This window comes from Mesorhizobium salmacidum (SeqCode), assembly GCF_037179605.1.
Lineage (GTDB): Bacteria > Pseudomonadota > Alphaproteobacteria > Rhizobiales > Rhizobiaceae > Mesorhizobium > Mesorhizobium salmacidum.
In genome coordinates this window covers 1-56225 of record NZ_JAPYKS010000020.1, presented here as the reverse complement: position 1 = coordinate 56225, position 56225 = coordinate 1, and the positions used below count along the sequence as shown (strand labels likewise).

At 59.7% G+C, this 56225-nt stretch carries 59 protein-coding genes and 1 pseudogene (1 of these 60 running past the window's edge); 30 read left to right on the top strand and 30 right to left on the bottom strand.

The genetic code is table 11. The features are described from left to right. Positions 1–270 carry the start of a putative bifunctional diguanylate cyclase/phosphodiesterase gene (locus O7A60_RS24265; RefSeq protein ID WP_415926852.1) on the bottom strand. 1995 nt of this gene lie to the left of the window's left edge, so the window shows 270 of its 2265 coding nt (coding positions 1–270); its start codon is at positions 268–270; its stop codon lies off the left edge, out of view. Positions 271–710: 440 nt separating this feature from the next. Between O7A60_RS24265 and O7A60_RS24260 the strand changes: the two genes are divergently transcribed. Then, a complete protein-coding gene (locus tag O7A60_RS24260) occupies positions 711–1181 on the top strand; it encodes a hypothetical protein (protein WP_337108327.1) in 471 nt (156 codons plus the stop codon). A 581-nt stretch (positions 1182–1762) separates the two neighbouring features. Here the strand turns inward: O7A60_RS24260 and O7A60_RS24255 are convergent. Then, complete coding sequence (locus O7A60_RS24255) at positions 1763–2080, bottom strand: YMGG-like glycine zipper-containing protein (protein WP_337108326.1); 318 nt, start codon at positions 2078–2080, stop codon at positions 1763–1765. Positions 2081–2582: 502 nt separating this feature from the next. On the opposite strand from O7A60_RS24255, the gene O7A60_RS24250 reads away from it, so the two are divergent. Then, entirely contained in the window at positions 2583–2984 is a 402-nt protein-coding gene (locus O7A60_RS24250; RefSeq protein WP_337108325.1) for a hypothetical protein, read from the top strand. A gap of 223 nt (positions 2985–3207) precedes the next feature. Here the strand turns inward: O7A60_RS24250 and O7A60_RS24245 are convergent, their stop codons facing one another. Further along, positions 3208–3549: a hypothetical protein gene (locus O7A60_RS24245; RefSeq protein WP_337108324.1), complete on the bottom strand. Its 342-nt coding sequence runs from the start codon at positions 3547–3549 to the stop codon at positions 3208–3210. A 13-nt stretch (positions 3550–3562) separates the two neighbouring features. Beyond that, on the bottom strand, positions 3563–4024 hold the full coding sequence (locus tag O7A60_RS24240) for a hypothetical protein (protein ID WP_337108323.1): 462 nt from the start codon (positions 4022–4024) through the stop codon (positions 3563–3565). A gap of 327 nt (positions 4025–4351) precedes the next feature. Here O7A60_RS24240 and O7A60_RS24235 point away from each other — a divergent pair, with 327 nt between their 5' ends. Continuing rightward, positions 4352–4651 (top strand): hypothetical protein, encoded by a 300-nt coding sequence (locus tag O7A60_RS24235; RefSeq protein WP_337108322.1) that lies wholly within the window; start codon positions 4352–4354, stop codon positions 4649–4651. Next, on the top strand, positions 4651–4914 hold the full coding sequence (locus tag O7A60_RS24230; RefSeq protein WP_337108321.1) for a hypothetical protein: 264 nt from the start codon (positions 4651–4653) through the stop codon (positions 4912–4914). The genes O7A60_RS24235 and O7A60_RS24230 overlap by 1 nt, the downstream gene beginning before the upstream one ends. Before the next feature lie 11 nt (positions 4915–4925). Here O7A60_RS24230 and O7A60_RS24225 read toward each other — a convergent pair whose 3' ends face one another. Together O7A60_RS24225 and ku are read right to left on the bottom strand one after the other, a co-directional pair. After that, entirely contained in the window at positions 4926–5519 is a 594-nt protein-coding gene (locus O7A60_RS24225; RefSeq protein ID WP_337108320.1) for an SOS response-associated peptidase, read from the bottom strand. Positions 5520–5585: 66 nt separating this feature from the next. Further along, a complete protein-coding gene (gene ku / locus O7A60_RS24220) occupies positions 5586–6407 on the bottom strand; it encodes a non-homologous end joining protein Ku (protein WP_337108319.1) in 822 nt (273 codons plus the stop codon). 299 nt (positions 6408–6706) lie between these two features. On the opposite strand from ku, the gene O7A60_RS24215 reads away from it, so the two are divergent. Further along, positions 6707–7009, top strand: coding sequence for a hypothetical protein (locus O7A60_RS24215; protein ID WP_027146111.1), 303 nt, complete (start codon positions 6707–6709; stop codon positions 7007–7009). Positions 7010–7497: 488 nt separating this feature from the next. Here the strand turns inward: O7A60_RS24215 and O7A60_RS32005 are convergent, their stop codons facing one another. Continuing rightward, complete coding sequence (locus O7A60_RS32005) at positions 7498–7884, bottom strand: LysR substrate-binding domain-containing protein (protein WP_415926851.1); 387 nt, start codon at positions 7882–7884, stop codon at positions 7498–7500. Positions 7885–8231: 347 nt separating this feature from the next. Next, positions 8232–8324: pseudogene (locus tag O7A60_RS32000) on the bottom strand (LysR family transcriptional regulator); the annotation flags it as partial. A 96-nt stretch (positions 8325–8420) separates the two neighbouring features. Between O7A60_RS32000 and O7A60_RS24205 the strand changes: the two are divergent. The 4 genes from O7A60_RS24205 (at position 8421) to O7A60_RS24190 (ending at position 11317) form a co-directional block, all read left to right on the top strand. Continuing rightward, positions 8421–9047, top strand: a complete 627-nt coding sequence (locus O7A60_RS24205; RefSeq protein ID WP_337108318.1) for an alpha/beta fold hydrolase — start codon at positions 8421–8423, stop codon at positions 9045–9047. Further along, positions 9026–9334: a hypothetical protein gene (locus O7A60_RS24200; RefSeq protein WP_337108317.1), complete on the top strand. Its 309-nt coding sequence runs from the start codon at positions 9026–9028 to the stop codon at positions 9332–9334. Before O7A60_RS24205 ends, O7A60_RS24200 begins: the two co-directional genes overlap by 22 nt. A gap of 511 nt (positions 9335–9845) precedes the next feature. Beyond that, the gene (locus O7A60_RS24195) at positions 9846–10226 is read left to right on the top strand and encodes a hypothetical protein (protein WP_415926853.1); all 381 of its coding nucleotides are present in this window, start codon (positions 9846–9848) and stop codon (positions 10224–10226) included. Between the two features lie 905 nt (positions 10227–11131). After that, complete coding sequence (locus O7A60_RS24190) at positions 11132–11317, top strand: hypothetical protein (protein WP_337108315.1); 186 nt, start codon at positions 11132–11134, stop codon at positions 11315–11317. A gap of 46 nt (positions 11318–11363) precedes the next feature. Here O7A60_RS24190 and O7A60_RS24185 read toward each other — a convergent pair whose 3' ends face one another. From O7A60_RS24185 to iolE, 7 genes are all read right to left on the bottom strand, one after another. Continuing rightward, the gene (locus O7A60_RS24185) at positions 11364–12302 is read right to left on the bottom strand and encodes a sugar phosphate isomerase/epimerase family protein (protein ID WP_337108314.1); all 939 of its coding nucleotides are present in this window, start codon (positions 12300–12302) and stop codon (positions 11364–11366) included. A 24-nt stretch (positions 12303–12326) separates the two neighbouring features. Continuing rightward, the gene (gene iolG / locus O7A60_RS24180; protein WP_337108313.1) at positions 12327–13319 is read right to left on the bottom strand and encodes an inositol 2-dehydrogenase; all 993 of its coding nucleotides are present in this window, start codon (positions 13317–13319) and stop codon (positions 12327–12329) included. 97 nt (positions 13320–13416) lie between these two features. Next, positions 13417–14235: a carbohydrate ABC transporter permease gene (locus O7A60_RS24175; protein ID WP_337108312.1), complete on the bottom strand. Its 819-nt coding sequence runs from the start codon at positions 14233–14235 to the stop codon at positions 13417–13419. Beyond that, positions 14232–15140 (bottom strand): carbohydrate ABC transporter permease, encoded by a 909-nt coding sequence (locus O7A60_RS24170; protein WP_337108311.1) that lies wholly within the window; start codon positions 15138–15140, stop codon positions 14232–14234. Before O7A60_RS24170 ends, O7A60_RS24175 begins: the two co-directional genes overlap by 4 nt. Continuing rightward, entirely contained in the window at positions 15140–16453 is a 1314-nt protein-coding gene (locus tag O7A60_RS24165) for an extracellular solute-binding protein (RefSeq protein WP_337108310.1), read from the bottom strand. Before O7A60_RS24165 ends, O7A60_RS24170 begins: the two co-directional genes overlap by 1 nt. Position 16454: 1 nt before the next feature. Continuing rightward, entirely contained in the window at positions 16455–17546 is a 1092-nt protein-coding gene (locus tag O7A60_RS24160) for an ABC transporter ATP-binding protein (RefSeq protein ID WP_337108309.1), read from the bottom strand. A 26-nt stretch (positions 17547–17572) separates the two neighbouring features. Further along, on the bottom strand, positions 17573–18481 hold the full coding sequence (gene iolE / locus O7A60_RS24155) for a myo-inosose-2 dehydratase (protein ID WP_337108308.1): 909 nt from the start codon (positions 18479–18481) through the stop codon (positions 17573–17575). Positions 18482–18754: 273 nt separating this feature from the next. On the opposite strand from iolE, the gene mocR reads away from it, so the two are divergent. Further along, a complete protein-coding gene (gene mocR, locus O7A60_RS24150; protein ID WP_337108307.1) occupies positions 18755–20197 on the top strand; it encodes a rhizopine catabolism transcriptional regulator MocR in 1443 nt (480 codons plus the stop codon). A 404-nt stretch (positions 20198–20601) separates the two neighbouring features. Here mocR and O7A60_RS24145 read toward each other — a convergent pair whose 3' ends face one another. Genes O7A60_RS24145 through O7A60_RS24135 form a run of 3 tightly spaced genes read right to left on the bottom strand, consistent with a single transcriptional unit; the run spans position 20602 to position 22450 of the window. Next, positions 20602–21444 (bottom strand): hypothetical protein, encoded by an 843-nt coding sequence (locus tag O7A60_RS24145; protein WP_337108306.1) that lies wholly within the window; start codon positions 21442–21444, stop codon positions 20602–20604. Beyond that, a complete protein-coding gene (locus O7A60_RS24140; protein WP_027144716.1) occupies positions 21441–21833 on the bottom strand; it encodes a phage holin family protein in 393 nt (130 codons plus the stop codon). Before O7A60_RS24140 ends, O7A60_RS24145 begins: the two co-directional genes overlap by 4 nt. Continuing rightward, the gene (locus O7A60_RS24135) at positions 21830–22450 is read right to left on the bottom strand and encodes a hypothetical protein (protein WP_337108305.1); all 621 of its coding nucleotides are present in this window, start codon (positions 22448–22450) and stop codon (positions 21830–21832) included. Before O7A60_RS24135 ends, O7A60_RS24140 begins: the two co-directional genes overlap by 4 nt. Positions 22451–22754: 304 nt before the next feature. Between O7A60_RS24135 and O7A60_RS24130 the strand changes: the two genes are divergently transcribed. After that, positions 22755–24395, top strand: a complete 1641-nt coding sequence (locus O7A60_RS24130) for a M20/M25/M40 family metallo-hydrolase (protein WP_337108304.1) — start codon at positions 22755–22757, stop codon at positions 24393–24395. A 1089-nt stretch (positions 24396–25484) separates the two neighbouring features. Here O7A60_RS24130 and O7A60_RS24125 read toward each other — a convergent pair. Beyond that, on the bottom strand, positions 25485–25787 hold the full coding sequence (locus tag O7A60_RS24125; RefSeq protein WP_337108303.1) for a hypothetical protein: 303 nt from the start codon (positions 25785–25787) through the stop codon (positions 25485–25487). A gap of 229 nt (positions 25788–26016) precedes the next feature. On the opposite strand from O7A60_RS24125, the gene O7A60_RS24120 reads away from it, so the two are divergent. The 9 genes from O7A60_RS24120 to O7A60_RS24080 all read left to right on the top strand — a co-directional run bounded on the left by O7A60_RS24120 (position 26017) and on the right by O7A60_RS24080 (position 37133). Next, a complete protein-coding gene (locus O7A60_RS24120) occupies positions 26017–27159 on the top strand; it encodes a helix-turn-helix domain-containing protein (RefSeq protein ID WP_337108302.1) in 1143 nt (380 codons plus the stop codon). 287 nt (positions 27160–27446) lie between these two features. Beyond that, the gene (locus O7A60_RS24115; RefSeq protein ID WP_415926850.1) at positions 27447–29189 is read left to right on the top strand and encodes a putative bifunctional diguanylate cyclase/phosphodiesterase; all 1743 of its coding nucleotides are present in this window, start codon (positions 27447–27449) and stop codon (positions 29187–29189) included. A gap of 153 nt (positions 29190–29342) precedes the next feature. Then, positions 29343–29885 carry a ubiquinone biosynthesis methyltransferase UbiE gene (locus O7A60_RS24110; RefSeq protein ID WP_084636760.1) on the top strand — a complete coding sequence of 181 codons (543 nt, stop codon included), beginning with the start codon at positions 29343–29345 and terminating at the stop codon, positions 29883–29885. Beyond that, a complete protein-coding gene (locus O7A60_RS24105) occupies positions 29882–31060 on the top strand; it encodes a class I SAM-dependent methyltransferase (protein WP_027144709.1) in 1179 nt (392 codons plus the stop codon). The genes O7A60_RS24110 and O7A60_RS24105 overlap by 4 nt, the downstream gene beginning before the upstream one ends. Beyond that, a complete protein-coding gene (locus O7A60_RS24100) occupies positions 31057–33423 on the top strand; it encodes a SpoIIE family protein phosphatase (protein WP_337108301.1) in 2367 nt (788 codons plus the stop codon). Before O7A60_RS24105 ends, O7A60_RS24100 begins: the two co-directional genes overlap by 4 nt. A 2-nt stretch (positions 33424–33425) precedes the next feature. Next, entirely contained in the window at positions 33426–33986 is a 561-nt protein-coding gene (locus O7A60_RS24095; protein WP_337108300.1) for a slr1658 superfamily regulator, read from the top strand. 18 nt (positions 33987–34004) lie between these two features. Then, a complete protein-coding gene (locus O7A60_RS24090; protein WP_027144707.1) occupies positions 34005–34343 on the top strand; it encodes a slr1659 superfamily regulator in 339 nt (112 codons plus the stop codon). Between the two features lie 362 nt (positions 34344–34705). Further along, entirely contained in the window at positions 34706–35374 is a 669-nt protein-coding gene (locus tag O7A60_RS24085; protein WP_337108299.1) for an ATP-dependent DNA ligase, read from the top strand. A gap of 1075 nt (positions 35375–36449) precedes the next feature. After that, positions 36450–37133, top strand: coding sequence for a DUF6101 family protein (locus O7A60_RS24080; protein WP_415926849.1), 684 nt, complete (start codon positions 36450–36452; stop codon positions 37131–37133). A gap of 217 nt (positions 37134–37350) precedes the next feature. On the opposite strand, the gene O7A60_RS24075 is transcribed toward O7A60_RS24080, so the two are convergent. Both O7A60_RS24075 and O7A60_RS24070 read right to left on the bottom strand, forming a co-directional pair. Next, positions 37351–37569: a hypothetical protein gene (locus O7A60_RS24075; RefSeq protein ID WP_337108298.1), complete on the bottom strand. Its 219-nt coding sequence runs from the start codon at positions 37567–37569 to the stop codon at positions 37351–37353. 767 nt (positions 37570–38336) lie between these two features. Beyond that, positions 38337–41678, bottom strand: a complete 3342-nt coding sequence (locus O7A60_RS24070; protein ID WP_337108297.1) for a DEAD/DEAH box helicase — start codon at positions 41676–41678, stop codon at positions 38337–38339. Positions 41679–42007: 329 nt separating this feature from the next. On the opposite strand from O7A60_RS24070, the gene O7A60_RS24065 reads away from it, so the two are divergent. From O7A60_RS24065 to O7A60_RS24050, 4 genes are all read left to right on the top strand, one after another. Next, positions 42008–42742, top strand: coding sequence for a Crp/Fnr family transcriptional regulator (locus O7A60_RS24065; protein WP_337108296.1), 735 nt, complete (start codon positions 42008–42010; stop codon positions 42740–42742). Between the two features lie 711 nt (positions 42743–43453). Beyond that, positions 43454–44041: an RNA polymerase sigma factor gene (locus tag O7A60_RS24060; RefSeq protein ID WP_337108295.1), complete on the top strand. Its 588-nt coding sequence runs from the start codon at positions 43454–43456 to the stop codon at positions 44039–44041. A 160-nt stretch (positions 44042–44201) separates the two neighbouring features. Next, a complete protein-coding gene (locus O7A60_RS24055; RefSeq protein ID WP_156938220.1) occupies positions 44202–44378 on the top strand; it encodes a hypothetical protein in 177 nt (58 codons plus the stop codon). Positions 44379–44502: 124 nt separating this feature from the next. Then, positions 44503–44679 (top strand): hypothetical protein, encoded by a 177-nt coding sequence (locus O7A60_RS24050; RefSeq protein ID WP_084636757.1) that lies wholly within the window; start codon positions 44503–44505, stop codon positions 44677–44679. A gap of 3 nt (positions 44680–44682) precedes the next feature. Here O7A60_RS24050 and O7A60_RS24045 read toward each other — a convergent pair whose 3' ends face one another. The 7 genes from O7A60_RS24045 to O7A60_RS24015 all read right to left on the bottom strand — a co-directional run bounded on the left by O7A60_RS24045 (position 44683) and on the right by O7A60_RS24015 (position 49141). Further along, positions 44683–44871, bottom strand: a complete 189-nt coding sequence (locus O7A60_RS24045) for a hypothetical protein (RefSeq protein WP_337108294.1) — start codon at positions 44869–44871, stop codon at positions 44683–44685. A gap of 772 nt (positions 44872–45643) precedes the next feature. After that, positions 45644–46174 carry a DUF1003 domain-containing protein gene (locus tag O7A60_RS24040; RefSeq protein ID WP_337108293.1) on the bottom strand — a complete coding sequence of 177 codons (531 nt, stop codon included), beginning with the start codon at positions 46172–46174 and terminating at the stop codon, positions 45644–45646. Beyond that, on the bottom strand, positions 46171–47208 hold the full coding sequence (locus tag O7A60_RS24035; RefSeq protein ID WP_337108292.1) for an alpha/beta fold hydrolase: 1038 nt from the start codon (positions 47206–47208) through the stop codon (positions 46171–46173). Before O7A60_RS24035 ends, O7A60_RS24040 begins: the two co-directional genes overlap by 4 nt. Before the next feature lie 146 nt (positions 47209–47354). Further along, on the bottom strand, positions 47355–47837 hold the full coding sequence (locus O7A60_RS24030; RefSeq protein ID WP_337108291.1) for an NAD(P)/FAD-dependent oxidoreductase: 483 nt from the start codon (positions 47835–47837) through the stop codon (positions 47355–47357). Next, on the bottom strand, positions 47735–48280 hold the full coding sequence (locus O7A60_RS24025; protein WP_337108290.1) for an NAD(P)/FAD-dependent oxidoreductase: 546 nt from the start codon (positions 48278–48280) through the stop codon (positions 47735–47737). The genes O7A60_RS24030 and O7A60_RS24025 overlap by 103 nt, the downstream gene beginning before the upstream one ends. Before the next feature lie 147 nt (positions 48281–48427). Continuing rightward, positions 48428–48670, bottom strand: coding sequence for a hypothetical protein (locus tag O7A60_RS24020; RefSeq protein WP_337108289.1), 243 nt, complete (start codon positions 48668–48670; stop codon positions 48428–48430). A 336-nt stretch (positions 48671–49006) separates the two neighbouring features. Further along, positions 49007–49141, bottom strand: a complete 135-nt coding sequence (locus tag O7A60_RS24015; RefSeq protein WP_337108288.1) for a hypothetical protein — start codon at positions 49139–49141, stop codon at positions 49007–49009. A gap of 158 nt (positions 49142–49299) precedes the next feature. On the opposite strand from O7A60_RS24015, the gene O7A60_RS24010 reads away from it, so the two are divergent. After that, on the top strand, positions 49300–49599 hold the full coding sequence (locus tag O7A60_RS24010) for a DUF1236 domain-containing protein (protein WP_027144700.1): 300 nt from the start codon (positions 49300–49302) through the stop codon (positions 49597–49599). Between the two features lie 299 nt (positions 49600–49898). On the opposite strand, the gene O7A60_RS24005 is transcribed toward O7A60_RS24010, so the two are convergent. Continuing rightward, positions 49899–50150 (bottom strand): hypothetical protein, encoded by a 252-nt coding sequence (locus O7A60_RS24005; RefSeq protein WP_337108287.1) that lies wholly within the window; start codon positions 50148–50150, stop codon positions 49899–49901. A gap of 333 nt (positions 50151–50483) precedes the next feature. Between O7A60_RS24005 and O7A60_RS24000 the strand changes: the two genes are divergently transcribed. Further along, a complete protein-coding gene (locus O7A60_RS24000; protein ID WP_027144699.1) occupies positions 50484–50699 on the top strand; it encodes a DUF3072 domain-containing protein in 216 nt (71 codons plus the stop codon). A 119-nt stretch (positions 50700–50818) separates the two neighbouring features. On the opposite strand, the gene O7A60_RS23995 is transcribed toward O7A60_RS24000, so the two are convergent. Further along, positions 50819–51199, bottom strand: coding sequence for a low affinity iron permease family protein (locus tag O7A60_RS23995; protein ID WP_337108286.1), 381 nt, complete (start codon positions 51197–51199; stop codon positions 50819–50821). Between the two features lie 707 nt (positions 51200–51906). Here O7A60_RS23995 and O7A60_RS23990 point away from each other — a divergent pair. The 4 genes from O7A60_RS23990 to O7A60_RS23975 all read left to right on the top strand — a co-directional run. Continuing rightward, the gene (locus tag O7A60_RS23990; protein WP_337108379.1) at positions 51907–52395 is read left to right on the top strand and encodes an SIS domain-containing protein; all 489 of its coding nucleotides are present in this window, start codon (positions 51907–51909) and stop codon (positions 52393–52395) included. Positions 52396–53399: 1004 nt separating this feature from the next. Continuing rightward, positions 53400–54890 (top strand): ATPase domain-containing protein, encoded by a 1491-nt coding sequence (locus tag O7A60_RS23985; RefSeq protein WP_337108285.1) that lies wholly within the window; start codon positions 53400–53402, stop codon positions 54888–54890. Beyond that, positions 54887–55930 carry a sensor histidine kinase gene (locus O7A60_RS23980; RefSeq protein WP_337108284.1) on the top strand — a complete coding sequence of 348 codons (1044 nt, stop codon included), beginning with the start codon at positions 54887–54889 and terminating at the stop codon, positions 55928–55930. The genes O7A60_RS23985 and O7A60_RS23980 overlap by 4 nt, the downstream gene beginning before the upstream one ends. Before the next feature lie 80 nt (positions 55931–56010). Further along, on the top strand, positions 56011–56225 hold a 215-nt coding region (locus O7A60_RS23975), incomplete at its 3' end, for a PAS domain-containing protein (RefSeq protein ID WP_337108283.1).

Genomic DNA, 56225 nt, shown 5'->3' with positions numbered 1-56225 from the left:
CTGGTCGTGCGCTACTGCGCTCTCCAGCTTGGATATGATCAGTCCAACCAGGCTTCTCTGCCGTGCAGCGGCAACGCGGTCAGTCTGGATCGTGGACCAAAGCAGTAACCCGGCGGTGATCATTGCGATGAGCAGTGTCAGCCCGATGACGGGCAGAGCCGTTCTCAGCAGGAAGAGACGACGGGTTGGTTCGGCAAAATGTCGACGCAGTTTCATGAGACCGCTATAGTCGACGAAGACTTCTGGACCGTTAAAAGGCCTGCGCTTCAAGCGCAGCTGCGCGAGGTTGCCAAGCGGCTTGGGGTTCGCGGGCGCTGCATTGCGGCACCCAGACCCACCGAAAAGCTGCGGGTCGAATCCGTGCGAGGATCAAGGAAGGGCGAGCTCAAGAGGGCCTAAGATCGTGCTGGACGACCTTCGACTGAGAAACCTGGCGCAGGCCCCTTCCGGACTGCCTTTATAGAAGGTTTCAGGGCGAAGCATGCAGATCCGCGCATGTCGAGCCGGATGGGGGGCATTGGGCTGTTGGTGTTCCCCGCGGCGTATCGAGCTGCCTACGGCGCCCTCCCCTTGAGGCTTAAGTCTTAGGCCTGCAAGCCTGTAGCCCGGTAATATCGCCGCAACGGTCCTACCCTCGCTTTTCGGGGCTCAAGCGGGAATATCTGCGCCTCCTGTGCGTTTCCTCGATGTACAAGAGGAGGCGATCTATCATGCAGAAATTGAGCTTCACCCGAGTCGCGCTGCTGGCTCTGCGGGCTTCAGCCGCATTGTTTGTGGTTATTGCGCCCTATCAGCTCAGCTTTGTCGGCTCGGGCAAACTCCAGCCGGCCGCCGCCTATGCCAAGAGCGAGGGCGGTGGTGGTGGTGACGGCCATGGCGGCGACTCCGGATCTGGCGGCGACGGAGACCACGACGGCAACTCAGGGTCCGGCGGCAGCTCAGGGCCCGGTGGCGGCGACGATGGCGCAGGCGGCGACGACAACGGTCATCATGGGCAGGAGCATGTGAATGCTGCAGGCGACAAGGTTGAAGTCTCGGATGACAAAACTGAAGTCACTCATCCCGATGGCACCAAGGAAGAGATCGAAAATGGCCGTCTCGAAGTGAAGGACGCGACAGGGCGGACGATCGTGGAGCGGGCTGCAACACCTCAGGATATCGCGCGGCTGCGATCGCTGTAAGGACACGAGCCGGCCTGCACCAACCGCACATCATGCCCCCTCGGCCGGACGGCGGAGGTGGCTTTCCTGCATCGCACTCGGCCTGAGTCCGTCACGCGCGCTTCACGCAATCGGGACTGCGCAAGTGGCAACCGTTCAAAAGGCTATTTGCGCAAATAGCTTTTGGCGCCGCTATCCGTCGTACAGAAGTGGCCGCCGCGCGGACCTGTGCAACAGTGGCCTGATCTGCAAGAGCATTCGGTCGGGTGGAGGCTCGGTTTCATGTCAACGTCTTCGCCGCCCAATAACCCCACAGCTTGGCCAGATCCGGCACCATGTCCTGCGGAACAACCTTTCTTGCTGGCGCTTACCGAACCATCGTTGCAGATGAACGTGCTGCCTTGGCAGCGTGAAATGCCGCCTTTGCGACCGCTGCACGGCGGCTAGGGATGGTGGGGTCAGAATTGCCGCTAAGCAAATCCCAGCCAGATACCAGCCAACCGCCTCAAATGCCGCCCTCGCACCACATACTGGCGGTGTCACTGTTGATCCGCCACCGGTGCGTAGCGCATTAACGTCCTGCGGATCTGACTACGCCGTCATCAATAGTTGCCGTTATAGTAACGATCATCGCAAGGCGCGGTGTAAATTCGGCCGTAGCGATCCTGGTAGCGGCAGAGCTGATCCTCGCGACGTTGCGGGGTGGTTGCGGAGCCGACGACTGCTCCGAGTAGCGCGCCGCCGGCCGCGCCAATCACGGTGCTCTTGGTGTTTCCGCCAATGGCCTGGCCGACCAGGGCGCCGCCGGCGCCGCCGAGCAGAGCGCCAGTGGTCGCCCGCTGCTGGCCTTCCGTCTGCGTTTCGCAGCCTGCCAGGGCCGCCGTCATCAGGACTGCCAAAACCGCTTTCTTGAGTATCATCTGAGGAACCTCCTTGAGGCCGCGTGGGCCGATCGCGCCAAGTGCTGCGGCATTGCGGCGGAACCGCGGCAGGCTCTCTCACGATGTGAGACATGGTTTCTCGCTGGTTGAAGGCTTCATGGCGTGCTGCGAAGGCTGCTCCTGCTACGAGGCGCGTGCCTCTCCGTTAGGCACTTACCTCTGCGGCGCAAAAGTCCAAAAATCCGCGTGAAAATAAAAGCTCCGCTACGAGACCTGTAGCCCCCGGCATATCTCTCCTGTAATCAATAGCGCTGGCCACCCCGGCTTCCTTGCCCATTCACCCTTCCTTCACCATATCAGCGCATGCTTATAAGCGGACATGCTGATGTAGCTCGTACATGTCAAAGGCCCCGGTGCGGACCCAAGCGCCGGGGCTTTTCTTACGGCTGGATAGCGCCTGACTCGGCGGCTGCCGGTCGGCTTCACCACTATGATTAGCGCTCACTAATATGCTATAGGCAAATGGTGAGGGGCTAGTTCCATGAGACAGTTCCTAAGACACATTGCATTGGCGTGGCTTGTGCTGCCCGGCGATGCGGGCGCCCATGATTGGTATACGGGCAAGACTGATCCCGTTCTTCACTATGACTGCTGCGGGGGCAAGGATTGCCACCCAATCAATTCCAATGATGTCAGGATGACGAAGGACGGCTATTTCGTCAGGATGCCGCGCCCGGCTTACTTGAATGAGTCCCAGGAACCGGAGTGGTTTATCCCCCGAGAACGCGTCCAGACTTCGCCTGATGATCAATACCATATCTGCGAGCGATTGATGACGTTTTACCGGACGATCATTCCTCACTTGAAGTTTGAGGCTTATTACCGGTTCAGATGGACGTGCTTCTTCGCGCCGCCGGGGACCGGTTCAATCCAGTCAGATTGAACCCGGCAAGGGCAGTTGGCATCGTTGAAACGCCAATTCGCCGGTGTGCAACCGGTTTCGAAACACAATGGAGCAGTATGGAACTCTGGCCCTGAGCTTGTCGCGGCACGCGGATATCTCAAGGAGCTGACTAAAAAATGCGCCCGCCGCTCGATTTCGCGCGGAAATTCCCCGTAGGCCCCTTTCAGAATTTTAAGGCGACCGAGCTTAAACAACCAGATGGTTAGCCGCGTCGTTGACGTGGTGGCGCAGACAGTGTTCCAGGCCGGCGCCGATCCGGCCATTTTCCCAACAGCGGCGTTGCATCGTTCTCAATTGCCGAAGTGCCTTTAATTGGGATCAGTGACGGCTCTTCAGTCTTGCGCTTACGTCCAATTTTCAGGGCTTCGATTTCGTCATCACGCCTTGCGATCCGGCTTTCCAAGTTTGCGATGCGCTCTGTCAAAAAGTAGCGGCCAACGATGAACCCTCCGCCTCCAAAAAGAACTGCGAAAGTCATGAAGGCTATAGGGTTGGCGATCACCAGAGCCGCATTGGTCTGGAAGAAGGTGATCAGATCGCGCATTTTGAACGTCCTCTTAGTTCCGGGGAAGTCTGTGGATTTCCAATCTCACCGGGCCACCTCGATCGCAATTCGTGCAGAGAAGCGCCCGCTCAACGGTAGTGAATAGCGCGTCCTTCCCGTATCGCCCGATCAGCGCAGCCGGCTTCACCTCGGCGTGATGAGAGCAAGTTTTGCACCACGCCCGCAGCTTGTGCCATTCGCGTAAGTCCCCGAGGGAGACGTCCAGACCGGCATGAATGCTTCCGTCGACAATTGCCTGTGGCGGGATATTCACCTCCCCAGGCGTCAAGATTTTTTCCATGACATGCCGGCTGTTGTAGTGGATCAGCAGCATGCCGGGTCGACGGCGAATTGCAGCCTGCCAGGCGGCTTGGCTGACTGTCGCATCCGGGGACGTTGAAATCGTTTCGAGACGGGTCTTTTCCTCCCTGTCCCAGACTTCGATGCGGAAATTGTCCTCGGCCGTATTCGCCATCAGGTCCGTCCCCTGTGCCAGCCGCGAGAGAAGCCGTTGGAAACTGCCGCGCGCGACAGCGCGAGCTCACGCTCGAGTTCAGTGTTCCTGGATAGAACGTGCAGCAGTGCGACTACGCAATCGCAGCCCGCCGCAGCGATGGCCTGCTGCATCGCGGTTTCCAACTCCGACATAGCTTCGCCGCCCGGCCCGTTCTGGCGCGTTCTCATAACCTTGCTCATATGTCTTTCAGGAATAAGGAATATATTCCTGCCTCGTCAAGGCCGCTCTTGACTTTTTGTTCTTATTTCGTTCACTGTTGACCAGATTAGCCGCGGGAGGCGAGTTATGAGGCTTCAGCTGGAAATCAAAGGCGCTTCGCCGGAAGAGAAGCAACGCGGCATCGAAGCGGCTAAGGCTGTCCTTGCCGTAGCGGGAATATCCGCGGAAGAGGCAGCGGATGGGATGGCCGCGCTTGAAAACTGGGACGATTCCAGCTTTGACGACGATGAGGCACCCACGGACGACGAGGATGTAGCGGCGGCGATCTGGATGGACGCCAACAAGGCGGCAATCATGGCGTGCTGCGCTGACTGGCCCAGTGATGCGATGCCGGAGACCTATCAATTCCTTGAATTGGTGGATTGATGTCCGACCACGGCCGACCTTCCCAGAAAAAGCCGAAACTCATCGTTGTCGTGGCCTTCGACCGAGGCGAAGATGGCGAACTGTTCACGGCCTATGGCCCGACTGATCAGCAAAGCGAGGAGCGCGCGATCAGGATGGCCAAGGCGCTCGCTTCGACGCATGTCGGCGTGATCGCGTGGAGCCGAGATGCCGACCCTGCATTAGGCGATTACGGTCCGCCCACAACGCTGTTCGTCAGTGGCGATGTCCCAGACATGGAATAGGCGCCGCCGTGTCACGCGCTTTCGGGCCGCACCGTCTCCACGGAGAGCGCCCCGGCCGAAAGCGGCCGCAAGAGTTCGGCCTCGGGCTTCGTAAGATCGAGCCAAGCCCGCCAATTTTCTGGCTTGAGCACAATCACCTGGCGATTGTGATATGGCGCAACGTCCGGCCCGGGATCGGTCGTGAGCATCGTAAAGGTCGAAGGCTTGTTGCCGGCGCCCTCACGCCATAAGCCGGCAATCGCCATAAACGGAGCGCCGTTGAGCGTGAACCGATGTTTGGCCTTTGGATACTTGGTGCCAGTGAATTCGAAGAACGCAGACGCCGGAACCAGGCATCGATTGCTGTTTGCGAATTGCCTGCCTTCCGAGCGGAAGTTGAACACCGGTCCGCCTTTCGGTCCGGATGGTGGGAACCCGAACGTCATCGATGCCAATTCTATGACGTCGCCGGCGGCACGCATAATTGGAGCGGGGTCGTTGATGCGAATGTCGTCTGCCTGGGGTAGATTGAGTTCCGTCTGATGGTTCGGGATCTTCAATGCCAGCGAGGCCATCATCCGGCAATATTCGGCCCACAGGACGTGCTGCTCATAGTCATTGCACATGGGAGGTCCTTCGGCGTTCTTGCAGGAACAGAACGGAGACCTGGACACTTGACAGCGCCAGCATTGCTACGCCGACTTTTGGGTCTTGGCTTTGGCGCCGCCCTTGATGCCTTCCTTGGCCAGGCTCTTGCGAAGAACCGAGGCCAGGTCGACAACATTCTCTTTTGGTGCCGGCACCGGCTTGGGCGGCGCCTTGCCTTTGCGCTTGGCATCGATCATGGCGATTAACGCGTCCTCGTATGTGTCTTCGAATTTTGACGGGTCGAACGTGGTGACTTTCTTGTCGATCAACAGGGCGGCTATCTCAAGAAGGTCTTCGTCGTATTTGTGGTTTTTCAAGCCATCAAACACGGTCTTTTCCGACGTCATCTCATTGTGAGCGCGCAATTCGGTCAGCAGCATCCCTTTCTGGAATGGTTGGATCAGCACCTCGCGCCCGCGCTGGTAGAGCACCACGCAAGAGCGCGCAGCCACGCGCTTGTTCGCCATCGCGTCGCGAAGAACGCAAAAGGCTTCGAGGGAGGCGCCGTCCGCCGGGATCAGGTAATAGGGCTTTTCCAGATATCGGGTGTCGATGTCTTCGATCGCGACAAATGAATCCACCTCGAGAGTGTGGGCCGATGTCAGCTTGAGTTTCTTGATCTCGTCAGGCTCGACCTTGATGAAATGGTCCTTGTCCACCTCATAACCTTTGACCTGGTCCTCACTCTCGACGACATCGCCGGTCTCTTCATCCACATAGGCACTTTTGACGGGCAGGCCATCTTCACGATTCAAAATCTTGAAATGGATTTTGGAGGCCTCGCTGGTCGCACCGACAATCTTCACGCCGCACGACACCGACCCGACCTTCAGGAAGCCCTTCCAAACCGCTCGTGGTGCCGCCATGACCTTGCTCCTTGTCTGCCGCGAATAAAGAACACACGAGGTCGTCACCCGTTCCGTCGGAGTATCCTGGCGGGCGCAGCTACTGGGTCGCCCCATCGGTCTGATTGGCGTTGCCCATCACCGGGAGATGCTGCGCGCCAGTAGCCGACCTCGTGCAGATTTGCCCGCTTCCACGGCATTGCCGATGACGCGGTCACCGGCTCGGCCAACCCTCATTCGTTGACTCAGCTTGGGCCAAAGCGTAAGCCGACGTTCCCGCCCACGTCCAGGGCGCATCGCTGACCACAAGGTTTGAAAAAATGGACGATAAATACGCCAACGCGCGCGAGCATTTTTTCGCAGCAGTTCGTACGCTGGCCGCCTCCTCCGACCCCATACAAACAAGATTGATAGAGGCAAACCTGAACGTATTGCACGTCACTCTCGATGAATTCGACGGTGACCGGGAGCTCAAGCTCAAGTTTGCCAGGATATTGGACCTACTGGCCGCCGACCAGGACAACATGGAAACGGTCGCCATCGAGACGACCGCTCACATGACGGACTTTGAAGCTGTGAAGGTCGCGGATTTGATCTGCGATTTTTACTACGAACTAACATAGCGTTCCGAGACCGATTTCCCCGGGCGGCTCAAGGGTGCGTTGGTTTTCCATCCGCCAGGCAATTCAGCATTGGAGGGCGGCGCTTCGCGACGCCCATTGATCCGAGCTCCGGATCGTACTCCGTTCTGGGTATCGACCTGGATGGCCTAGGCAGTCGCGGTGGACGGGACCGCGCGTTCCTGGAAGGAGGCGACGAACAGGCCCGGTTCGATCGCGCAAGCCACGATCAAAGCTACCAAGGGCAGTCGGTTCAGGAAGACAAGGGCCGCGTTGCATATCTAGCAGCCCTGCCACTTGCACCCGCCGGCACACCACTAATCACTTCACGTGGTTGGCGGCCGGTCAGCACATGCTCGTTCGGATCGATGGGCCCAGCTTCGACGACCCGGAAGCGGCCGCGCTGCGCCATGCGTATGTTCATCCGAACACGGTGCTGGCTGGGGTCCATTTCGGCTGGACCCGCCTGTCCCTCGCTTATCCGGGCAAGTCTAGCAAATCCTGCGATCGCTGAACCTCTTCGCGCAGCCAGTCGCCAAAGCCGCGCGGCCCAGGACGCCGGTCGCCTTCGCGGGCCAAAAGAAGTACCAATCAGGCCCTTTCAAAACAGTGGCTAGAGGCGCAACGAGTCGTCCGTCCTCTAGCAGCCCCCGAAAGAGCGTCGGCGAAAGCAACGCCACGCCAAGGCCGCCCACCGCCGGGTCGGCGATAAGTTCGAAGATCGAGTAATCGACGGCGGCAAAGCGCAAGCCGCTCGGCATTGTGCTGTCGGCGCGTGCGAACCACTTTGCCCAATCGGGATGCGGCAACAGATCGAAATCCGCCAGATCTCCCGGTGCTGCGATGGTCCGCGAACTAAGCAGATTGGGGGCAGCCATAGGCGTCCGTCGACAGGCAAAAGCGGATATTCATCGAGCCCGTCCCATCCGCCCCGTTCCGTCCGGATAGCAACATCGAAGGCCGTCGGATCACGGACGTCCGAGGAAATGTCCAGCTGTATGGAAGCGCCGCCCGCGGCTCGATAGCTCGACAGTCGCGGCGCCAGCCACCGGGATGCAAATGTCGGCGGCGCCGTCACCCGGAGCGGGGTCGTCCTTACTTGAAAAGCGTCGAGAGCATTGTTGAGATGGTCCAGCGCCTGCCGCACCTCGCAAGCCAGCGTCACGGCCGCAGCGGTGGGCACAACCCTACGCCCCTCGCGCGTGAACAAAGGTTGGCCGAGTTCAGCTTCAAGGCTGCGGATGCGAAGGCTGACGGCAGCGGGCGTCAGCGCCAGGCGATGAGCCGCACCGGCAAAACTGCCGAAGCTGACGCACATTTCGAAGATTCGGAGCGCTTCAACAGAAGGCCGAATGATTAGTTTTTTCCTTGTCATATGGGCAAGGAATGCGCGTTTTGCCGCTGCGGTGCTTCGGTGCACAGTCCTTCTTCTCACAACAATAAGCTATACCTTGTCGCCGCAATCGAGTCCTGCACCGCTGACAGTCGGGCGATCGACGTCTTTGCCGACACATCCCTGGCCGGCATAGCGCCGCTGACCGACCCGAAGGCGCATGGGCTCGATGAGTCGATCGCTTTCGATCTGGTCGTTCCATCGTTGCCGGGGTTCGGGTTCTCGAGCCCAATGACGTCGCCCGGCTGGGACAGCGCAAGGACGGCCAAAGCTTGGGACACCCTGATGAAAGGGCTTGGTTACGAGCGCTACGGCGCGCATGGCGGCGACGCCGGCGCCCTCGTCGGGCGTGAGCTCGGGATTCTGGCACCGGAGGGCCTCGTCGGAACACATCTTCTTCAGATCTTTGCGTTTCCCTCGGGGAAACCAGGCGAAATGGAGAAGCTGTCACCCTTCGAGATGGAAGGAATGGCAAACCTCGCCAATTTCGAAAAGTACGCTGGATACCAGCCCATCCAGTCGAAACGCCCCGGAACCCTTGCATTCGCCCTCATCGACTCGCCGGTCGGCCAACTGGCCTGGAATGGGAATTGTGGTTCGGCTTCTAAGGTGCAGGTGCAGACCATGTGGATCGCCAACGCTATCTGACCACCAACTCCATCTACTGGTTCACCGCCACAAGCGGATCGGCCGCGAACATTTACTATGAGGACACGCAGACCGGGGCAGGATATCGGGAGCTGAATAATCCGACACCCACAGGCGTGGCCGTGTTCCCTGAGGACTTCCGATCTGTTCGCAGCTTCGCCGCGCGCTCCAACAACATCGTCCATTGGACCGAGATGCCCCGCGGCGACCACTTCGCCGCCTCGGAGGCGCCCGACCTGCTGGTGGATGATTTGCGCAAGTTGTTCGGCAAGCTGATCGCCGGCTAGATCGATCCACTTCCTCCCCAACGGACGCAGCACATTGTCGAGCGAAGGGCTAGTTTGGTGCAATAACGATGCCGCTAGGCGACCAAGCGATGTAGCTAAGGTGCGACAACTGGGCTGTAAGAGCATCGGCAGCAGACCCGCCAAGCGCAAGCGGCTCGCCCATGAAGCGCGTTGCGGCGCATCATGGCTTGCATTTGAGTGCTGGCCGCCCGCAGTCGCGAGCAAATGGCAGACCAACCATTGATGCGCTTTTGGATCGGAGTGGACGACGGGTCGCTGCCCTTGCCGAGCATGTCGAACTGCTTCTGGATGCAAATACCGAGGCCACGGCGTTTTCGAGGGCCATCGATAGGCTGCTTGGTCCGGGTCGATTTTGCGCTCGCGGATGCGCCGCGCCGAGGCCGGTTTGTTGATGGTCAATGTTGCGATTCCTGTGTGAAAGCTGACGGCGATGTGCGGATGTTCAGCCGTGGCCATTGCCAATCTCGGCAGACGGCGCACTGTCGCTAGCATGGTGGCTGGGCACGTTGAAATGGTCCTGTTTGAGCAATCGATCGCCGACAGCGATGGCTTACAGCGACCGTTTTCCGACAGGGTGGCCGATGCTGCGGATAAAACGGCGGGATCTGTTTTGTTCGATGTCCGCATCGACGGGGACGCCAATATTCAGCGGATGGCCGCAATAGGGTACGGTGAAGCGGATGCGGCTATAGTCGTGCTTGAGAAGAGCGGCCGCCTTAGGTGCGCGTCAGTAAATGGCGACGCTTCTCCTTTCGTTGCGGAACTGGCTGCCTGGGAATCGTCTCCGTTGAGCGAGCATGTGCGCGCCGAGTACCGCGGCACCGCAATGATCCTGCTATCGAAACTTCGCAGTTCGGGACATTTCAACTAGTCAGCGATTCGGGACGCCCCCAGCCACGGGGCGCGGGTGCACTGCGTGGTAAATGTTGTTTGATTTTGCTAGGCAGCAGTGCAGCTTGGTGTCGAAGTCAGAGGCAATTACAGATGAGGGCAATTCGTCCCAGCTTCGCCGAAGGTCACTGCCCTTAGTTGTCCACACTGCGGGCGCATTAGCAAAGCAGTTTTGGCTAGTCGCCTCCGCAGCGAGATCGATAAGGACGAGACTCCAGACATCTGGACAAACAGATGGCAGAAGATAAAATTGGATGCCTCTGATCCAGAGCAGAAGCGCACAATTAAGGCGCGTCTTAGCCGGTTGTCGTCAGGACCGTTCCTTGAGCGAACGCAACTACCAACCATTTGACGTCAGAAATTTTCACTTATCAGGCGTTACACTGCAACCATATTTCCATATGAATATGACAGGCTGTTGGCAGGCTTCGAGTGATGCGCCCGATCCCAATCCGGATCTTCACCCGGACCGGACCAACTTGACGAGGCAGGTCTTGTTCTAGATACGCCTCCAAGAAATGGCCGCACTGTTGCGCAGGCAGTCCAACACCGTTGCGTTCACTTGCGGGAAAAAGGCAAAAACATCGACGCCGACATAGCAGCGCTCGTCAAGAAGGGATTGGACAAGCGCCCAGAAGGCTCTCGACGTCGTTCGAGTGATGGGCAACAACGCAGTGCTCAGGTCAGATTGATCTTAAGGACGATCGCGCCGCCCTACGCATGATGTCGGGTCCACTTCCAAATGAGCGCCGGCGCCAGGAGCGCGCTGGTTGACAATGTTGGTTGGACGGCGCCAAGTCTCCAAGCTGCGACGGGGACTAGGCCATTGCTACACACCGTGTTGACCTCTGTGGCAGGCGCTTCATTCCAGCGGAGGAGCCGGAAATGGCGTTCACAGTGATCTGGTACGGACGGCAGGGCGTTTTTGACAAGGTGACCTTTGACGCTGAAAAGACGGCCAAAGATCACGCAATCGCCATGTTCGAGACCCGAAGGGTTGACGACGGCGTCGTATGCGTTGAAGTTCGCAAGGACAGCGGTACTGTCGTCTTCAGCCACGCCGAGAACTAGTCAGTAGGAGGCCGCTTCCGTGCCCGAACATAGGCAAGTTCCCGCTTTATGAAAGGTTGATTGCGACATTGCGCAGGAGCGCAACCGATTTTCGCATACCTTCCATCGGGGTCAGCATCATGTCCTCGTGCTCGATTGACAAGACATCGTCGTAGCCAACCTGCTTGAGCGCGGTACAGAACTGCCGCCACCAAGTCTCACCATGACCGTATCCGAGTGTGATGTAATTCCAGGCCCGTTCGGCATAGAGGTTTGGTGGGCGCGGATCGAGCGTGCCGTCGATGGCCGCGGTGATTGGCTCGATCCGGGTATCTTTGGCGTGCACATAGTAAATGGCCGAGCCGAGCGCTCGAATGGCGGCAATCGGATCCGCCCCCATCCACAGCGGATGACTGGGGTCATAGTTGGCGCCGACCGTTTCACCGACCGCGTCACGAAGCTTGAACAATGTCTGGACATTGTACACGGCCTGATGCCCATGCAGTTCCAGGCACAGTTTGTGGATGCCGAGGTTGTTTGAAAACGCGACGAGGTCGCGCCAGTAGGGAATTATCCGCTCTTCCCACTGATAGCGCTGGATCTTGAGGCATTCCGGCGGCCAATCGGTGATGATCCAGTTCGGGTTAGCGTCACCTGGTCCGCCCGGCAGGCCCGACATCATGACTACACGATCGATCTCCATCAGGCTGGCCAGCCGAATGGTGTCCTGTGTGACGCTATGATGGACCTTCCCCTTCGGCCCCGGGTGCAGTGGATTGCCCGAGCAATTGAGCGCTGCAATGGTCAGCCCGTGATCCCGGATCTTGGCAACGAATTCCTTGCGCGTGGCGGCGTTCGCCAGCATGGCCTGCAGGTCGATATGGGGCGCCGACGACCAGTTGCCGCAGGCAAACTCCAGTGTCTGAAGTCCAAGCTCGGTCGAGGCGCGCAGCATCTCGTCGAATGAGAGGTCGCCGAGGCTGTCCGTAATCATCCCGATCTTCATCTGGAAGCTCCTCGTTTCGATGCACTAAAACCTGACGGTCTCGAACCTGCCCGACTTGGCGGAGGCAAGCGCTGCCTCGCACAGGATCATCGCTTTGCGGCCGTCGCTTGCTGTGACGTCGGGCCGTCGCCCTGTCTCCACGCAGATGATGAAATGATCGATCTCGGCAGCGTAGGACTCGGCATAGCGCTCAACGAAGAAGTAGTAGGGCTTGTCGCGCGATATCGCCTTTGCGCCTGATAGTTCGACCGATGTCGGGACCCTGTTGCCGGCCCGCAGCATCCCATCCGCGCCATGCACCTCGATGCGCTGGTCGTAGCCGTAGGCGGCCCTGACGCTGTTGTTGATGTGACATTGCCGGCCGGACGCGGTGCGCAGCACGAACATCGCGGTATCGTAGTCCCCCAGCTTGGCATATTGCGCCGCGACAAGTGACGACCCGGTCGCGAAGAGCTCCACCGGCTCCTCGCCCAACAGGTTTCGTGCCATGTCGAAGTCGTGGATGGTCATCTCCCGGAAGACGCCCCCTCCCCCGGCCAGCGCTTCCTCGGTTTCCGGTTCCGGATCCCGGCTGGTGATGATGACCTGTTCAACGGCGCCGATCTCGCCTTGCGCAAGGCGCGCCTTCAGCGCCCGAAAACTCGGGTCGAACCGACGGTTGAATCCGATCTGAAAGGGCACACCTGCCTTCTCGACAGCCGCCAGACATTGATCCGTGCGCTTGAGATCAAGATCGATCGGCTTTTCACAGAAGATCGCCTTGCCCTTGGCGGCCGCGGCCATGGCCAGGTCCGCATGCGTTCTCGTTGCCGAAGCGATGAACACCATGCGGATCGACGGGTCGTTCATCGCGGTCTGAGTGTCGGCGATCTCGGCTCCCGTCAGGGTCGCGGCCTTCGATGCGGCCTCGGTGTTTGGATCGACGATATAGCGCAGGCGGACCCGGGGATGGCGCGCCAAGTTGGCTGCATGCACCTGGCCGATAAGGCCCGCTCCGAATAGACAGACATCTATCATGCGCCTGATTTCCTTGAAAGGCCGCGTGGTGTCGCGCGGCCTTGAGCGTGGCCGGGACGGCGACTTGATTGAGGTGAGTGGCTGCCCAGCCGGGTCGTCATTTGACGGCTCCCATGGTCAGCCCGCGAACCAGATGGCGCTGCACCAGAAGCGCGAAGAAGACGATCGGCAGCGCGCCGATGACGCCGGCCGCCGACATCGAGGCCCAGTCGGTGTCGATGCGGCCGATCAGCGTGGCGGTGCCGCGCGGCATCGTCATCGCCCGCGGTGTGGCCGTCAGCGCCAGCGCGAACAGGAATTCGTTGAAAGTGACAAGCACGGCAAAGATGGCGGTCGCCGCGAGGCCGGGTGCTGCCAGCGGCAGGGTGATGCGCCGGAACGCACCGAAACGGGAATCGCCATCGACCATGGCGGCTTCCTCGAGATCCACAGGGATTTCCCGAAAGAAGCTCTCCATCATCCAGACGCAGAAGGTGATGTTGAAGGCGGTGTAGGTGGCGATCAAACCCAACCAGCTGTCGAGCAGGCCGAGCTTGAGCATCAGTAGATAAACCGGGATCAGGATGACGACCGGGGGCACGATGCGCAGCGTCAGCAGGAACAGGCCGACCTTGCGCTCCATCACGAAAGGCAGGCGAAAGCGGGCGATCGCATAGGCGCCCATGGCGCCGACGACCAGGGCAATCACCACGGAGAAGAACGTCACCACCAGCGAGTTGGTCAGATAGGCGCCGAACTGCTTTTCGGTGAACAGCCTGATATAATTGTCCAGTGTCGGAACGTGCGGATAGAGCGTGCCTTCCTGGGTGATCTCGCGATTGGACTTCAGCGAGGTCGAGACAAGCCAGTAGATGGGCAAGAGCACGACGGCCAGCACCGCGCTCATTACCCCGATGCGGGCCAGAGGACTGTTCATGATGCGTCGACCCTGCGCAAAAGCCGCACGGCGCTAAAGGCCAGGGCAAGCACAACGAGACCGATGGTGACGAAAAGTGCTGCCGCATAGCCCGTCTGCTGGAACTTGAAGGCAGTGTCGTAGCCATAAATCGAGACCAGCCGCGTCGCCTCGCCCGGTCCGCCCCGGGTGAGCACGAACACCTGGTCGAACGTGCCGAAGGCGTCGATCGTTCGAAGCACAATGGCTATCGCCAGCACGGGCCGCATCATCGGAAAGGTCAGGTCGGCAAACACCCGCCAGTTGCCGGCGCCGTCGACGCGGGCAGCCTCGAAGGGTTCGTGCGGCAGCGACTGCAGGCCGGCCAGCAGGATCAGGAACATCAGCGGCGTCCATTCCCAGACATCGAGAACGACGAGGCCGATGAAGGCCTTGACGGGGCTGCCGAGGATCTGCACCTGGCCGCCACCCATCCACTCGAAGATTGCCGTCAGCATGCCGGCATCGCTGGCATAAATCAGTCGGAAGACGATGGCGACCACGACCGGCGTGATCACCATCGGAATGATCAGTATGGTTCTCAGCAGTCGGATGCCGCGAAATTCGCGCAGGCAGAACAGCGCCAGGGCAAAGCCCAGGATTGCCTCGAAGGTGACCGAGAGGGCGACGAATTTCACCGTCACCCACAGCGCGTTCAGAAACTGCGGATCGCTCCACAGCTGGATGTAGTTCTGCATTCCGACATCGGCGACGACCGAGCCGTAGCGATAGGCCTTGGTGCTGGCGCGCAGACCGTCCCACAAGGGATAGACGAGCACGCCAAGCACGATCAGCAGGCCTGGCGCCAGCATGAGATAAGGGAGGGCGAGGTCGAGCCCCGCCCCCTGCAGACGGTATTTGCGGCTCTGCGTCCCGCCGTTTGCCATCAATAGTAGCCGACCGAAGACAGGTATTCCTTGACCTGCTTGGCGGCATTGTCCAATGCGGCCCCGCCACCCGAGCCAGCCTGCAGCGCCTTGTTGAGCTCGATGCCGAGCAGTTCCTCGACCTTGGCCCAGTCTGGGGTGCGCGGCCTCGGCAGCGCGCCAGCGTCGAGCTGCTGCAGAGCAACCGGGATCAGGCGGTTGCCGGGCTTGGCAATGCCGAAGGCGCTGCGCTTGACCGGAATGGAGCCTGCTTCCGACAGCTTGGCCTGGATATCGGCGCTGACATACCATTTCAGGAACTCGACCGAGTTGGCTTTGTTGGGTGCCGATTTCGGAATGCCGGCAATAAAGATGCCCATCTGGGCTATCGCCGAAGTCTGCTTCGGCACGACGCCGAAATCGAGCTTGCCCGCCACTTTGGTCTGTGTGGGATCGTCGGCCTTTAGTGCATTGCCGGAATACTGGATGATCGCGCCGGCTTCGCCGCCGAGGATCGCCGCACCTTCCTGATCCGAGTCGAACTCGACGACGCCGTTCGGCGCGTTCTGCTTCATGGTGCCGACGAAGAATTCGGCGGAGGCCTTGCCTTCGGCGGAATTGAAGACCGGGTTCCATTTGTCGTCAAAGAAGGATCCGCCAAACGACAGGAAGACCGGATACCAACTGGTCACGATCGGATTTCCGGAAACGCCGCGGAACACGACCGGATATTTGATCTTGCCCGCCGCCACGCCTTCCTTGCCCTTGGCGATGACCTCGTCCCAGGTTTTCGGCGCACCGCTCGTGTAGACATCGTTGCGGTAGGTCAGGGTCTGCAGATCGCCGACGAACGGCACGCAGATCAGCGTCGGCGTGGCGGTTTCGAAGCCTTTCACGCGTGCGCCCTTCTGCGGCGGCCAATAGCCCATGTCAATCATCGAGCCGATCCAATCCTTGTCACCGCCATCGATGCCGGCCGCTCCAAGATCCTCGAGCACATTGGCGGCGCCGAACTGCGGCACCCATGGATCGTCGAGAAGGTAGAGGTCGTACTGGCCGGCGCTGTTCTTGGCGTCGGCGAACCACTTCTCCAGCGTCACGCCATATTCATCCTCGAGGAATTCGATGTCGAATCCGGCGTCCTTGGCCAGTGGGATGATCTTCTGTTTGAACGGCGTCAGGCCGCCATCGGCGAAAGCGCCGATGATCACCTTCTTGCCGGCCGCCCTGGCCGGGACAGGCAGGCCGAGTGCGGTAAGGGCGCTGCTGGCAAGCGCCAAACCAAGTCCTCCCTTGAGTACGGAGCGGCGAGTAAGTCTGCTGGACTGCGTCATTTCACTCTCCATCACTGTTGACCCTGTGGACGGCCGTGAGGCCGGCCGAATTGAAGAAGCATGCGTTCGACACATCAAAAGTGACCGCGATATTGGCGCCCACCGCGCCCCTGAAGTCGCGGCCAGCGCGGACCGAGACATTGCCGCCGCCGATGCGAACATTGACCAACGTCTCGTTGCCCATCGGTTCGACAACATAAATTTCACCAGGCAGCGCGTTGGGCGCGCCCGGTGCCGAAACGCTCATGTCTTCCGGCCGCAGCCCGATCTCGACCACTTGCGCCACACGGCATGCCGCCAGTCGGGCAGCGGGGATCGAAACCAGCGTTCCACCGATCGCGATGCCTTGTTCGGCAAGCGCGACCGGAAGGATGTTCATCGGCGGACTGCCGACGAAGGTGGCCACGAAACGGTTGGCTGGGCGATCGTAGATATCGCCCGGCGGCGCCATCTGCTGCAGCTCACCGGCGTGCATCACCGCGACGAAGTCCGCCATGGTCAAAGCCTCGACCTGGTCGTGGGTGACATAGAGGGTGGTTGCGCCGAGCCGCTGACAAAGCCGCTTGATCTCGCCGCGCATGGTCAGGCGCAACCTTGCGTCCAGGTTCGACAGCGGCTCGTCCATGAGGAAGGCCGCCGGATCGCGGACGATGGCACGCGCAAGCGCCACGCGTTGCCTCTGGCCGCCCGAGAGCTGGCCCGGCCGGCGATCGAGCAGATGGCTGATTTCGAGGACCGCGGCGACCTCGGCGATCTTGGTGCGGCGCTCGCCGTCAGGCATGCTGCGTATCCACAAGGGATAGCCGATGTTCTCGCCAACCGTCATCTGGGGGTAGAGCGCATAGCTCTGGAAGACCATGGCGATGTCGCGGTCGCGCGGCTGCAGCCGGGTGACCTCACGCTCCCCGATGAAGAGCTTGCCGGCGCTCGGCATGTCGAGACCGGCCAGGATGCGCAACGCCGTCGTCTTGCCGCAACCCGAAGGACCGAGGAGGGCCAGGAACATGTGGTCGGGGACAGCAAGGTCTAGCGAGCGCAAGACGTTCAGCGCGCCGTAGTTCTTGACCACACCTTGGTACAGGACAGAACTCATTGCCGCTCCCCAGCGCCCCGAAGGTATCAGCTCTCCCGTTCCTTGACCTCGAAACCGGCCTTGAGGGCCAGGTCGCGCAAGTTGCGATAGCCCATCGTCGCATAAGTAAGCGGGTGGGCCTTGCCCGGATCCTGTTCGGCCTCGACCACCAGCCAGCCGGCATAGCCAGTGTCGGCCAGCACCCGCAAAAGCGTCAAATAGTCAATGGACCCATCTCCTGGCACGGTGAAGATGCCTTCCATCACCGCGCCCATGAAGCTCATATCCAGGGCGCGAGCGCGCTTCAGCACATCCGGTCGCACATCCTTGCAGTGCACGTGGACGACGCGGCCGACATGACGCTGCAGCAACGTCTCGGGATCGCCGCCGGAAAACAGGCAGTGGCCGGTGTCATAGAGGAGGCCAACGGCTTGCCCTGAACCGCCCATCAGCCTGCCGATCTCGTGATCCGTCTCGACGATGGTTCCCATGTGATGGTGAAACGCCATGCCGACGCCGAAATCTGCAAACCGTTCGGCCAGTCGCGTTATCTTGTTGCCGTAGGACTTCCACTCGCCGTCGGCAAGCTTGGGACGCTGCGAGATCGGATCGTGAATGGCGCCATGGCGGCCTCGCGACGTATCGGCGTAGACGACGTGCTTGGCGCCGAGGTCGCGCAGCAGCGTCAGATGCGGCAGGATGGCGTCGAACTCCTCTTCGACCTCCTTTTCGCAGATCCGGCCATCGTACCAGCCGGAGACCAGCTTAAGGCCATGGGTTGCGAGAACAGCAGCCAGCACCTTGCTGGCACGCGGGAACTTGCCGCCGAGTTCTGTTCCCGCATAGCCGGCTTCGGCTGTTTCGGAAAGGCAGACCTCGAGTGGCGTATCCCCGCCCAGCTCAGGCACGTCGTCGTTGCTCCATGTGATCGGATTTATGCCTATGCGGACAGCCATCATCGCTCCTCATCGGGTAGGCCATGCCATTGCTGGCGGCGCCTCATCCGAACCAATCAGGTCGGTGAAGGCGTTCCGCTTGTGGTCTGTCTGGCCAGTCGTTCCCTCTTTCTTTTCATTTAAGCGCCGATCTGTCTCCATCGCGAGAGCCAGTTTGACGGGAAGTGAAGGTGCCAGTTTCAATTGGCGCGGCGCTCGCCTAAGCTCGATCCGCTCTCATGCCGGGAGGCTTTTGCGATGCAGATATCAAGGCGACGGCGCCAAGCCTTTCCGATGGACGCGCTGATTATCGATCGGACAATTAATGAGCCGATCCATCGCCAGCTCTATCGGCAGATTGCCGCGATGATCCGTGGGCGTCGTCTGGCGCCGGGATCGGAATTGCCATCGACGCGCGCGCTGGCTGAGGATCTGGGCCTCGCCCGCAACACTATCGTCGGTGCGTATGACCAGTTGGCGACGGAAGGCTATCTTGCAAGCCGGCAGGGCGCGCGCCCGGTGGTCATCGACCTGCCCGTAAACTCGACCGATCTAGGCAGCAAACTCAGGGCCACGGCAATCCATCGCCCGCTTTCCAGGCGCGGCGAGAGCCTGATGCAGCAACCCTTCCATCACGGATCGCCGGGACGCTTTGCCTTTCATCCGGGCATGCCGGACCCGCAAAACTTCCCGTTTGGCGTCTGGGGCAGGCTGCTCGCACGCCGGGCAACGTTCGGCGCCGATATGTTGTTCGGTACATATCATGTGACCGGCCTGCCGGCGCTCAAGGAGGCGATCGCCGGCTACCTGACCTCGGCCAGGGGGGTACGGTGTTCTCCCCAACAGATCGTCGTGACAACGGGAGCGCAGGCGGCGTTCGATCTGCTGGCGCGTCTGCTGCTCGATCCGGGCGACACGGTCTGGCTGGAGGAACCGGGCTATTACGCGGCCAAGGCGACTTTCACGGTCGCTGGCGCCAATATTGTGCCGCTTGCCGTCGACCGGGACGGCTGGCAGATGAGCCAGCCCGAGGTTTCACCGCGCCTGATCTATGTGACGCCCGCCTGCCAGCATCCCTTGGGGATAACGATGCGCATGGACCAGCGGCTGCGGCTATTCGAAATCGCCGAGCGCAACAATTCCTGGATCATCGAGGATGACTTCGACGGCGAGTACAGATTTCAGGGAAGGCCGGTCCCCGCCATACAGAGCATGGATTACGCTGACCGGGTCATTTATGTCGGCACCTTTGCCAAGTTGCTGTTTCCGGCGCTCAGGCTGGGGTTCATGGTCTTGCCCGCAGCCTTGTGCAAGGGCATTCCGCATGCGCTGAGCACCACCGGGCAATTCGCACCCCTGGTGCTTCAGGCGGCGCTAGCCGATTTCATCGATGAAGGTCACATGAGCCGCCACCTCAAGCGCATGCGCCGCATTTACGCCGAGCGACGCAAGTTTTTCTACGAATTGTGCGAGACCGAACTGGCCGATCACATCACTCTTTCGGCGGCGGAGGCTGGAATCCAGGTCGTTGCCTCGCTTCACGAAAATTGTGACGATCGGGCGGTCGTGCATTGTGCCGACAAACTCGGTGTCAACGCATCGCCGCTGTCGAAATATTACTGGTCATCCTCCGGCAATGGCCTGGTGCTTGGCTATGCCGCCTGCAACAAGGCCGAGAGCGAGGCGGGAATCCGACGTCTACGCCAGGCCATCGAGCATGTACGGACCTTGCCGTGAGCCCGTCTGCCCGCGATGAAGTGGTGGTTGGCGCCGCCAGACTGCCGCCGGTGTTTCGGTCAAGTGTTGCCAACTACTCGGTGCTAACTACGTCCGGGTTATTCTGAAGGGTGAAACATCCGGAAATGGGGCGGACTGAATGGCAGGCCCGAGGATATACAAGGATGTTGAGACTTGCCGCTTCGCTTCGGTCCACCGTTGCCGATCCGCTGCACAGCGTGCTCGGCTATGCGCCGAATTTGCTGCTCCTTGGAGCAGGCTGTGCGACCGGCTCGACCCTACAGGCGAAGGTTACTTGGGCAGCTATCGGCCAATGTTGAAAAAGCTGTCCTACGTTCGCCGACCAGAATACCGCCGATGGCTCCAGCTCTGTTTTTACACCATCACAGTTGGGGACTACACACCTAGGATTTTTGCTCTGGAGGACGAGAGACCCTTTCGCGTACGGACTGCTCTGTCGTGTCAGCCGCAGACTTGACGATTTCACCAATCTGGTCGGCCACCGTGCCTGCTTGTGTGTCCTGCCGTCCAGCTTCCTGCTTGATCGTCTCATAGGCGTCTGCGGCAACCTGCTTGGCCTGATCGAGGCCTTGCTCGAGTATGCTCTCCGAGGTCTGGCGAACCTTCTCGCGATATCCGCCCAGTTGCTCATCCTCCATCGCGGTATGGGGCAGCATGGCGCCTATCGCGGCGCCGATGGCGAGACCGACCGCCGCAACGGCCAAGGGCTGATCATTCAATAGCTCCTGTGCCGAGCGGCTGGCTTTCGCAGCCATCCCGCCAGCCGTCGATCCTGCACTGGTAGCGTTGCTCGCCAGTCCTTCGGCGGCACCCCGTGCTGCTCCTGATATTGTGGCTCCAACGCTGCTTGCGGCCGACGATAGCGATTCAGCGGTTTCGGAGAGCGTGCTGCCCAAGCCGCCGCCCTCCGCCTCGTCAGGCCCGCTGGGGGGAGTAGGCGCCGCATACGCGGCCGGGCGGCTCCGGCTGCCGTTCGACGGACCGCTGCCCAGCATCAGCCAAGCCAGACCTGCGCCCACCATCGTCACGGGCAAGGGATTGTCCCTGACCTGTGTTCTCAGGTTGTCGAGCATGGCCGAACTTTCTCCCCCCGAGAAGATGCCGGTGAATTCGTCCAGCAATTGCCCCGGTGTCATCTTGCCTCGAATGGATTCGGCGGTTTCCACCACCCTGGCGCGCGCGGCCTCCGCCTCGCGTTCAAGTTCGGCTGCGGATTTCTCGGTCATCTCACTTGTCCCTTGATCACATTCGCGTCGCGCCTGAGCTGTTCCTGCGTCCGGTCAGGAGTAAGTTCGGAAGGCGCCATGCTTGCCATCCCGGTGCGCAGCAGGATGACGCCAAGAATTGCTACCACCACGCCGACCAACAGGGAGGACCACCCGGCGCCCAACCCTGCCCGAGTCAATGCGATGACCAGTGCTTGCAGCAGCACGATCAGAGCCGCGAGCAGGCAGATTGCTCCGCCCAGCACCTCGGCGGCGCCAGCTCCCGTCTTGTTAAGCTTTTCTGAGAGCTCCGCCCGCAGAAGCCTGGCTTCGGTTTGCACCAGCGTGGTGACGTTTTGAGCCAAGTCGGTCACCAGCGTCGCGAGGCTGGGATTGTCCTGAGTGTTCATCTGTCTTGCTCCGCATCCTGCGTAGTCAGGTCGTCATCGGCATTGCCATAGCCTCGGGATGCTCGGGGCCTGTCAGCCGACCAATCAGCAGCTCGAACGGTCTGCGAGTTGGCGTCTCCCGAGGCACTCCGAGATGCTTCGGGGCTTGTCGGTGGGGAGGCTTTGATGAAGCGTCCAAGCGCCAATCCAGCCAATACGGAGCCAGCGAGCAGGGCACCGGGGTTTTGCCGGCCGAAGGACTGCACATCCTCAAGCACCTGGCCGAACGGTTTTTGTTTCAACGAGGAGGAAAGCCGCTCCAGGCCGCCGGCGGCCTCCAAGGCAAATTTCGATGCAGTCCTTTCATCATTGTTGGCCAGGTGATCGCTGGCCGCGCGTAGCGCGCCCCCCAACGCCGCCAAGCTCGATGCAATGTCGCGCTGCGTCTCCTGCGCCTTGTCCGAAACAACCTGCGTGGCTTCTGTCGCGTAGTCGCCAGCCTTGCGGGTCAGTTCGTCGCGGGCATCGTGAAGCAACTCGCTCGCGCGCTCTTTTTCCCGGGCAAGCCTGTCGGAAACGTCACTTGTCGCCTTGTCGAAATCAGCGGGGTTACGGCCCTGGCCGTCATTACGTTGCATGGGTCACCTAGTGAAAACCGAGGAAGGAGAGGACCGCGAGCACGACAACGACGAGGCCGATAAGATAGATGACACTGTTCATGGCACGTTCCTCCGTACTGCCCCAACTTCATGGAACCTGCGATGTTCCGTCGGCCAAGAGCTTTTTGGGATCCAAGAGCAACGCGGGGAGAGTTGGCCGAAAGTTCCTTGTGAGAAAGAATGCCTTCCGAGCCAATCCACTAAGCCACCGTCAAAGTGCGCTTGAGAGAGATCGCTTGACCAAGTTAGGGTCCACCGTGCCCACGCGAATGCCAGGACCGCAATGACCCACGCTCCTATCGCGACACTGTCCAGCCGCGCGCAGCGGTGGGCGATCGGACTGACCGAGCAGAAAAGCATCACCGGCACTGACGGCGAGGCTGCCTTCGGCCCATGGTTGGCGGCGCACCTCCGAGAGCAAGCGGCATTTCAGGACGCCGAGGTCTGGACGATCGAAGTCAAACCTCAGGACGGCCGTCACTCCGTGGCGATGCTTCTGCGCGGCTCCGGTCGCTCGACCGTGCTCTTGACCGGTCACTACGACACCGTCGGGACAAGCGACTACGGACAGCTGGAGCATCTGGCCACTCGGCCCGACGCCCTGACAAAGGCATTGCGCGATTCCCTCGTCCTCGCCAAGGCGCCAGCCGCCGTCCTGGCGCACGAGGATTTCGCGGGCGGCGAATTCGTTGCCGGACGCGGCCTTCTCGACATGAAAGCTGGCCTGGCAGCGGGGCTGGCGGTATGCGCCGAATTTGCCGAAAGCGCAAAGCCGGTTGGAAATCTACTCTTTATCGCGGTGCCGGACGAGGAGAACAATTCCGCCGGCGCCCGTAAGGCGGCACAGATCCTGCCTGGACTCTGCGAGGAGCGCGATCTCGACTTGCTTGCGGTGATTAATCTTGATGCTATCGCGGATGATGGCGACGGCAGCAAGGGTCGCGTCATCGCGCTGGGAATTGTCGGCAAGCTGCTTCCGGCCGCCTGGGTGGTTGGCGTCCCCACACATAGCGGCTTTCCCTTGAATGGGCCCAATGCGGGGGCGATCGCCGCCGCGATCGCTGCCCGCATCGAATGGGCACCCGAGCTCACCGACGCGTGCGGAACCGCACCCGGCACGCCGCCCAGCCTGCTCGGGATTGCGGACGGGAAGACCCGATACGACGTTACGACACCGGGGACCGCCCATGCCACTTTCAATGTGCTGAGTTATCGCCGGACGCCCGATGAGGTGCTCGACCGGTTCGATAGCCTATGTGCTGAAGCGGCTTCGAACCTGTTACGGGAGTTCCGGCACCGCGTCTCTGCGCAGCACGAAACAGGTCTGCTGGAGATGGTGCAATTGATCCCGGTCCACCGGTATGAGACTTTGCTGGCGCGTATCGACCAGTCGGAGCGGACGCGGTTCGAAGGTGTTTCTGCCTCGATCGCCGCCGGCGACCAGCCACTGCCCGAGAAGTGCCGATTGCTGACCGAGCAGGCCTGGGAGCTCAGCCGCTTGGCCGGGCCAGCCATAGTGACAGGCTTCGGATCAATACCCTATCTGCCGACGAACCTTTCCGCGCAGCCGGCAGCCGTCAGGCTGCGAGCGGCTGCAATCGACGTCGCCAATGAGGCAGCGGCACGCTATGGCAATGTGGTCACCTGCGCGGACTATTTCGCCGGGATCTCGGACATGAGCTTCTTTGGCGAAGCGGACGAATCCTCCCTCGACATTGTCGCCCGCAACACGCCGGCATGGAAAGACGCCGTGCGCTGGCCTCCGAAGCGAGCACTGGCCAACATACCGACCATCAACATTGGTCCATGGGGACGCGATTATCACACGCCGCTCGAGCGGCTGCATGTCGGCTATTCGTTCACCGTCCTGCCGCGGCTCATTCGCGATGTCTGCGCGAGGCTCCTTCAGCCTGACGCGTCGTGATGGAGGGCCCACGCTCGAATACAAACGGCGCAAAGCGGACGCGGTGGCTTTCGCCGCCGGCTTCCGCCTGCGGGTTTTGCCTATTCGGCTGCCTTCCTGTCGAACATCTGCTCACTTTGGGGCACCGGAGCTTGGCCGGGGCGGCGAGAGCATTGGCTCCTCGCCCATCGGCGCGCTGGGAACCATGGAGAACTCGCCCTTACCGTCCATCGAGGGCCCTTCGCTCCAGCGTCCCTGCGCTGGAGCGACACCTTCGACGAAGCAGTTGATGAACCCATAGGATACGTCCTGATGCTCCTTCTCCTGCGGGAGCTCTGTGAAAAAACTACCCCGATGCCGTCGTAATCTCCCGCCTAGTTGACCGTCCGCTCTAAGGAACTCGCAGATGTCGTCTGACGGCTGGGATGAGGCGCATCGCCCCCCTGCAGCAATGGGGCCGGCAGCGGACACGCGGCTTCTGGCATCCAAAAAGCATTGGGCAGACATTTAAGCAGTGGGTTGAACGCGCTAGCTGGCCCAAACACGCCAGCCGACATCACGGCCGATAGGTCCTTTTGCACCAAGCAAATCTCAACCAACGCAGGAAGAGTATTGGAACCACCCATGAACTCGTGGCAGCGCCGGGGTTCAAGTTCCGTGACGTGGCGACAGTGCGTTGCGACTGAATGGATTCATGCGGCGCGCCTAATCGCGTTTTATGCATCCCCTTATAAATTTCTGGCCTACCTTTTGGGCGGCATATACTAATGCCCGATTCCTACAGCCTTTTGCCGCCGAGACCTGACCGCCTCAAGCAATTCGCATTCCCTGGTGTGAACATTTCTAAACACGGCCACAATCATCACCGCCAAGATTTCGGCGTCCGGGTCCAAAGGGTCGAGATGTTCATCCGCGCAGATCCGTTCGAACACACGTTCGCAAATAGTCAGATCATGAGGGCTGAGGCAGGTGCGATACAAATCCCGACGCAGCATCTGGGCGAACCTTTCAGAGCCCGCTACCCGTTCTTTCGGCGGGCTTTTTTGCTGATGAACCGCTAAAGCGATGGCTGTCTAAGTGCGACATCGCCCGCAGTGCGATGAAATTCGTTTACTTACTGACTGATGACTGCTCTATTATCAAACCTAGAATGATCGCGCACTCTCGGGATTTGTATTGTCCAGCAATCATTAGTCTGTAGTAATCTTGCAGTTTGTTTTCATGGATTTGGAAACCACGCCGAAATTCGGCTGCTTCCTTTGGCGTTCTAGTGCAACCGAGCTTACTGGCGGTGACTTTTAAGCTCGCCAGCGAGCATCCGATCTTTGCCGCAATATTTTTCAACGGCTCGTTGTTATCATATCCGTCAAGAATTATCCTGCGACGAGCTTCGCTATCGAGTTTTGTGGTCATTTCGGTGGTCTCCTCAACCAGTATCCCACGATGCTCGTTTCTATACCCTCAGGTCGAAGAGTGTCGTTGGCTTCGCATCCAGAAACTTATCTCGGGATGCATTTCTTGCCGTAATCCAGCGTGATCGCCGTTTCGGTCGACTCGAGTTCACCAGTCTTGCCAGATGCCTGAAGTACCACATGATTGAGAGGGGCATGGGGCATACCCGATTCGGATATGGCACCACGCGATGGACACTAAGAGGCAAGACGAGCCCTCTGCGGGGCAGCCGCGGGACAGTGATCGGCGTCGTTGGCCGCGCGCAGGCCAAGTCCACAAAGAGGATGCGCCATCGCTCGCGCCGGCGTTCGAACCCCTGCTCTTTTCAACGCTCGAACTGGCGCCAGCGGATCAATTCGCCGCTTGGCAAGCGCATATAGCGCCGCTTGTCGAAGTCAGATTGCCGGATGACAAATCGCTGAACGATGGCTTTCCCGCCGACCACACGGCTTGGAATCTCGGTGGCATGCTGATTGTTCAACAGCGCGCGGCGGCACACAGCTACGTGCGCTCCGCCGCGAAGCTCCGATCCAGTTCCATCGATCACTGGTATATTGTCTTGCCTCGCACCGGCCGGTCGTGGACGGAGGTCGATCGCCGCGTTGCGGAAAACCAGCCGGGCAAATTGGAGATCAGATCGCTTGGCTATCCGTTTCGCGGGAGAGTAACGGGCTCGGAAAGTCTCTTCCTCTACCTTCCGCGTGACTTGTTCTCGGACGCGGCGTCAACCCTCGACGCAAAGAACAATTCAATTCTGTCCGGCAACTTTGCCAACCTCCTGGTCGACTACCTCAACAGCATCGAAGCAAGAATGCGCCATCTGACGGCTGAAGATCTGCCCCGCATCGTTCACGCGACGCGCAGCATGGTCATTGCCTGCCTCGCGCCTCCGACGGAACATGCCGCGGTCGCCGAACAATTGGCGAGTGTTGCGCTGATGGAGCGAGCGCGTCGACACGTCCAACACAATTTGGACGCTGCTCATCTGACACCGGATTCAATGTGCCGGGCGCTCGGCGTCTCGCGCTCTCGTCTCTATCAATTGTTCGAACCAAGCGGTGGGGTTATCCATTACATACAAAGCCGTCGCCTTCTGGCATCCCATGTCGCGCTCAGCGATCCGGCGGACGGTCGGCGCATTGTTGAAATTGCGGAAGCCTTCGGGTTCAGTTCAGCGGCTAATTTCAGCCGAGCATTCAGCAAGGAATTCGGTTACAGCCCCCGCGAAGGCCGCAGTGCCGTGGTGTTGCCGCGCCCTGCCCAACCCGTTTCGCCTGGCGGACACGACGAGGCCCCTTCCTTTGAAGGCTGGCTAAAGGCGCTCGGAAGCTGATTACCGATCGGAATGTTGATGCGGGCGGGTCACAGGGGCGGCAAAGATCACGCTGCCACATGAACCAGAATATTTCGTGTCCCATCCACCGCGCTATCAGTCATATAGCCGATTCCGGTTTATTAACCAACTGTTCATTGTTATCGCCGCCAATCACGGGGAGCATGCATTGCAAATACGCGGCACGCGATTGTTGTTGAGATTGCGAGTTGAATGTTTGCGAAGCTTGACAGCTATGCTATTTCTGGACTGGGGAAGCACATTCTTACCGCCTATGGAGGTGGCTATTGTACCCGGAGGCAACAGGGGTCGGCACGGAGAGTGAGGGGCCTTCCTCAGGCGATGCACCACGTCCCGGCGAACCGCTGTTCGCTGACCTTTTGGCGTACACGACCGAAATTTTGTCGTTTTATGATCGCGACTTCTGTCTGACGCACTACGCAGCCAAACTCAAAGGCCTGTACGGAGGTGCGGTGGTGCCGGGTGCCGCCGTTTGGGAGATCTACCCGAGCTTCCTCGATGCGAAATATCGTGACGAATTTCTTCGTGTGTTCCATGGCGGCTCACCGGCAAGCATTGATCTGCCACCATCACCGGATGAATCGCCGCGGTCCGCTTTCGTCTTCGCCACTGCAAATGGGGTGGGAATCATCGAATCAAGGGAGCGCGATGGGCGGAGCGTGGTAGAGGAGCAAGAGCATGTAATTCTGCTCCATCAAGCGACACACGACGTGCTGACCGGACTGCAGAATCGCCGGCGATTCGGCGATCGGCTGCAGCGGGCAATGGCCGCCCTCGGCGGATCAAAGCCGAAAACCGCCCTTCTGCAAATCGACCTTGACGATTTCAAAGCGGTCAATGACACGCTCGGCCATGGCGCAGGCGACACTCTTCTTCAACTCGCGGCGGGTCGTATCCGGGACGCGTTACAGGACGGCGAATCCGCATACCGGTATGCCGGCGATGAGTTCGCTGTCATCCAATTGGGAAAGGAGCAGCCCGCAGAGGCTGAGCGCCTCGCCGGATCGCTGGTCGACGCTTTCAAGAACCCGTTCGTCATCAACGGCATTCCCGTCTTCGTCGGCTCGAGCATCGGAATTGCTTTCGGGCCGGAGCACGGGACCGATGGCGAACAGTTGATGAAAGCCGCCGACATTGCTCTTTACGCGGCCAAGACAGACGGACGCGGCTGCGCTCGAACATTCAACCGCTCGATGCTGCTCTTGCTCGAGCAACGCGAGAATCTGAGACGCAGCCTTCGAACCGCGCTGGCGCGGGGCGAGCTTTATCTGGAGTATCAGCCGCTCATTCGGCCTCCTTCCTCAGTGATCGGTTTCGAAGCGCTGCTGCGGTGGCGGCACCCCGAGGTCGGAATCATTCCGCCCAACGTGTTCATACCGATCGCCGAAGCCGACGGTCTGATGGACGACATTGGACGATGGGTGCTCGAGGAAGCCTGTCGCCAGGCAATGACGTGGCCTTCCTCGCTGACAGTCGCAGTCAACCTGTCACCAGCTCAGTTCCTTAGCGGTTCGCTGACGGACACCGTCGCTCAGATCATCGACGCAGTCGGAATCGACGCCGACAGACTTGAACTTGAGATAACTGAGACGGTCCTGCTTGAGCAGACGATCGACAATATCGACACACTGAATACTCTGAACGTTTTGGGAATACGAATTTCCCTCGACGATTTTGGAACGTACTACTCATCACTAAGCTACCTCAAGAACTTTCCGTTCGATACATTGAAGATCGATCAGTACTTTATCGCGGACCTGGATACCGATCTCAAAAGCCAAACGATCGTGCGATCAATCATGAATCTGGCACACGGCCTGGGGATAAATGTCACTGCGGAGGGGGTCGAGACGTCGGCACAGGCAAGGTGGCTGATCAAGGAAAATTGCGATTGTCTGCAAGGAAATTTCCTGGGGCGGCCACTTGGCGTCGAGGCGGTCAGCGATTTCATCAGGCGGTCCCCGCTGAGGGTGGTACGGGCGATGGAGCGATCAAATCGGGCGCTCTAGCGCCTTACACCCTTTGTTTACGGTGAAGTGGAGATTTGCAGAACGATCAAGGCAGATACCGCGCAATTCTTCGGGTCGGTGCGAGACTGACTCATCGGGGGCGCGGCGAACCTTGTCTCGCGGAGGCCATCCCCCCGGGAGGATTCAATAATGATGGAGCAAGTGAGGAAGCCAATGGGAACCGTTCATCATCACCTGGCTGGCGAGCCGACCTTTGCACCGATGATCCAGATCGATATGGAAATCAAAGCTTTTGTCTCCGCTTGGAAACATTGCGACTATGTCTCGACATACATGGCGCGGATGATCAGCCAAAACAGGTCAGACTCGGTCCATCACTCAAATCTCTTTTCCTCTGCCTTCAATGAATTGCTGGAAGTCGCCTTTCGCACGCGCCATGCCGACGGCGAACTGGCATGCAGGGTGTCTCGCCATGGTGGAACGGATAGAATCGAGTTGACATTTCCTTGCGTGCCTGAGGAGCGGCAATTCTACGAAGAAGCCGTGTCGCAACTCGCAGGGATAGAGGCCACAGAGCGATACCTCAATTCGGTGTCTGGGGATCTCGCGCCCAGCCGTGATGTTGTACTTCTGGAACTGGCTGTCGACTACAACGCGACATTCTGGATCGAGGAAGCCGAGGGCGATGCAATCAAGCTTGTCGTGGATCTTTCCCTGGAGGGCTTGCAAAATTGAGCCCTTACGACCTTCTCCCGCGCTTCAAGGTGCAATACGACGCCAATAGCCAGGAGTTTTGCATATCGGGAGTGGTCCGGCCTCAGGCGATTGATGAGCTTGGGCCCAGCATAGCGTTGCTTCGCGATGCGATCGGCCGCGTGCGCGGCGTTCTCTACGTCAATGTCAGGCGCCTGACGCAGATGAACAATGCTGCGTTTCACACCTTTTCGAGGATCATCATCGACGCTTGTCGCGCGCGACCCGATCTCAAATTCGTCGTCATCACGTCAAGTGTCGTCGGATGGACCTCGCGAAAATTTGGTCGCTTGAGCGGCATAGAACCGAATATCACGGTCGAGGAGTATGACACCGAATTCTATCCGGGGCAGGGCTTCCTTGAGGAAGGCGGGTTCGTACCGATCCTGCGCACTCAGACAAAGATGACATGGCGCCACGAGCGCGCAATCTTGCCGCGACACGGCATGAGGCCCGGGATCGTTATGGCTGACATTTGTTGTGGGATCGGTGATTTCGCCGTGCTCGCGCAGAAGGAGTTCCAGCCATCGCGGATCGTCGCCCTCGATCACTCCATGTCAAGCCTGAACTATGCTCGACGCGTGATGCGGGAGTTCGACATCCGGGGCATCGAGTATACCTATGGTGATGCGTCGGAGATGCTGCTCGATGAAGGGCAGTTCGACTTGGTCACCTGCCGGCATTCCCTGCAAATCTTCAATCGACCTGAACTCATTCTCAAGGAGCTCTACCGCATATGCAAGCCAGGCGGGCGGGTCTACATCACCAACGAGAAGAATTCGCATTGCCTCGGCGAGCCCCGCGCCGAAAGCATTCGCTGGACCTACAACGAGGTGGCGAAGCTCTTCGGGCATTTCGAGATGGACGTCGAGCTTGGGCCCAAGAGCCGGCGATACCTGGTAGAAGCCGGATTCGAAGACATCCGTGTGGAGACCTTCATGGTCACTAACCTGGACGGCGATCCGCAGGACTTCGCCGACGTCATTGCGGCCTGGTCGGATGTCTATGCGGGCGAGATGGCGACCAAGCGCGGCGATGGACCGGAGTTCGTCGCACGGTTCCGGCAGGGCTTCGAGGACCACATTTTCGCCGCGCTCCACCCCAAGGGTTATGCGGGCTGGCCGATCTGGGTCGCATCGGGGCGACGGCCCCAATGAAAGCAGACGATGAGCGTACACCGCGCTTCGGCCTGCGCTCCTTTCGAGCGAAATTCGTATTGGTCGTTGGTGGCGCCGTACTGTTCGACCTCCTTTTGAGCGGTGGGCTGGCGCTTTGGAACGTTCAAAAGCTTTCGCGCGATGCCACGTCGGAAGTCGGCGAGGGCCTGACGACCGCAAATCAGGAATACATTCGTTCCTATGCCGCATCGACAGCGCTGAGCGTCGACCTGCTGCTCGATCGAGTCCATGGCGACGTCAAGGCCCTGGCGGGCGTGCTACAGGCTCAAATCGACGATCCAGGCAGGCAGCAACAGGTCGGAGCCACGCTTTCGCAGGAGGCGCCCGGCTCCGCGAAGGTAGTCTACGATGCGCGGGGCGATTGGGCGCAGAACCTGCCGGGCGCGCCTTCCGTGGTCAGCGTCTGGGGCTACCTGCTGGGCGCCGACCACAGTCCGCTGCCAGGCGTTCAACGGGAAATAGAAGACAGCACCGTGTTGGATCTCGTTGCGCCAACGCTCATGGCCAGCGGGGCGTCCAAACTGCAGATGTACTATATTGGTCCAAAAGAACGGCCGATCTTCAGGACGGTACCGTATACGGACCAGGCACAGACCTTCGACCGGCTTTATCCAGGGCACAACAAGGCGGAGTTCTGGGAGTTTTTCTTTCCCGGAATCTATGGATCATGGCAGCAGTGGGCCAGGGATTCGGCCTCGCGTCCGGTTGCTGACGATATCACCCAGACAGCGCCTTACACCGATGCAATCACGGGAAAGCTGATCGTCAGCTTTTTCCACCCGTTGTGGACGCGCGATCGCACCGGCATCGCCGGTACGGCGGGAGCGGACATCACTCTCGATCAACTCGCGGAAGTCGTCGAACGTGTGAAGATCGCTGGAACCGGGTTCGGCTTCCTCACGATGTCGACCGGCAACGTGGTGGCGATCAATCCGTGGGGTCAGGCGATCATCGGCCTGACGGCATCGAGCGATGCGGGCACCCAGGGCGTCACCGGCCTGGAAAGATCCCTGCGGGGAAGCACGCAGCCAGCTATCGCGTCGCTGCCTCTCGACCAGAACAATGACGGTGTCATTCAGCATATCATGCTCGATGACAAGGGCGAACGCGTACCCTACATCGTTGTTCTCAAAAGATTGAAGCCGACCAATCTGTGGAGTTCGGGACCGATCAAGTCCGAAATGATGTCGGTCGGGATCGTCGTTCCCGAACGGGAGATCTATGCCTCCCTGTTCGCCGCGCAGAAGAGTATTTCCCGCGCGACCAACCGTATACTGCTCTTCCAGATCGCCGCGATCGCCGTTTCGCTTCTGATTGTTTTTGCCGCTGTGCTCGGAATTTCGAAGCGAATCACTGCGGGGCTCAGAGCACTTGCCAGCGCTGCCCAGCGGCTCCAGTCCAAAGACTATTCAGTCCGCGTGAACATTCCAACGCGCGACGAGGTTGGAGCGGCAGGCATCGCCTTCAACCGGATGGCCGAGCAGATCAGCTTTCACACTGAAAACCTCGAGCAACTCGTCGACGAACGAACCAGGGAACTCGGGGACGCAAATCAGGAGATTTCCGCGCTCAACGAAAAGCTCCAGGACGAGAACGTCCGCCTTGGTGCCGAACTGGCGGTCGCCAGGCAGATCCAGATGATGGTCCTGCCGAAGCAAATCGAACTCGAGGCGATTCCGGGGCTGGAGATCGCAGCCTACATGCGGCCAGCCGACGAGGTCGGCGGCGACTATTACGACGTCCTGCAGAATGGGCCACGGGTCAAGATCGGCATCGGCGACGTGACCGGTCATGGTCTCGAGAGCGGCGTGCTGATGCTGATGGTCCAATCCGTTGCACGCGCGTTGCAGGAGACCAACGAGGGGGATCCGCACCAGTTTCTCGATCGATTGAACAGGGCCATCTACAAGAACATCGAGCGGACGAACAGCGGCAAGCATCTCTCGCTGGCCTTCCTTGACTTCGAGGATGAGCGGGTAACGCTATCCGGCCAGCATGAGGACGTTCTCGTCGTGCGCGCGGATGGGGCAGTCGAACGTATCGATACGATTGATCTGGGTCTGCCGGTTGGCCTGGAGAACGACATCTCGAAGTTCATTGCCACGCGTGACATCCTGTTCGGGAGCGGCGACGTGATCGTGCTTCACACCGACGGTGTGACCGAGGCTGAGGATCAGGACAAAACTCTGTTCGGATTCGAGCGCCTCTGCCGGAGCGCGCAAAAGCGTCACGGCGGCAGCGCCGAGGAAATCAAGACCGGCATCATCGACGATCTGATGGCCCATATCGGGATCCAGAAGATTCACGACGACATTACCCTCGTGATCATAAGGCACACATAGCCATGACAACGCTGTTCGGGACCCCTGATATTGCGATCGGGATGAAGGAGAGCATCAGTCGCGTGCGGCTGTTCGACGGCCCTCTCGACTTGAGTTGGCGTCATTGTGCCACGACCTCAGACTTCATCGCCGATCTTTTCGCGTTGCGCTTCCGCTCCTCCCGCAATGACTACATGGAAGTGCGGCACAGCATTGGATATCTGGTCAACGAACTCATCGAAAATGCCGTCAAGTTTCGCGCACCGGGTGAGATCGTGATCGAGGCGTCGATGGATTCGGAGTGCTTCAAGCTCAAGGTGTCGAATGACGTCGGTGGTGAAGATGCGTCTGAGTTCCAAAGCCTTCTGGCGGACATCACGGTTGGCGACCCTATGGACCTGCTAATACAGCGAATTGAAGCCAATGCCGCCAACCCCGACGTAGGAGGCTCCGGACTAGGATTGCTGACGTTGATGAGCGACTACGGCGCGCGCCTCGCCTGGATATTCAGCGCCGCCGACGAAAGCGATCGGATTTGCGTGGAGACATACGCCTCCATTCCGATCTCGCAAATTCACAACTAAATGAAACGATGCCAAGCTATGGAAATCAAGACAGACGACTACCGCGTGTGGACTGAAGAAAGCGAAATTTTCTTTTATGGCGCAATGCGGCTTGCCAGTTCCGACGCTGGTGCGCCTATCGCGGCGTTGGCGGCCAGTGTTCTTGCCTCGAATCCCGCCTCTATTACGCTCAATCTGAAGGACCTTCACTTCCTTAACTCTTCCGGCATCAACCTGCTGGCGAAATTTACCATCGAGGTGCGCAAGCATCCCGATGTTCGACTAGTCGTGCGTGGAACGCCCGACATACCCTGGCAGTCGAAATCATTGCCCAATCTGAAGAAGCTGCATCCTGCTGTGGTGCTTCTGATGGACTGACCAAGGTTGTCCGAAATTCGCAATTCCAGGAAAAGTATCAAACGGTTTCCCCCCGATTGGATCGAAAAACAAGAGATAGAGCGGTGTCCGTGAAATGACGAACGGCTCTAGGCAAGAGCTACGTAGGCTGGCGGCAATCCGGACAGCATTAAGCCGCTCGGGAACGGTGTAAGAGCCCGCACCGGGCGAGATATGTACGCCAGGACAAGTATTAGGATGCGAAGCTAACGACAAATCGCCCTTGTGCGCAGATGCTCGCCGCGGCTTGGCGGGGGCTCGGCACAGGTGGCAGGCATCATGTTGGGGTGATGTCGTGCAGCCTGTGCCGGTCAGCCGCCGCTGCGCGGTCAAAGGTGGCGTCATTGAGTAAGCGTGCCAAGGTCAATGGCGGCCGGCTGGAGTTTATTCCGCCGCAGATCCCGACTCGGGTGGAGCTGCCGCCTGCGGATGAGGGATTGGTCCACGAGGCCAATCTCGACGGCTACCGAACGCAGATCATCATCGATAATGGCGGCGTCCGACTTTACAGCAAAAACGGCAGTGACTGGACCACGAAATACTGGCCCATCGCACTGGCCGTCGATCTACCATGCCGGACTGCCATTCTCGACGGTGAGGTCATTGTGCCAGGCGAGCAGGGAGACCCCGATTGCCCTGCGCTGGAAAGCGCGATCTGGAACGAGCCGAGCCGGCTGGTGTTCGTCGCGTTCGATATCCTCCATCTCGACGGCCGCGATCTAGCCGCCTTTCCGCTGCTGCGGCGCAAGGAGGCGCTGTGGCAACTGGTTGAGCCTGGGCTCGGCAAGATCCAATACAGCGAGCATTTCGAGGGCAGTGCGCTTGCGATCTTCCGCTCCGCCGGGAGGATGGGACTCGAAGGCATCATCTCGAAGCGCGCTGACAGCCGCTACAGCAGCGGACCGTCAAGCACATGGTTACTGAGCGTCGATTACCGCATCCGGCGCAACCGCGACCTCAGCATCGGCACCAGTAATGTCCGCTTTGGCCGGCGGCCATATCGGCCGGAATGACCGAGATGCTCGCTGACGTAATCAGACTGGCATAGGGCTCTCTCGTTGTTTGGAAGAAACGGCTTCCCAACGCGGCCCCTACCTAGGCTAGTTGCAATAAGAACAAACACGGAATGCTAAATTAGGAATTAGCTTTCGATGGACATTACGAGAACAAAAATGAGTAACTTGGAAACTTTTAAGAAAATCTTTTCTACATTCTTAAACAGATGAGAACCACGACGAACGACGGTAATCTCCGTTAAGCAACTCAAGGCATTAGCAACGCCGGCCTTGGCGCCTCTGTGGACGGCTCGGGTGGCGTAAATGCCGGAGCCGGCTGGGCTTGGCGCCAATCTCGGTGGAACAGCCGGCGTCGGTGCAGGTTGGGAGTGGGTACCGGTCTCAACGCTGGTGGTCGGAACGGTCCCGGGCACGCTAAGCACCCCAGGAGCAACCCGCATTCCGGGTAAGATGCCGGCCGTTGTGGCGGATATGTCGAAGTTCAACTGACGAGGATGAAGAAGCGTTGTGTCGATGTGCTGAACAGCCAAGACACCTATGACGGCGACCTGCGTCAGCTGTGCCTCATGATCTCTCGCCGTTGACGCCTGGGAATGGGGCTGCGGAACCAGCGGTGGGGCTTCGACCTCACTCTCCTGGCCTCCGGCCGGCAGGAAAGCTCGCCGCCCAGGCGGGCTTTCCGCTGCGATTGATAATTACCGTGGCCCAAGACAATGGGGGCGCTTGTTGGAGGCCCCCTCCCTCATAGGTCAGACAACGGTTTGAAGAAATCAAAGTCGATCCCGCGGTTCGCAGCCGCCCCTTAGGCTGGATCTTCAGGAAGGCAGATGTCGCTGGCGCGAAGCTCTTTTCTGCGCTGGGGGCCAGCAAGCGTCGTTTTCATCCACGCGGTAGTCGAGTCGCATAGCTCAGCCGGCCTTTTTGCCAAAGTACCAAAAAATTGACATAAATTAGTAATCGCTAATACACAGTACACTGCTATTTTATTTGGCAGTAGGACATGTCCTGAGAGTTCGAGCCGGGTACGGTTCGACCTCAATAAGGGGGTAGAGATTGCAAAGGCACGCAGCTGTTGCTGGACGCAAGCCGAAAACGGCGGCGCCGCAGAGGATTGGGGCTCACTCGGGTCATTGGTTGCGTGCTTTGCTTAGGCCCGTTCTTTCTCCAGGTGCCAATGATGGACGATGGTAAGCGGGCTCATACTGAACCGGAGACGAGTTCCTGGACCGGCCGCAACAGGCGTCTCGACCCATCGCGCCTGCCGGAGACGGTGAGCTATACCACGCACGACGACTATGGCGACGTGACCTTCACCCTCAACCAACGTGGTGTGGTGGTCCGCCGCACGCAGGATGCAAGCAGCGTGCCGGCAATCATTGCCCTTCCCGCCAAGGTTTTCCGCGGCGTGGCCGCCTGCGCGATGGAGGATCCGGATGAAAAATTCACAGCGGAGCTCAAGCTTCTGCACAATGATCCGATGCTGACGGTGCCGCTGCTGGTGTCCGACGACCTCGAACTTGTTGCGGCCGACTGGCGTGCCTGGGCCGAGGCCTACCGACTGCCTATGCTTCTGCTTGGCGCCGACGGCATTGCCCGAACGCTTGACGAAACGCTTGGTGCCAACGTCAACGCGCTCTCACCCCAGCGACCGCAACATGGGCCGCGTCTCGACCATGCACCCAGGCTTTCCAAGGCTGGCCTGATGAACAAACTGACGTCTCTAGAGCATATCGGCCGATTGGTGGATCGGAAGTGATGTGACGCGTGTCTCGTGTTCATTTGGTCTGCAGGGTCGATCCTCCCACTGCGTTGGTCGCTGGGGAACCTCGCCAGGCGCGGCCAGATCGCGTCGACTTGGTTACGAATCCGATCGATGAGGATCCATCTGAGACGGCAGGGCTGCCGAAATGAAGCTCGCCGCCAAGCATTGAGGCAAGAGAGCGTCGGCGCCGTAAGGTTCGCCCATAGCTGCGTCACCCCATTGCAAGAAAGCATTGGTGACGGGGGCGAAGAGAGCAGAACTGCCGCAGCATGATGGAGACGGCAAACAGCACGACCACCGGGCAATGCTGGAAAAGGGAGGGCCCGCCGGCACGTAGCGGCCGTTCGATCAGGTCAAAGGGCTGCACGAGCAGCCCTTTGACCAGGCAGCGTAGGCCGACGGCGCTCAGCGCATCGAGATGATCGAGCACCGTCGTTGCGCCACGTTCCCGAACCTCCACAGAGCGGCGGCCAACAGCAGCAGTAGGTTGGCTGTGGCTTTGGCACCGGCCGCCTCAGGGAAGTGCCGGGCGATTTTGGCCAGCAAAGATACGGTGGAAGACCCACAGAATTGCTGGGCAAACCAGGAGCATGACCGCGCCGAAGTCGAGCGCGGCACCCGCGGAGCCGAGCGACCTGGAAAGCCGTATAGAATATTCCCATTCCGACCGCCCGCGTCTTCGGCTCGAGCACGCGCGCAGGCAAGGCTCATAATGGCGCCGGCAGGCAGCCCGCAGCTGGAGGCAGCGGTACCATGAAGACCGTGTCAGATGCGGGATCGTGGCCGCAGAGCATAGAGGCAGTCGTCGAGCGGCAGCGGCGTGTAGCCCGGAAGGCGACGCTGACGGCCTCCTCGTCGATGACGGCCCATCAAGCAGGAGCAAACCTTGAGCGAACTGCCCGCGCGCCGGACGCGCACTCGCCAGGGTTTCATTTGCCTCGAAGGTCGACCTTACAGAAGGGCGCGTCCTGCTTTTCAGGGCGGGAACATAGCTTGCGGCAGCAAGTTGGAAGGCCATCGGAGACAACAGGCACGCAGCAGATGGGCGTCCACATCAATCACTTCGTGAAGGATATCCTCATCGAGGTCGCTGAAATGCTTCCGATGACTCAAAGGGAAAGAACGCCAACTGACGAACTGCCCGTCGCAGCGCCGAACTTTCCCCATGATCTGGAACCGGTGATCCGAGCGAACCCATCACGCACTGGGCCGGCTGGACCTGGCCGCACGCAAGGCTCCAACTAGGGAGCGGACGGCATCGACGCCTGAGCCGCGGGGCGGGATCGACGGCCTGAAAATCAGCCGGCCGTTGCGGAACTCGAAGCTCTGTGCGTTTTCAAAGCGCCATTCGAATGCTGCCGTTTTCTTGCGGAAGGTGATTGCGATGGCTTCGGGTCCCACGTCGACTTTGCTGATGCCCAGTTCCGCCGCGCCTATGCGCAACCTGGTCAGTTCCAGTAAATCCGCTGCTTGACCGGGCATATCTCCAAAGCGGTCCTCGAGCTCTTCGCCGAATGCGTCGAGATCCGTCTCGGAAGTCATGCGAGACAGCCTCGCATAAAGGCCGACGCGCACCGTGGGCTCGTTGACGTAGCTTGGGGGAAAGGCCCCATTTGGGGCGCCTTTGATATCGGCACGCTGCTTGTCTGGATCGGCCCCTCCCCCAGCCAGCGAGACCGCCCGCTCCAGCAGATGCTGATAAAGTCCCGCTCCGATCAGCTTCATGTGCCCGGCTTGATCTTCGCCGAAGAGGTCTCCTGCCCCGCGCAGGTCGAGGTCTCTTTGACTGATCGCCAGGCCGGAGCCAAGCCGATCGAGCGCAATCATGGTCGAAAGTCGAGCTCTTGTGCCTTCGGCCAGTTCGACGCCAGGCTCGGTCAGAAGAAAGGCAATGGCCTGCACCGGTCCCCTTCCGACGCGGCCGCGAAGCTGGTGCAATTGTGCCAGACCGAACCTGTCCGCCCGCCAGATCAGGATGGTGTTGGCCCGCGGTACGTCGAGGCCGCTCTCGATGATGTCGGTGCTCAAAAGGATGTCGCCTTCACCGTCAGCGAATCCGACCATGATTTCGTCCAGCCGTGTCCCTTTCATTTCTCCATGGGCCGTCACAACCGCGAGTTCCGGCACCAATCTGTTTAGCTGCTCGCCAACCGGGTCGATGTCCTCGATGCGTGGAACCACTAGGAAGCTCTGTCCGCCCCGGCGAAATTCGCGCAAAAGGGCGGCTCTAACCGAAGCTGGATCGAAGGGCTCCAGAATCGTGCGGACGGGACGCCTTTTGGCGGGCGGAGAGTTGAGGACGCTGACTTCCTGGATGCCTGACATCGCTGATTGCAGCGTGCGCGGTATCGGCGTGGCGCTCATGCTCAGCGTATGAAGGCGGGGCGCCATGTTCCGCAGCGCCTGCTTCAGCTTGACACCGAACCGGTGCTCCTCGTCGATCACCAGCAGTCCCAGATTGGCGAAGGTGACGCTCTTGGCCGCCAGGGCTTGCGTACCCACAACCACCGCGACCCGACCGCTCCGCAGCCGCTCTTTGACCGTTCTCGCCTCCGCCCCGCCAACCATTCTCGAGAGGTGGGCGACATCGAGGCCGGTCCCGGCAAACCGGCGGCTGAACGTCTCATAATGCTGGCGTGCCAACACGGTTGTCGGGGCTATGACCGCAACCTGCTTCCCGCACAGGGCGGCGGCGGCGCAGGCACGCAGGGCCACTTCTGTCTTGCCGAAGCCGACGTCGCCGCAGACAAGCCGGTTCATTGTTCTCCCTGATGACAGGTCGTCGAGCACATCGCGAATGGCGGCGGCCTGGTCGGGAGTTTCGGTATAGGGAAACTTCGCCGCAAACCGGGCGAGATCCGCGCGCGAGGGTTTCATGATCTCGGCAGGCTGGCAGGACCTGGCTTTGGCAAGGCCCGTCAAGCGCTTGGCAAGTCTGTCGATGTCGCGCAGCGCAGCCTTGCGTCGGCTGAGCCACCCGTCGCTGTTCAAGCGATCGAGCGACACGGCATCGGGTTCCGAGCCGTAGCGCCAAATCCGCCCAAATTCATCGACCGGAACCAGCAACGACGCCCCGCCATGATATTCCAGCCTGACGACATCCTGTGGCTGGCCGGCCAAGTCGACCTGTTCGACCGCCACCAAAATGGCCAGGCCATGATCCTCATGGACCACGACGTCGCCAATGCGCAACTCGGGTTCGAGCATACTGGTGGCGGCGCCGCCGTTTGCCTTCAAAGCCCGGCCAAAAAGATCGGTCGCAGCCACCAGCGCGATACGGGATTGCTCGTCGACAAACCCTTCGTCGACAATGAATTCGGCCTTGAGAAGAGAGCCCCTGGCGGCCGAACGGATTTGCGGCCAGTCCTCCGCCTCCCCCATTCGCCGGCCAAGCCTCCGATAGAGCAGACGATCCGCACGCTGCAGTTCAGAGGCTTCGCCGGCGAACACCACAGTGACACCCGACCTCGTCTGCCTTTCCACAAACTCGGCGAACTGATCTCGGGATCGCGCCCGCCGAACGAATTTGGGAACTCGGGTGGCCGAGACGGTAGGACTCGTGCGGCGGCGTTTACGAACCGCGACATCCCACTCCTCGCGCGACAGGTAAAACTGTTCAGGCAATGGTGTTGCGGGTTCGGCAACCTCTTGCCTGGCACGACGTGCAGCTTCGATCAGATCCAGGACGCGGTCGAGCGGCGGGCCTTCGAGCCCTTCTGGCAAGGAGATTGAGGCGCCGGATGCCACATCGAAGACCGACGGCATACTGCCATACAACGCGATCAGGCGTTCTTCCATCGGTGTCGTTCGCATTGGTGCCAACTCGGAATGATCAGCTGTTGCGAACATCAGCTCGGATGCCGGTCCAACAGTGATCGACTCTCGCGAATGTTCGCTAAGCTGGGTGACGGGATCGTAGATCTTGAGTTCTCGGATGCAGCTATCTGGACCGAGGACAAGACGGACCGGGTGATCGGCGCCAGCAGGGAAGATATCCATCAGGTCGCCCCGAAAGGCTATCTCGCCGGGTTCGTCCACCCTCTCGTCGACGGCGTATCCCACCGCCTCGGCTTTCGTTCGGAAGTCGTGCGGGTCGAACATTTGTCCGAGTTCCAGAATTGTGAAGCCCCCAGCAATAACTGGTGCGGGCGGCACCCGCTGGAGAGCGGTCTCGATCGACAGAACCACGACGCGCGGGCGTTTGGGCTCGCCTGCGATCTCATGCAGCGCGCGAAGCCTCCGCCCCATATTGGCGCGTGTCGGCCATACCCTGTCGTAGGGCAGGCAGTCCCAGGAGGGCAGGAAGATGATGTCTGCGCCTGGCAGAAACTGACGCAAAGCTCCAGAGATCTCTTCGGCACTGCGTTCCGAGGCGGATATATGGATAATATGCTTGTTCGGACCGTCCTCCAGCGAGTCGGCCAGCGCCGCCGCAATTGCCGCAGAAGGCGAGACGCCCTGTTCTCTCGCGACCTCCCTGTCGTTTGAGGGGTGATCGAGTTGTTCGATAATTTCAGTCCGCGAAATAGGTCTGTTCACTGAGATCTCACCTTGCCAACGGTGGGGAACGTCAAGGGGGCGACCCCGTTCCTCTGGCGCGGATTAAAGTGTGGCAGGCAGTGGCAGGGCGTGCGGTTTATCGAGCGGCGATGCCAATACGCATCGCCTGCCGGAACGGGCGTAAAGCTGGGCGGTGTCCGGCAGGGGTAATATCCTCTCGAAGTCGCCTGCCCCGCTTCATGCATTCGAACGGAGCCCGTGTCATTGGTTCATGCCGCGCGACGCCCGTCGGTTCCGAACTGTCACCGCCAGCCGGAACTTTTGGCGTGAATAAAAGTTCGGTAGCCAACATCAGCTAGGTAGCCATTTTGTCTCCCACCTCATCCTCGGATGTACTTATCCGTAAACTGCAGACCATCTCGGACATTCGAGAAGCTGAAATTAGGGTTTTGAAAAACATACCGATTCAGGAGAAAGATTTTTTGGTCAACCACGACCTCGTGCGTGAGGGTGACCAACCTGTTTACTCGTTTGTCGTTCTGGAAGGCTTGATCGGTTCCACCAAATACACGGGGGAAGGAAAACGACAAATCACCTCCTTCTTCGTGGCCGGGGACATTCCGGATCTGCACGGGCTGCATCTGTCGGTCATGGATTGTAATTTCTCGACGCTTACGCCGGCCCGAGTGGGCTTCATTCGACACGACGCTCTGCGCAGCATTTGCGACCAACACCCCCGCATCGCCGCGGCTTTCTGGCGGTCGACGCTAATCGACGCCGCAATATACAGAGAGTGGGTCACCAATGTGGGGAGACGAGAGGCTTATACCCGCATGGCTCACATTTTATGCGAACTGATATGTCGCATGCGATCGGTGGGGCGCATTGAGGATCACGTTGCGGATATTCCCATAACTCAGGCCGCACTTGGTGATGCATTGGGTTTGTCAACGGTCCACGTCAACCGAATGCTTCAGGAACTACGACGTGAAGGCCTCATCGCCACCACAGGATCGAGAGTGCATGCTCGCGACTGGGCCGGCCTCACACGGGCAGGAGATTTCGACACAACCTACCTGCACCAAAAGAACCCCGCAGATTAGTGGTGACGGGAACTCTTCGATGGCACGATTTTTCTTTGACAGCGGTGATCGCGATCTGGTCTTGCAGGATGAGATAGGCGTGGAGTGCGCTGGTATCGAGTGCGCCGTGTCGGATTCGAGGGCCTCGTCGACCTCTCGAGAGACGAACTGAAAAGCATCGACGGACAGCAATTGTTTGTCGAGGTGCGTGATGAGAATGGGGAAAAAGTCCTGCGACTAAGTCTATCACTTGATATCAAAATGACGAGATGAATTCGTACGGTTTTCACGCCGGCGGCTGCGCCCTTGCGACGGCATCCGGTTGCTCCCGAAATCTCTGCAACAGGAACGTGGCAACGGCGCCACGAACAAAGTTGCTTTAGTTTGCCGCCTGCCGGATCAGGCCCTGCCCACAAGCTAACCATGCCCATCGGACGCCATCCAGCGACAAGACGTCGAACGCTGTGACGCCGGGAAGATGGTTCGGGCTTGATCACGGAGTAGATCGGCGCAAGTGGGCGGGCGCTTTAATCTATGTAAGTGCATCAAAGTCGGTGAGCGATTAATTGGTCTATGCGTGCCGAGCGACAATGCCCTGCTTCGCACGCAGGACTTGTCAGCTGACGGGGCCCGATATCAGCTTGGAGCAAGACATGACAATCGCTTCCTGGACCTTCATCTCGCCAGATCAGACCAACAAGAAAGAGGTTCCGTCGGTGGAGGATCCGTCTAATGGCTGAGCACCGTCGCAAGCTCAACGCGTCAGGTCCGGGCCTTCCGGAGCAGATACAGCCCTCTACCTGTCCTGGCGGCTCATCATTAGCAGGTTCTGGCGAACAGACGAACCTGGTCGAGCTTATTCCAGCACTGCGGGCGTTCGCACGCTCGCTCAGCGGCAGCATCGACGAAGCTGACGACCTTGTCCGAGAAACGCTGATGAAAGGAATTGCAGATCTCGATGGCCTTGATGGGAGCCGGGTTAAACCCTGGATCTTCGCTACGATGCGCAGGGCTTCCTTGGCCAGGCTTCAAGGCACAGCCTCTCAACCTCGAGAACCCGCTAGTTGCTTGTCGCAACCCTTTGCCGCCGATCCGCGGGGACAGATGGAAACCGGCCCAAAAATCGCTCGTGCCATTGACGTCCTGGCGAGCCTGGAGCGGCAAGCCATCGTTCTGGTTTACATGCTCGGGCTCTCATATGAAGACGCCGCCGACGTCTGCGATTGCGACACAGCCACTATCAAAGGCCGGTTACAAGACGCGAGGAAAGGAATGGCTGTCCTGTTGGGCAGCCCCACTAAGCCGGAGAGGCCGAATTGACGACGGGCAAGGCGGGACGGCTTTAGAGCAAGTTGAGTGCTGTCAGACAGCCGTCCTTTAGTTACCCAGGTCGCCGATTGCTCAACCGCAGTTTCATATGCAGCCAGGGAACCATCAGGGAGCCGCCGAGTTCGACCAAGGATAAGCTTGGGTTCCCAACATGGAAGAAATCGGCAAGGCCCAACAGAGGGCCATAGCCCGTCTCATACGTCAGTGGATTTCCTCGGACGCCAGCCGTCGCCAGCTTCGGCAGTTGCTGGATCTGCCGACAGATGCGGACATGCCCCGCGAACATCGGTCATTGCTCGACGAACTCGACCGCAGGGTCGACGAATGAGTGCATGCTTGCTCGCACGAGGGAAATTCCGACAGACACCCGGTCGCGGCGGAGTATTTTTCTCGAAGCCCCCGGAACTGCAACTTGCAGTGACCGTTGGTTTATCTCAGCAGCGGATAGTGCAATGCAACGAGCAGCAAAAGAAGCGGGCCGAGTGGCAAAAGGCCAGGAACTTGAGGTTGAACACCTGGTCGAGATCACGGAGATCGATCCCAAGCAGGCGCGAAGGCTTCTTCGCAGGCATGGGGCCGACTGGCCGAAGCTCAGAGACGAGGCGGAAGCTCTGAAGACGGAAGATTAGTCGTCACCTTCCCAGCGGCTGCCGAGAAAGCTGTTCAAGTTCGTTCTCGTCCGTAATCCCGGCTTGATAATAAGCAAGGATGCGCGATGCGCGCCGTTCTCTCTCGGTTTCGGTTTCGTTTTTGACATTGCTGCGTGCCAGGACGCGGCTCAGTACGGCAAGTTCTGATGGGGTATAGGCGTCCCTATGCATCGCATCTCAACTCCCGCACGGCCCGCCTCCGGAAGGGCCGAGGTGGCCTCAAGCTGGTGTGCCAGCTCCGACGCCAAAGAAACAAGAAATCGTAAACAAGCATTCTCCGGCGCGGCCTAACGCTGAACGAGACAGAATGTTCCGCAGGTTTCGTGGAACGAGGAAAACGAAAAACGATGGGGCTTGCTGTGCATTTTGAAGTTGAGAAACGGCGGTTGTGATCCGCGGTAGAAAGAAGACTGTCGCCACTTACATATACAACTGGAATGGTCGGGTTGGACCTCCGCAAGCCGAGCGACCTCCGATTGTCCCGGCCCCAGGCGATGTCGGTGAACGCGGCCTTGGGATCGGGTGGAAAGCCGCGCCTGGGCAGCATTTCGACCGCCGACGAACTGGCACCAAGCCTCCTCCAACCCTGACTCGAGGTCGAGCAGTGTCATCGGCTCATCTTCGACGATCAGAACGGCGCCATCGTTCACCGGAATATCCCCAAGTCGCCGCTACCTCGGCGTCAACTTGGTTCCGTCACCCATCGGCGGTGGGTGACTCCGAAGCGTTACGCCACCGCGACATCCAAGCGGAGTGATGAAGGCCCGCCTCGGACAAAACCGAGACGGGCCGAAGCTGCTTTGACAGCCTTGAGGCCAAGACAATGAGGGAGGATTGTAGGCCTGCAACCAAACATTGAGCAGCGGTAAATGTTCCTCGGGGGGTAAGCTCTTTCTTTGATCGGTCTCGGCGGCGGCCCACTCGACCTGTGCATCTTGTTTGCTCAAGATTTCTCCTGATCTGCGGAAGCTTGCTGGATTTGCGTCATCACCTGCCGGGGATCGACATTCTCGGCCAGTTGCGGCAGCTCCTCATCGGCCGGCGTCGAGACATTCAGACGGCCTGTCAAGGCGGCCACCATTTCGATGAGCCGCGTGGTTTCGTGCTCGTTGAGAAGGCTGATCTGGAGGTCCAGTTCCGCTCGGCGCTCGCTGTGTTCGGCCATTCTGTTTTGGTTGATCAGCACGAAAGTGGACAGGAAGATTGCCTCGACCGAGGCGACCATGGCCAGGATCACAAAAGTTGGGTCCCAAGCTGGGATGCCGGGTATCGCGTCAAGGTTGGCAAGAATCCAGGCGACGAGAATTGCGAGATGCAAATAGACAAAGGCCATACTTCCCGCGAAGCGCGAAATGGCGCCAGCAATTCGCGCTTGAACGCCTTGGTCCTCCTCCTGCTGTCGCCTGTGGTCGATCAGGGCCTGGATGTTCTGGTGAAGGACCGACTGTATGTCGGCGGGATGTTGATCGTTCATTTTTTTAAAGCCCGGTTTGGCGGGGATATCATCTGCGGGCCCTCATCGCCGGCTGGTACCTCCGGCGAGACCGAACTCGTCGGCTGGCCTAGGTCGCGGCCGACGGCCCCTTGAAACGAGGAGTGCCGTCCTGCAATCGCGTGGACCATGGCCACCACCGCCTGAGGGGCGCTCTGGTGAACCATATGGCCGGCGTCCGCAACGACGTTGAGGAGGGACCCGCTGACCTCCGCATGCAGGCGTCGTGCTTCCTGCTCCGCGTCGAACAACCGGTCTCCAGAGGCGGCCACGATGCCGGTCGGCACGGCAATATCCCTGTAGCTGGCCTTCGTCAGCAGGGCCGCGGCCAGCATCGATGCCGACTCCGAGCACACGGCGCGCAGTTGGGAGGGGCGGCTGGCGACCTCTTTTGCGCGAGCGGCGAAGTCGGCAGCGACAACCGCCGGGTGAAAGATCTTCTGCATCGCCCACGGCCAGGCAAGCCTCACAAGCGGCGGCAGCAAGGTGTGGCGAAACGCTGTGCCGGCGACCGGCAAAGCCGGAAGTGCGGCCAGCGCAAGATCAAGCCGCGGGGGCGGATAATAATAGCCCGAGACCAGCACGATGCCGGCAATCGAAGGAGAATGCCTGCGCGCCAGTTTGAGGGCGATCCAAGCGCCCCAGGAATGTCCAAGCACCAGATATTTCTCGATGCCCAGCCTGCCGGCGGCCGCATGTATGAGATCGGCTTGGTCGCGGGCAGACCACCGCCGGCCGCGCGCCCGTGTGCTTCGCCCGAAGCCCGGTCGATCAAATGCGAGCACCCGATAGCTCTTTGCCGCCTGATCGAAGATGCCACTCGACTTGAAATCCTGCGCCATGGATCCGTTTCCATGCAACAGAATGAGCGGCATGCCAGTGCCGGCTTCGAGAAAATGCAAGCGTATACCGTCAATCTCCATCAAACGCCCGTGCGCCGCCCGGCCGGCGAGCGCACTCTTGGCGCGGACGTGGTTGTATCCGGCCAGTGCCGCCAACGCGGCGACAAGCAGCACGGTCGAGAGCTTCGGTCCATCTCTGTCGAACGCCATGCCAATGCCTGCTAGGAACTGTTTTGCTCGGTTGCCCGCCGTGTCGAACCTTCCTGGCGACAGCTTGTTCCGCCAGACAAAGACAATGCTTTGTAGCCGGCTGAAACGGCTTAGGCGGTAAGCTCTCTATGGGCATGTGACGCGGCAATGGCAGCCTGTCCAAACGCGACGGCTATCTGGTTCAGCGCTTTTACAACGTCACCGATCGCGTACATGCCGTCGACGGACGACTGCTGGTGCTCATCGACCGTGACGTAGCCCTCCGCGCAACATCTCGCGCCGAGGCCCAGGGCGAGTTGGGAGCGCACCTTGCAGCCCAATGCCGCATAGACTGCATCGAAGCGGCATGTCGTTCCGTCTTGCAACATCGCCGTGCACCCGTCAGCAGCCGGGCTGAGCCTGTCGAGAGTGTGATGGATGAGTATCCCTCTTTCGCCGGCCGCGCGACGCGTGCTGGTTGAAAAGTCCGATGCGTGGGTCCCCAGCATCGTTACATGTGGCGTGAATCGGCTAAGGAAAATGGCCTCGTGCAAGGCTCTGTCGCCCTGCCCGACGACCCTATCTTCCGGTCGATCACCTCGTATGCGTCGCACACCGGGCAAAGCCGAATGACACCTGCGGCAATTGCCTCCGCCATGCGAGGCAAGACGGGTGTCGTGTCGATAATTCCGGTCGACAGGAAGACCTTACGCGCGCGGATTGTGCCGATCGAGGTCTCAGCGTCAAAGCCTCCGTCGGCAGAGGCCACCGAAAAGACTTGCCCCCGCATCACGGTTGCTCCGTACAAGCTCGCGTGACGTCGGAGCCGATCCAGAAGATCGGGGCCACTTATCCCTTCGGGAAAGCCCGGACAGTTATGGCTCCTCGGGATCAGGGCGGCACGGGGATCGCCGGCATCGACCACCAGCACGCGATGGCGGAAGCGGGCAAGATACTGGGCCGCGGTCAGTCCCCCCGGCCCGCCTCCGACGATCAGCACGTCTTCGGCCTCGGCGTTCGGGTGACTGGCGTGGCTGTCATGCCTGGTTTGTTCCATTGGTGGTGAACTATCTGGATTGTTCGATGTTCCAGCACGACACGACAAGCCAAGCGATCGCGCGCCAGTCTGGATCGAACTTGACTGGCGGCCCGGCTATTGAGAAATCCGGGCTTCAGAGCGATTGTGCGCACCTGACCGTCAACATCAGGCAGCGTTGCTGTCTTCCGTTTTCCAATCGCCCTGCCAACGCGCGCGCACGGCAATCATCAGCATGGCCGGTTCCGTCATCCCGGTCTGGAAAAGCCTGATCAGCTCTCTCGCGATGGAATGTGCTGCCGCGGTGTCCGGGAGAACGTCAAACTCCTGGCACATCGCGTCGAAGACCGCACGGAGCGTATCCAGATCATTGGGGTAGAAGGTGTCCGTGCGAATGGGCCGGTCAAGCATCAAGCGTCTCCAAACGAGCGAGAGTGCGATGGTCTCCCAAGCAGCGGAGCATTGCCCGCTGACCTCGCGTTTATGCGGCACAGCGCACGATCTGTCGCTAACCTATGATGTACCAAGCGAAGTCCGCGTACAAAGATTCAGGCCCGTGCTCATCCGCTGCCGCGCTCAAACCGCACGGAGCGGTTTCCGGGTCGAAGTAAGCCACCCTCCAGAAATCGTGTTGGTCGCCTCGATGAGTGCTGGTTAGAGGGCTCGCACGCCACACTTGCGAGCAGCGGGCGAGCCCTATCCGCGCAGGAAGGGACATAGCTGCGCGGATCCCGTTGGCCGCCCTCGTCATCCAAGAGCTACGCCGATTGCCAGGAGAGTAATCGCCATCGCGAAGACCGGTGCCAGCAACCAGCGTGCCTGGCCAATACTTTTTTCCATGACGCTTTCTCCAAATTTGCGGCGGTTAACGGCGCCAGTCATGTGACGGTTCCTGGTTTTGCTGAACGCAGACCTTTTCAGCATCATTCCAAGCCCAAAGTACGAGACGCAATCGGACTTAGGTACGGGCTCGGAACGTTTCGGATTCGGACACGTTGGGTCCGGGGCGATTATGCCCGAGCTCACAGGAAGGCTGTCACATGAGAATGCATTTCACCGCCGCCGCTGCTTCGTTTCTGCTCCTTGCCGGTGTCGGCGTCGCTGCAGCCCAGGACGTCGTTATCGCGCCTGAACAGGACACGGTCATTCAGGAGTACGTGCACAAGCAGCCCCTCGCGTCCGTGGAAGTCCCCGGCGTCGAACTCAGCGTCGGTGCCGCGCTTCCCGACACCGTCGAGCTTCGCGAAGTTCCCAACGTCAAGTACCGCTATGTCGTGGTCCACAACCGGACAGTTCTCGTGGACCCGGGCACCCGCAAGATCATCAAGGTCTATAACTGACCAAAGTGCGGGTAGGCCCGTCGCTGATTGGGGCGACGGGTTGTACCGATTCAGGAATGGCGATCAAGTGAGCTTCTCGCCATAGGCGAGGTTTGCGACAGCATCGACCATGACCGCAAATGCTGTCAACTTCCTCCCCATTCCGATATCCCGCCTTTTCGGCATTCCGATCACGCGTTCACCGGTTCGGCCGAAGCGCCGACTCGGCGACCGCTGCGGTGAACCCAAATAGGAAAGCTAGCGCTCACCTGGCGAGTTGCGCGGCAGACCATTGTGGGCGCGCTCTCCGGCGGTGAGCGTCAGTGGGAGGAAGGCCGGTGCTTTCTCAGCCTGGTAATCGCCGAGCGTCCGACGGTGATCACGCCGCCGCAGTCAGTCCGCACCGTCAACTTGTCGGCTTTGCGATCGATGCGGATGATGTCTCCAACAAGAACGACCTTATCTCCAGCACGGGTTTTAGGTGGAGGATCAACCGAATAGGGTCGGTCATACGATGGAATGTTTACTTTGGCGCGTCCGCTAGGCAGCATCGTGCTGACCGTACCCGTCAAGGTGACCTCGTCACCGATCTCAAATTCCCGGGACACGCTATAGTGTAGCATAGACCTCCTCCGGCGCGTTCCTGATATTAATGCCGGCAAACTGACTTGGTTGCGTGAAATCGCAAGTCTCTGCCCCGTTGCCTCCATTAGGCCGAGCACCCCTGTGCCAATGAGGCGGGTAGGAATTGCCGACGCCGCCGATGAATGCATGGATTGATCGCCGCCCATCCAGCGCGCCCCTCAGGGCTGGCTATCTTGTCGAGAACCGCGGCTCGTGACAATTCCCTTACGGAACAAAAGGAGATCAGAGACATTCTCTCCTGCTCAGACAGGAGACCTCAAATGCAGAACCTAACCGACAATGCTGATGTTTCAGCCAATATTGACAAGGACCCTGATGAATGGGTTAGTGGAGACGATCCAATGACGCCATCGCAAGCCTCATACTTGAAGACCCTGAGTGAGCAGGCCGATGACGCCGCGAGCTTCGAACAAGGGCTTAGTAAGGCCGAGGCATCCAAGCGCATCGATGCCTTAAGGGCTAAGCTGAAACTCTAACCGAACCTCCCGCGCTAGCCGTTCAACGCTGGAGACGGCGCAGCGCGTCACTTTGACGGCGCACGATTGCGACTGCCCCACGAGCGGAGAAGGCCATTAGCCCATGTACCGTGACGCTGCTATGAGCGAGTCCGATCCTTCTTGCACGCGTCCCGGGATAGGGGCAGCACGTTCGATTGAGTCGCTTCCTCTTCGAGCATCACTAGCTTTGCCCGGATCTCCTCGGGTTCGGCGTGCTCTAACCCGACAACATCGTTTCTGGTCTCTTTCAATGAGACGACGATCTCATCGAGCTTGGCATGAAGGGCGGCGGTGTCCCGATAGCCTTGGATGAGCACAACGCCAGTGATCACGATGGCCGCTACCGACAGGGCATAGGTAACGGCATTCGTTAGGCCGAACGGTACCAGCGCGGTAAACAGCACCATCGCTACAACCATGACATAAAAGCCAGGTGGGCGCGAAAGGAAGTCGGCCGTCAGAAAGAGGATGCGATTCATGAGGGGGTTCCTGTCGCGTACTCCTTCACGGTTGCGCCAAGGTGAAGAGGGCAACCAGCGCAGCGATAGCAACACAGATCGGTACAGCCGCGAACAGTCCAATCTCAAGGATACGCGTCTCATTATTGCTGAACATCGTGTAACCTCAGTGTATTTGAGGGAACAATGACCAACGATGAGGTCGGTTCCGAATGTTCACATGGGATAGGACCATTGCGGAATTCCATACGACCAAGGTCCAACTCATCAGCCCTCGGCCATGCCTGGAACATCAAACTGCAGTTAAGCGATCGTGTCGAAGCTATGCGGATTTCAAAGGGCGGGTGAAACTGGCAGCCCCGATACGCTGGCTGCACGCGTGGGCAAGCTCAGGGCCAAAATGAAGGCGGCCGAGATCGGGAAGGCGAATTGAAGGGCTTTCAGAAAGTCGTAGCCATCCTCATCCTAAAGGGTGGGCTGGGATGGATGCAGGCGACGATCTGATCCCTGCTCCTTCCTCAATGGTCCGCCAGACGACGCCGTCCCGCAGCCTAAGCATTCACGGCAATCGTGCACAGCGAAGTCCGTTAACGATAGTGCCGATTTCGCCGAGGCTTCACTAGACCACAAAAGCTTTGACAATGCAGTGGCCTTGGTCGCGCACGCCCAGGAGGATGGAAAGCAGATCATCACGCTTGGAAATGGTGGCAGTTCCCTGACAGCGCTGCATTTCATCACGGACTGGAATAAGAGTATCTATCTATCTATCTACAAAACGCCCTTTTCGTGGTCGGACGCTGGTCGACAATGTGGGCCTTACATTCGCGTACGCGAATGATGTTTCTTTCCAAGATGTGTTTGTCGAGCAACTGAAGAACATTCTCAATGAGGGCGACTTAGTCATTGCAATTTCGGGAAGCGGAAACTCGGAAAACGTTTTGCGTGCCGTTCGATACGCCAATGATCATGGCGCAGTTACGTTGGGTCTTTGTGGATATGGCGGAGGTACGCTCAGGCAAATCGCCCAACACGTGGTTTGGGTCAACGTGAATGACATGCAACTAGCGGAAGATATACATTCTATGTTCGGTCACGTCGTTATGCAGTGTCTTTGTTTTGCAAGCACCCAAAAGTGGGGCGATCAGCAACGACCGGGCGGCGCTGCCCAGTGCATCAATCCAAATGAGGCTGCAGCCGAAGCGGGCTGGCAATCCTAATCGAGAACAAGCGATGACGCATTATCGGCTATACGTTCTGGACGAACACGGTCAATTCAAGGGCGGGGTCGACCTTGCCTGCATGGACGATGCTGCAGCGAAAGAGCACGCCAGGCAGTTAGCGGACGCCCACGAGGTGGAGCTTTGGCGACTGGTTGCGCGATTCAAAGCAGACAATCCGCGCGGTTCGCCCGGGGCGGGGAAGCGCTCACGCGCCGTAGAGCCACATTCGAGCCATTTCAACAAGCCGCTTAAGCGTCCCTACTCTCCCTTTGGATCCGGTTGGGCGTCTTGGCGCTGTCCAGAACTTCAAAGGGATGATTCCGATGCAAGCACGTGGGCGTTGCTATGAACGGCCACTGTAGGGGAGCTACGCTCGATAACGTCGGCTACCTTCACGCTCGATCTTCGCACGTGGATGACGCGGACATCGGCTGTGCCGTTAGCGCAGTCGCTCAGCAACAGGTCTAGAGACTGGACTACGGCCAACGCCGCAACGGCGGAGGCCAACCGCATTGGCGCGCATACGCCGATCGAACCTCCAGCTCCATCCAAAGGGGCTTGAGAACTCGTGCGCCGCGCAGCATCGGAACTTCTGGGTCTCTACAAGCTCATAGGCAAACGATCGTCGCTGACCACATGCCTTTGCAGGAATGATATGTGAAGTCTTGCCGAGAGGGAGTCCGACTGAAGTCAGCCGGCAACAAACGCAGCAGTAGTTTCCACTGACCGCCTGGCCTCAAACCTTTCTTGGAGGCCTTGAGGTCGCTAGTGGCCGCGCGCCGCGCGCCAGACTCAGGCGGTGCGTCAGTCTTCATCACCTCCCGTTTGATGCGTCACCGGCGCGTCTTTGAAGAGCCGCCCCTGATCCTCGACGTCAAGACCGGGCCGCCGCCGGCGAAAGCGGCAGGCCAGAGTTGACCGGTCGTGTCGTGGAGCGCAGCCGGCTGCGGAACCATCGGCACGCGGGTCCGTTACGGTGTTCACGAAACGCGAGGGCTAACGTGGACAGAGAAGACGATGCGTCGCCAGTCGCTTCCGGCGTTGAAGGTCTCGATTACGTCCTTCGAGGTGGCTATGCGAAGTTCCGCTCTCATCTCGTCGAGGGCAGGCCTGGATCCGGCAAGACGACGATCGGCCTGCAGTTCCTGATCGAGGGCGCTCGCAACGGCGAGACATGCCTTTACATTACACTCTCGGAGAGCAGGCGCGAGCTGTTGTCGGTCGCCATCCGCCATGGCTGGGACCTGAACGGCATCGAGATCCTCGAACTGGTGCCGCCAGAGCTCAGCCTGGACCCCTCTCAGTTGCAGACGCTGGTGCATTCGTCCGACCTGGAGCTTGGCGAAACCGTGCAGTCGGCCCTTGCCGAGATAGAACGCATAAAGCCGGACCGGGTGGTGTTCGATTCGCTGTCGGAGATTCGGCTGCTGTCGCAAGGCTCCTTGCGCTACCGCCGGCAGGTGCTTGCGCTGAAAAGCTTCTTTCTGCTCAACAATGCCACCGTGCTGCTGCTCGACGACTTAACTGCCGAGCATGACGATCTCAACCTGCATTCGATTAGCCATGGCGTTATCCGAATGGAGCAGCTGTCGCCGACCTATGGCGGCGAAAGACGGCGCCTGCGCGTCATCAAGATGCGCGGTGTGCAGATCCGTGGTGGCTTCCATGACTTCGCCATCCGGGCCGGTGGCGTCGTGGTGTTTCCGCGGCTTGTCGCCTCCGAGCACGAACTGGGCGCGCACGGCACGCCGGCGACAAGCAAAAGCTCCCTGGACGCACTGATCGGTGGCGGTCTCGATCGCGGTACAAGCACGTTGCTGATGGGGCCTTCCGGCATCGGCAAGTCGAGCATCGCCAGCACCTACGCCCATGCAGCACTTGCGCGCGGCGAGCGAGTGCTGGTGCTGCTGTTCGACGAAACCAAGCGCATCTTCCTCGCCAGGGCGGCTGGCTTGGGCCTGGATTTTGCCCGTTACGCCAACGACGGGTCGCTGCTGCTCGAGCAGATCGATCCGGCCGAGCTTTCGCCTGGTGAGTTGTCGACGCGCATCCAGTCGGGGGTGGAGCAATCGCAGGTGAGAATGGTCGTCATCGACAGCCTCACCGGTTATCTCAATGCCATGTCGGAAGAGCAGCACCTGCTGCTGCAGATGCACGAAATCCTGACTTACCTCAACCAGAAGGGCGTGGTCACCATCCTGCTTCTGGCCAATCACGGCCTGATCGGCCACATGGCCGCGCCGGTGGACATGACGTATCTCTGCGATGGCATCATGCTGCTGCGGTTCTTCGAAAGCGGCGGGCGCCTACGCCGCGCCATCTCGGTGGTCAAGAAGCGTGTCGGTCCGCACGAGGATACGATCCGCGAGTTCAAGATCAGCGGCACTGGCGTTACCGCGGGCGTGCCGCTGGAGGAGTTTCGCGGCATCCTGACTGGCGTGCCATTTTTTGAAGGCAAGCAGTCCGACCTGCTCAAGGACAAGGCATCGTGAGTCCAGCGGAGACCTCCGTCCTGGTGCTTACTCCGGTCGGACGCGACGCCCAGATTGCCGCCTCGATTTTGGCGGCGAGCAAGATCGACGCGCACATCTGCACGTCACTAGAGGACACCTTGCCGTTGCTGGATCAGGCTCAGTGTCTGGTGGTTGCCGAGGAGGCCCTGATCAACGCGGACCGAAGCCGCCTTGCGGCATGGGTCGAAAAGCAGCCGGCATGGTCGGATTTTCCGATCGTGCTTTTGGTGATGCGCGGGACCGATTTCGACCAGCGGCTGGCCTTTCTCGATCGCTACCTTATCGTACTGGAGAGACCCTTCCTGGCGTCGAGCCTGACCAATTCCGTACGCTCGGCGCTGCGCGCCCGCGCCCGCCAGCTCGAAGTCAAATCTTATATCGAACAGAAGCAGGAGGTTGCAGACCGTCAGAAGCTTCTCATCCGCGAGTTGCATCATCGTGTCAAGAATACACTTGCCAATGTGCGTGCTATGATGGGAGCAACCGCCAAGTCGAGCGGCAACATCGAGGATTTCATGAGAGACTTCTCGGCCCGGATCGTCTCTCTGGCCGACACTCACTCCATGCTGACCGACGATTATTGGCAGACAGCTTCATTGCACAAACTGCTGGAGCGGGAGCTTCGCCACTACGAGACGCGCGACACGCCTCGCATCGTGCTCGAAGGCCCCGAGGTCTCGCTGATTGCCGACATTGCGATCCCCGTCGGCATGGCATTCCATGAACTTGCCTCCAACTCTTCCAAGTTCGGCGCGCTCTCGCGCCCGCTCGGTCGGCTCGACGTGCGCTGGTCAGTGGGCAGGTCGGGCGACGCGCGGATCGTCAATCTCGACTGGAAGGAACTGGACGGCCCCAACGTAGAGCCGCCAACACGGCGCGGTTTCGGCACGACGCTGCTGGAGAAGGTGGTGGCCGTTCAATGCGATGCCAGCATCCAGCTGAATTATCTTCGGGAGGGCCTGCATTTCACCATGGCGCTGCCATTGCGCGAGACCAGGCTGGTGCCGGCCTACTCATGATGCCAGCAATCCCGCTTTGGCGATATTCCGAGCAATGCTTCGCTGATATTGATGGCATCAGAAAATTCCTGGATGAGCAGATGACATCGAATTCGGATAAGGCGGAGACGGTCGAGCAGTTGCTCGAAACGCCGGACCTTGCCAGCGCGCTTGAAAGCGAACAATTCAAGAAGTTCCTCGACCAGGTGCCAATTGCAATCGCCGTTTCGGATGTCAGCGGGCCAGAACGTGTCGTCTATGCCAATCCGGAGTTCGAGAAACTGTCCGGTCTGAAGGCGGCCAAGCTCGCCCAGAA

Bases quoted from the DNA above. Each gene is read 5' to 3' on its own strand.
- O7A60_RS24260 (WP_337108327.1), top strand. From the start codon at position 711: ATGCAGAAATTGAGCTTCACCCGAGTCGCGCTGCTGGCTCTGCGGGCT.
- O7A60_RS24255 (WP_337108326.1), bottom strand. From the start codon at position 2,080: ATGATACTCAAGAAAGCGGTTTTGGCAGTCCTGATGACGGCGGCCCTG.
- O7A60_RS24250 (WP_337108325.1), top strand. From the start codon at position 2,583: ATGAGACAGTTCCTAAGACACATTGCATTGGCGTGGCTTGTGCTGCCC.
- O7A60_RS24245 (WP_337108324.1), bottom strand. From the start codon at position 3,549: ATGCGCGATCTGATCACCTTCTTCCAGACCAATGCGGCTCTGGTGATC.
- O7A60_RS24240 (WP_337108323.1), bottom strand. From the start codon at position 4,024: ATGGCGAATACGGCCGAGGACAATTTCCGCATCGAAGTCTGGGACAGG.
- O7A60_RS24235 (WP_337108322.1), top strand. From the start codon at position 4,352: ATGAGGCTTCAGCTGGAAATCAAAGGCGCTTCGCCGGAAGAGAAGCAA.
- O7A60_RS24230 (WP_337108321.1), top strand. From the start codon at position 4,651: ATGTCCGACCACGGCCGACCTTCCCAGAAAAAGCCGAAACTCATCGTT.
- O7A60_RS24225 (WP_337108320.1), bottom strand. From the start codon at position 5,519: ATGTGCAATGACTATGAGCAGCACGTCCTGTGGGCCGAATATTGCCGG.
- ku (WP_337108319.1), bottom strand. From the start codon at position 6,407: ATGGCGGCACCACGAGCGGTTTGGAAGGGCTTCCTGAAGGTCGGGTCG.
- O7A60_RS24215 (WP_027146111.1), top strand. From the start codon at position 6,707: ATGGACGATAAATACGCCAACGCGCGCGAGCATTTTTTCGCAGCAGTT.
- O7A60_RS32005 (WP_415926851.1), bottom strand. From the start codon at position 7,884: ATGGCTGCCCCCAATCTGCTTAGTTCGCGGACCATCGCAGCACCGGGA.
- O7A60_RS24195 (WP_415926853.1), top strand. From the start codon at position 9,846: ATGGTGGCTGGGCACGTTGAAATGGTCCTGTTTGAGCAATCGATCGCC.
- O7A60_RS24190 (WP_337108315.1), top strand. From the start codon at position 11,132: ATGGCGTTCACAGTGATCTGGTACGGACGGCAGGGCGTTTTTGACAAG.
- O7A60_RS24185 (WP_337108314.1), bottom strand. From the start codon at position 12,302: ATGAAGATCGGGATGATTACGGACAGCCTCGGCGACCTCTCATTCGAC.
- iolG (WP_337108313.1), bottom strand. From the start codon at position 13,319: ATGATAGATGTCTGTCTATTCGGAGCGGGCCTTATCGGCCAGGTGCAT.
- O7A60_RS24175 (WP_337108312.1), bottom strand. From the start codon at position 14,235: ATGAACAGTCCTCTGGCCCGCATCGGGGTAATGAGCGCGGTGCTGGCC.
- O7A60_RS24170 (WP_337108311.1), bottom strand. From the start codon at position 15,140: ATGGCAAACGGCGGGACGCAGAGCCGCAAATACCGTCTGCAGGGGGCG.
- O7A60_RS24165 (WP_337108310.1), bottom strand. From the start codon at position 16,453: ATGACGCAGTCCAGCAGACTTACTCGCCGCTCCGTACTCAAGGGAGGA.
- O7A60_RS24160 (WP_337108309.1), bottom strand. From the start codon at position 17,546: ATGAGTTCTGTCCTGTACCAAGGTGTGGTCAAGAACTACGGCGCGCTG.
- iolE (WP_337108308.1), bottom strand. From the start codon at position 18,481: ATGGCTGTCCGCATAGGCATAAATCCGATCACATGGAGCAACGACGAC.
- mocR (WP_337108307.1), top strand. From the start codon at position 18,755: ATGGACGCGCTGATTATCGATCGGACAATTAATGAGCCGATCCATCGC.
- O7A60_RS24145 (WP_337108306.1), bottom strand. From the start codon at position 21,444: ATGACCGAGAAATCCGCAGCCGAACTTGAACGCGAGGCGGAGGCCGCG.
- O7A60_RS24140 (WP_027144716.1), bottom strand. From the start codon at position 21,833: ATGAACACTCAGGACAATCCCAGCCTCGCGACGCTGGTGACCGACTTG.
- O7A60_RS24135 (WP_337108305.1), bottom strand. From the start codon at position 22,450: ATGCAACGTAATGACGGCCAGGGCCGTAACCCCGCTGATTTCGACAAG.
- O7A60_RS24130 (WP_337108304.1), top strand. From the start codon at position 22,755: ATGACCCACGCTCCTATCGCGACACTGTCCAGCCGCGCGCAGCGGTGG.
- O7A60_RS24125 (WP_337108303.1), bottom strand. From the start codon at position 25,787: ATGACCACAAAACTCGATAGCGAAGCTCGTCGCAGGATAATTCTTGAC.
- O7A60_RS24120 (WP_337108302.1), top strand. From the start codon at position 26,017: ATGGACACTAAGAGGCAAGACGAGCCCTCTGCGGGGCAGCCGCGGGAC.
- O7A60_RS24110 (WP_084636760.1), top strand. From the start codon at position 29,343: ATGGAGCAAGTGAGGAAGCCAATGGGAACCGTTCATCATCACCTGGCT.
- O7A60_RS24100 (WP_337108301.1), top strand. From the start codon at position 31,057: ATGAAAGCAGACGATGAGCGTACACCGCGCTTCGGCCTGCGCTCCTTT.
- O7A60_RS24095 (WP_337108300.1), top strand. From the start codon at position 33,426: ATGACAACGCTGTTCGGGACCCCTGATATTGCGATCGGGATGAAGGAG.
- O7A60_RS24090 (WP_027144707.1), top strand. From the start codon at position 34,005: ATGGAAATCAAGACAGACGACTACCGCGTGTGGACTGAAGAAAGCGAA.
- O7A60_RS24060 (WP_337108295.1), top strand. From the start codon at position 43,454: ATGGCTGAGCACCGTCGCAAGCTCAACGCGTCAGGTCCGGGCCTTCCG.
- O7A60_RS24055 (WP_156938220.1), top strand. From the start codon at position 44,202: ATGGAAGAAATCGGCAAGGCCCAACAGAGGGCCATAGCCCGTCTCATA.
- O7A60_RS24050 (WP_084636757.1), top strand. From the start codon at position 44,503: ATGCAACGAGCAGCAAAAGAAGCGGGCCGAGTGGCAAAAGGCCAGGAA.
- O7A60_RS24045 (WP_337108294.1), bottom strand. From the start codon at position 44,871: ATGCATAGGGACGCCTATACCCCATCAGAACTTGCCGTACTGAGCCGC.
- O7A60_RS24040 (WP_337108293.1), bottom strand. From the start codon at position 46,174: ATGAACGATCAACATCCCGCCGACATACAGTCGGTCCTTCACCAGAAC.
- O7A60_RS24025 (WP_337108290.1), bottom strand. From the start codon at position 48,280: ATGGAACAAACCAGGCATGACAGCCACGCCAGTCACCCGAACGCCGAG.
- O7A60_RS24020 (WP_337108289.1), bottom strand. From the start codon at position 48,670: ATGCTTGACCGGCCCATTCGCACGGACACCTTCTACCCCAATGATCTG.
- O7A60_RS24015 (WP_337108288.1), bottom strand. From the start codon at position 49,141: ATGACTGGCGCCGTTAACCGCCGCAAATTTGGAGAAAGCGTCATGGAA.
- O7A60_RS24010 (WP_027144700.1), top strand. From the start codon at position 49,300: ATGAGAATGCATTTCACCGCCGCCGCTGCTTCGTTTCTGCTCCTTGCC.
- O7A60_RS24000 (WP_027144699.1), top strand. From the start codon at position 50,484: ATGCAGAACCTAACCGACAATGCTGATGTTTCAGCCAATATTGACAAG.
- O7A60_RS23995 (WP_337108286.1), bottom strand. From the start codon at position 51,199: ATGAATCGCATCCTCTTTCTGACGGCCGACTTCCTTTCGCGCCCACCT.